Raw genomic sequence first — 56,833 nt, 5'->3', positions numbered from 1 at the left:
CCGATGCCCGAGATGATGCGCGGCGCATCCTCGATGTCGCCGGACAGGCTGGTCAGCACCACGGCGCGGCCCTTGCGGGCATTGCGCGTGTTGGCCGGTCCGGAGCCAATGCCGCCCGACGTGCCTTCCTCGACCAGCGTGTTCCACTCGCCACACGCATCGCATTTGCCGGCCCAGCGCTGATGCACCGAGCCGCAATTCTGGCAGATGAACTGGACGCGGGATTTAGCCATGGGGCGGGGCGGCCTGCAAATAGCCAGAGGTCGGCGATCCTGCGCACCCCCCTCTGTCCTGCCGGACATCTCCCCCGCAAGGGGGGAGATTGGCTGCCATCGATGCTTTCGCCAATCGCCGACGTCGCAAGATGAGCGCCACCCGCAAAGCCGCTGATCTCCCCCCTTGCGGGGGAGATGGCCGGCAGGCCAGAGGGGGGTGTGACGGAGTGTGACGGTAGGCCAAAAAGCTACTCAAACCTCTCCGCAATATGATGCTCTTCAGCAAGGTCGGAAAACCGCGTGAATTCGCCATGGAAGGCGAGGCTGACCGAGCCCGTCGGGCCGTGGCGCTGCTTGGCGACGATGACTTCTGCCTTGCCGCGCATCTCGTTCATCTCGTGTTCCCACTTGATGTATTCGTCGGTTCCGGGCTTGGGCTCGCGGTTCTTCAGATAATATTCCTCGCGATAGACGAAGATCACCACGTCGGCGTCCTGCTCGATCGAGCCGGATTCGCGAAGGTCGGAGAGTTGCGGGCGCTTGTCTTCACGGCTTTCGACCTGACGCGACAGCTGCGACAGCGCGATGATCGGCACGGAGAGTTCCTTGGCCAGCGCTTTGAGGCCGGTGGTGATCTCGGTGATTTCCTGCACGCGGTTCTGCGAGGCCTTGGCGGATGAACCCTGCATCAGCTGGATATAGTCGATGACGATGAGGTCGAGGCCGCGCTGGCGTTTTAGGCGGCGCGCACGAGCGGACAGCTGGGCAATGGAAATACCGCCGGTCTGGTCGATGAACAGCGGGATTTTCTGCATGGTCTGCGAGCAGGCGACCAGTTTCTCGAAATCCATCTCCGAAATCTCGCCGCGGCGGATTTTTGACGACGAAATTTCCGTCTGTTCGGAAATGATACGGGTAGCCAGCTGTTCAGACGACATTTCCAGCGAGAAGAAGCCGACGACGCCGCCATTGGCTGCCTTGAACGAACCATCGGCCTGCTGCGCCGGCACATACATCTCGGCAATGTTGAAGGCGATGTTGGTGGCGAGCGATGTCTTGCCCATGCCCGGACGGCCGGCAATGATGATCAGATCCGACGCCTGCAGGCCACCCATGCGGCGGTCGAGATCGCGCATGCCTGTGGCAAGGCCTGACAGGTGGCCGTCGCGCATATAGGCGGCGTTGGCCATGTCGACGGCGGTCTTGACGGCGTCGGTGAAGCTTTCGAAGCCGCCATCATAACGGCCGGTTTCGGCCAGTTCGAACAGGCGCCGCTCGGCATCCTCGATCTGCTCGGAGGGCGCCATGTCGACCGGCGCGTCATAGGCGATGTTGACCATGTCCTCGCCGACCGTGATCAGCGCGCGGCGCGTGGCCAGATCATAGATGGCGCGGCCATAGTCGGTAGCGTTGACGACGGTGACGGCTTCGACGGCGAGGCGCACGACATATTGCGCCACCGTCATGTCGCCGACCTTCTCGTCGGCCGGCAGGAAGGTTTTCAGCGTGATCGGCGTCGCCACCTTGCCCATGCGGATGAGCTCGGCTGCGACCTCGAAAATCTTTCGGTGCAGCGGCTCATAGAAATGGCCGGCCTTGAGGAAGTCGGAGACCCGGTAGAAGGCATCGTTGTTGACGAGGATGGCGCCGAGCAGCGCCTGCTCGGCCTCTATGTTGTTCGGCGCCTCACGATAAAGCGGTTGCTCCGCCACGCCGAATTTTCGTGCTGCCTCTGCCATGATGTCCCCGATTTCGATCCCGGCTTCTCGATACCAGAACGCGAAAGATCCGGTGCTGACTTATATGCATCAGTTGCATTCAATCGGCGTTGATGCCCGCTGTTCACAGGGACGGCAAACCGTCCACAGGACAGAATTCCGGTGCTCTGATTCCGATTGACTCGCCAAATGCTGATTGTATTGGTTCGACAGGAACGAAGCAAGAACAATCTCGGTCGCTATTCGATTCTTCCATCCAATGTATCGCCCCAGTCGAGCCGCCGCGCTGCCTTGAACAGCTCGCCGTCTCGCTTGGTGAAAAGCGTCTCGCCGGCCCTGCCGTCCGGCAGGCACAGTTTGAGCAGCACCTTGCCGGAGCCCGATTTCGGCGGCGCGATGACGCGCGGCTGATGTGCAGGCGCCGGTTGCCGCGACGCCCCGACGTAGATGAACTTCTCGTCCTCCCACGGCACATCCGCATCCTTGGCCAGCCGGTGCAGGCGCGAGCGTGCGACGCGGCGCGAAAAATGGCACCAGTCGGGCGGCTCAAGCGGGCAGGGCGCCTCGTGCGGGCAAGGCGCCAGCACATGCGCGCCGGCCTCTATCAGTTGCCGACGCACGGCAAGGATGCGCTGCCAGCCGGCCGGCGTGCCCGGTTCGACGATCAGCAGCGTGTCGGCGGTCAACTGCCAGAGCCGTGCGACAAGCTTCGGCAGCGATGCCGGCGCGATCTCGTCCAGCACATAGGCGCAGGTGACCAGATCGGCAGGCTTGAGATCGGCAAGGTCGATGGTGACGTCGCCGGCGCGCCAGTCGGTGCTGGCGGCGATGGTTTTAAGAGCGAGCGACTGGCCGACCTTGCGCACGGCCGCACTGGCTTCAACCAGCACCGCCTGCTGAAGATCAGGCCACTGGTCCGTGGTGGCCCAAAGCACCGTGCCAGGACCGGCGCCGACATCGAGCAAGCTCTTTGGCTGAAAGTCGGGCCGTGCATCGGCGAGCGCATCGAGGCTGGCGCGCACCGCGGCATAGGTCGCCGGCAGCCGCGTCGCCAGATAGGCTTTCACCGCCATCTCCTCGGCCATGTGCAGGCGGCCATCGCGCAGTTCGGCGCGGTAGCGGTCGGACAGCGTCTTGGCCGCCTGGCGCAGTGCCGGCAGCGGTATCGTTTCGAGCAGGCGTTCGACGCCTTGTCTGAGCGGTGCCGGCAGTTCCACGCTCAGGCTCCGCGCGGTGCGAGCAGGATGACGGAGGTGCCGGCAATGCACAGAGCCGCGCCGGCGAGGTCCCAGCGGTCTGGGCGCACGCCTTCCACCAGCCACAGCCAGCCGAGCGAGGCCGCAATGTAGATGCCGCCATAGGCGGCATAGGCACGGCCGGCGACCGACGTGTCGACCAGTGCCAGCAGGAAGCCGAACAGAGCCAGCGAGACAAGGCCGGGCGCCAGCCACAATGGTGACTTTTCAAGCCGCCACCAGGCCCAGAAGGAAAAGCAGCCGGCGATCTCGGCCAATGCGGCGGCGATGTAGAGGAGGTAGGTCATGAAAAAGGTCTCGGCATAGCGAGACCTTTTTCATGTTTGGGCAGGCGATGGCAAGACCGATGGGGCCCTTGGCTACTCCCGATCCGACACCTTGCGGCGGCGTGCCGGTTTGGCGGCCGCGGACCTTGCAGCCACAGACCTCGAAGCAACCGACCTGGCAACAGCAGGCTCGGCGGCTGCCGTTTCCTGTCGATGCCCCATCTCGCGCATTTCCAGCGCCTTTTCACATTTGGCCATGTAGTCGCGCGTCATCGGCAGCGTGTCGTTCCTCTTGGCGATCTGGATCTGGAAAATCACCAGATCCTGCCAGCGGAAGGCGGCTTCCGAGGCGGCGAGATAGAATTCCCACATCCTGCAGAAGCGCTCGTCATAGATGGCCTTGGCCTTGTCGCGGTTGGCGGCAAAGCGCTGGCCCCAATGCTTCAGCGTATCGGCGTAGTGCAGCCGCAGCATCTCGACGTCGGTAACCACCAACCCCGACTTCTCGATCGCCGGCATCACCTCCGACAGCGAAGGGATGTAGCCGCCCGGGAAGATGTATTTGCGGACGAAGGCGCTGGTCGCCCACGGCACGCCGGAGCGGCCGATCGTGTGCAAGAGCATGACGCCGTCCGGCTTCAACAGCGTCGCCGACTTCTCGAAGAAGGTGCGGAAGTGGTTGACGCCGACATGTTCGAACATGCCGACCGAGACGATGCGGTCGAAGCGCTCGTTGAGTTCGCGGTAGTCCTTCAGGTCGAAATGCACGCGGTCCTGCAGGCCTTGCGCATGCGCCCGGTCGGTGGCGACGCCGTGCTGCTCGGTCGACAGCGTCACGCCCTGCACGTCGACGTCGAAAGCCTTGGCGAGGTAGAGGCCAAGCCCACCCCAGCCGGAGCCGATGTCGAGCACGGTCTGGCCGGCCTTCAGCCTGAGCTTGGCGGCGATGTGGCGCTTCTTGGCGACCTGCGCCTCGTCGAGCGTCATGTCCGGCTGTTCGAAATAGGCGCAGGAATACTGCATGTCCTCGTCGAGGAAGAGCCGGTAGAGGTCGCCCGACAGATCGTAGTGGCGCTGCACGTTGCGGCGCGAGCGCGAGGCGGTGTTGATCTGCTGCAGGCGGCGGAAAGCGTGGCGCAGGCCCTCGATCGCTTTCGACCAGGTGGCATCGATGCCGCCGCTGCCCATGTTCTGGAAGGCGATGCGCATCAGGCCGAGAACGCCGCCTTCAAGGATGTCGAGTTCGCCGTCCATGTAGGATTCCGGTACCGCCAGCATCGGATCGAAGGTGATGGCGCGTTCGGCGTGCCTGGTCTTGATGTGCATGTGCACCGGCTCGCCGCTGCCGTCGCCGAAAACCACAGTCAAACCCTTCGGCCCTGTCACCTTGAGATTGCCTGTGCGCACCAGGCGGTCGAGAACGCGCTTCAACAGAATATTCATCACCAAATGTCCCCTCACGGTCAGACTGGCTGTCTAATTCTGCCTCAATATATAGGGGCTCGAAAAGTTCCATTTGGCATAAAAATGCCCGGGCGAGACGCCCGGGCATTGGTCCACAAAGGCTGGATGACGACAATGTGATTGGGAGCGGTGCTCCCTCCCTTGTCGTTAAGCGATCAGGCGTTGTCTTCGCCGCCTTCGAACTCGGTGTTCGGGTCGAAGAAGTTCTCCGGCCGCGCATTGTCGTTGATGTCGTCGCCATAGATGGCTTCGGCGGTGGTCAGCGTCTCGCCCTTGGCCTGACGCTCGGCTTCCTCGGCCGTGCGGGCGATGTTGAGGCTGATGGTGACCTCGACTTCCGGATGCAGCGCGATCGCCACATTGGTGACGCCGATGGTCTTGATCGGCTGGTTGAGCTGGATCTGGTTGCGGTTGACCGAAAAGCCTTCCGCCGTCAGCAGCTCGGCGATGTCGCGGGTCGACACCGAGCCGTAGAGCTGGCCGGTCTCGCCGGCCGAGCGCACGGCGATGAAGCTCTTGCCGTCGAGCTTTTCGGCAACCTGGCTGGCTTCCGACTTGCGCTCGAGGTTGCGGGCTTCGAGCTGGGCGCGCTGTCCTTCGAACTTCTTCTTGTTGGCTTCGTTGGCGCGCAGCGCCTTGCCCTGCGGCAAGAGGAAGTTGCGGGCAAAGCCGTCCTTGACCTTGACGGTATCGCCCATCTGGCCGAGGCGGGAAACGCGTTCGAGAAGAATAACTTGCATGGTCTTGTTCCTTCGTCTGGGCACCGACCGCGGGATCGGCGCCGAATTGAATGGAACAGGTCAGGAAGCTCGGGGCGCGCCTTGGCGCCGGTGTCGCTGTCCTGCCTGTCGCGGCAGTTAGAGGCTTTTTCACCTCAACTCGGGATTTTGATGCTCGAACCGGTCGCGCCCGTCACGGCCGGTGAAAAAGAGCAGGCGGCGAACCGCCCGCTCGAAAGTCTTAGCGAACCACGTAGGGCAGCAGGCCGAGGAAACGGGCGCGCTTGATCGCCTTGGCGAGTTCGCGCTGCTTCTTCTGGCTGACGGCGGTGATGCGCGAAGGCACGATCTTGCCGCGCTCGGAAATGTAGCGCTGCAGCAGACGCACGTCCTTGTAGTCGATCTTGGGCGCGTTGGCACCGGAGAACGGGCAGGTCTTGCGGCGGCGATGAAACGGGCGCCGGGTCGGGATCTGATTGATGTCGACCATTATTCTGCACCCCCTTCAACACCTTCGCGCGGACGGCGCGGACCACGATCGCCACCGGCGTCGCCGAACGAGCGCGGCGGACGGTCGCCACGGTCGCCGCGATCACGGTCGCCGAACGAGCGCGGACCACGATCACCACGGTCGCGGTCGCCGAAGCCGCCGCGTTCCGAGCGCTCTTCGCGCTTCTGCATCATGGCCGACGGGCCTTCCTCATGCGCCTCGACCTTGACGGTCAGGAAACGCAGCACGTCTTCGGACAGACCCATCTGGCGCTCCATCTCGTTGAGCGCTGCCGGCGGGCAGGTGAGGTCCATAAGCGTGTAGTAAGCCTTCCGGTTCTTGTTGACCCGGTAGGTGAGGGACTTCAGTCCCCAGTTCTCGACCCGGCCGACGGACCCGCCATTTGCGGAGATGACGCCCTTGTACTGTTCGACAAGCGCATCGACCTGCTGCTGCGAGAGGTCCTGCCGGGCAAGGAACACATGTTCGTATAGAGCCATAGTGGTTCAGTGCCTTTCTTCGTTTCTCTCCCGGATCCTCGCGGCAAAAGCCTCTGCAACTTCTCTGACCCGCTGGTCCCGAAAGGGGCGGGGAAGAAAGGAGCATTTCGAGACGGTCGAGAGCGGAGACACGGGAGGCGGAAGCGCTTCTGGCTTCACACGAAGGTTTTGGGTAAAGCCTCCGGCCCTCCGTTCAGCCCCCAGCAAGGACCGGCAGATTGCGGGCGTCTATACAGCAATTTGGCTGGAAGGCAAGGGTAGGACATCGGCCGGCGGCCGTTTTGACGCGCGTCACGGCCGCTGGCCGCTCAGCTCACCCGTCTGCTCAACTTGTATGGGCGACGACCTTGTCCACCGTTTCGGGGAAGAAATCGGGCGCGGCCTTACGCTTGCCGAACATCATGTCGTACTGCAGCAGGCGGAAATCGTTGATCGCCGGATCGACGTCCTTCTGCCGCGCCCAATCGGGCGTCGCTTCGCCTGACGGCGTCAGCAGAAGATTGCGGTCGACGACGCGATAGCGTTCGCGCAGCGCGCCGAGGAAGCCGGTGTAGAAGGGGTGCGTGATGCCGGCCGTGGTCAGGATGTGGTAGGGCAGGAAGGCCGGACTGACCGCGCCCATATCCTGCGCCGGACCGGTGCGGTTCGACCAGATGATCAGCGGCGTCTGGTGGTGCTCAAGTGCCGCCTCCGGCGTCGGCTCCTTGCGCGGCGCGACATTGTCTTTCAGGAAGCCGGTCTCGACATAGACGGGACCGAGCGGCGGCAGATGGTCGCCGAAGAAGGCGATGACCGTCGGCCGCTCACGCTTCTTCGCCCAGTCGATCAGCCGTTCGAGGCCTCGGTCGGCATCGGCCGAACCCTCGGCGTAGCTGAGCAGCGATTCCCGCGCCCATGTGCTGATAGGTGCCGCGACCTTGTGGGTCGGATTGTAATAGCGGTACGGCTCGTAGGGGCCGTGGTTCTGCAGGCTGACGGCGAAGAAGAACACCGGATCCTCGCTGGCATCGGCCTCGGCGATGATCTCGTCGGTCATTGCCGCGTCGGAGGCCAGCGGCCCGCGCTTTTCCAACGGCGGCAGCGTCTCTTCCGAGCGGAAATCGTTGAAGCCGAAATCGGCATAGACCGCGCCCCGGTTCCAGAACCAGTTGGTGCCAGGATGGATGGCGCGCGCCCGGTAGCCTTCGCTTTTCAGGAAGGTCGCCAGCGACGGCGTCGGCGTGCGCACATATTGCTGATAGGGGATCGAGCCCGCCGGCAGGAAGGCATTGGAAAAGCCGGTCAGCGCCTCGAATTCGATGTTGGCGGTCATGCCGCCGAATTCCGGCGAGAACATATAGCCCGAGCGCAAAGCCCGCACATTGGGGATCGGGTCCGGCGTGATGGTAACGCCGGGCAGCTTGGTCGGATCCCAGAAGGATTCGCTCATCACCACGATGATGTCGGGTTTCTCGTCCGGCACCGAGGCCGTCACATCAGGCCTGTCGATCGCGTCGATCGCCTTGTCGGAATAGCCGGCCGGCGCAGAAACATGCGCCATCGGCACGTTGAGCGCGAAAGCCAGCGCAAAGCCGTTGGAGGCGTAGTTCTCCTTCTGGTCCCACATGATCGGGATGATCTGCAGCCGGTCGCGGGTCCACGAGAAGGTGGCGTAGTCCATGATCGAGACGAAGAAGGCGAGCAGCGGCACCGCCAGCGTCAGCCGCGCCAGGCGCCCCTTGCGGCTGAGGATCGGCACCTTGCGGCGCCACAGCCGCCAGCCATAGATCAGCAGCGACAGTCCGGCGACGATGCCGACGGCCATGGCCACGGCCGTCCAGGGCCGCTCACGCACCAGGAGCGGCATCAATGCCATGATCTGGCGCGAATAGAGGAAATCGGTCGGGTAGAGCGGATCGCCGAGATAATGCGACTTCTGGTGCCCGACGAAGGCCAGCGCCAGCGTCAGCGGCGCCACGATCATCAGGCTCTGGTGGCTGCGGCCAAGCACGGCGTCCAGTCCGATCAGCACCAGCGCAAAGACGATGATGGTGGTCCAGCCAGGTTTGAAGGGCTGCAGAAAGAAGTCGACCGTGCCGAAGAAGTCGCCGCGCACGATCCATTCGATGGCAAACACCAGGACGGCGGCGGCAAGCAGCGTGACTAGGCCATAGCGGATGACAGGCCATCTGCGCCCCGGCAGATAGCCGGTGGACGGATCGTCTTCCAAGAACTGTGGCGCGGGTACTGCCGCGCCCTTCCTGATCCTTGCCACGTCTTTTCCCCCGGCCCAAGCAACGCGCTTTTCCACACGCGTCACCGTTCTGTCATAGAACTGTCATCCAAAAGCTAGCGCCTGTGGCGAAAATAAGAAGAGCCAGCAAACGATTCGTGAGCGGTTTTCATCAGGAGTGATCGGCAAAAAGCCTTTCGGAACAGGGACTCAAGGCTGGCTTCCACCTCGGACAAGGGCCGAAATGCCGCCAGCGGGCTTGACTTGGCGGTCCGCCTTGCGTCACAGGCAGGAAAAATCAGGCGCTGGAGAGAGCCCAAATGACCGTTGCATTCACCTTTCCGGGACAGGGCAGCCAGGCTGTCGGCATGGGCAAGGACCTTGCCGACGCCTTCCCCGAGGCGCGCAGGGTCTTCGAGGAAGTCGATGACGCGCTGGGTGAAAAGCTGTCGAAATTGATCTGGGAAGGCCCGGAAGAGACGCTGACCCTGACCGCCAATGCCCAGCCGGCGCTGATGGCGGTGTCATTGGCCGCGGTGCGGGCGCTGGAAGCGCGCGGCTTTTCGCTGAAGGGCAAGGTTGCCTATGTCGCAGGCCATTCGCTCGGCGAATATTCAGCCCTTGCCGCCGCCGGTTTCGTTTCGGTCGCCGATGCGGCCCGGTTGTTGCGCATTCGCGGCAATGCCATGCAGGCGGCGGTGCCGGCCGGCGAGGGTGCGATGGCGGCGATCATCGGACTGGAACAGCCCGATGTCGAAGCCGCTTGCACTGAAGCCGCAGCCGGGTCCGGCAAGGTCTGCCAGATCGCCAACGACAATGGCGGCGGCCAGCTGGTGATCTCCGGCGCCAAGGTTGCCGTCGAACTCGCCGCAAAACTGTGCACCGAAAAGGGCGCCAAGCGGGCGCTGATGCTGCAGGTCTCCGCCCCCTTCCATTCGGCGCTGATGGCCCCGGCGGCCAACGTCATGCGCGAGGCGCTGGCGGGTGTGACCAAGAATGCGCCGGTGGTTCCCGTCGTTTCCAACGTCACCGTGACCCCGACCAGCGATCCCGACGAGATCGCACGGCGCCTGGTCGAGCAGATCACTGGCCGCGTGCGCTGGCGCGAAACGGTGGAGTGGTTCGGCGCCAATGGCGTCACAACGCTCTACGAGATCGGCGCCGGCAAGGTGCTGTCCGGCCTGGCACGGCGCATCAACCGCGACATCGCCACATCGGCAGTCGGCACGCCCGCCGATGTCGAGGCGGCGCTGGCCGCCTTGCATAATCCACTGGCGATTTGACCCCTCTCGTGGGAAGGGTGTTCTCTTAAGATCAGGAGACGAAAATGTTCGAACTGACCGGCCGCAAGGCGCTTGTCACCGGCGCATCGGGAGGCATTGGCGAGGGGATTGCCCGCGTGCTGCACGCGCAAGGCGCCATTGTCGGCCTGCACGGCACCCGCATCGAGAAGCTGGAGACCCTGGCTGCCGAACTCGGCGACCGCGTAAAGCTGTTTCCGGCCAATCTGGCCGACCGCGACGAGGTCAAGGCGCTTGGCCAGAAGGCCGAAGCCGAGCTCGAAGGCGTCGACATACTGGTCAACAATGCCGGCATCACCAAGGACGGACTGTTCGTGCGCATGGCGGATGCGGACTGGGATTCGGTGCTGGAAGTGAACCTCACCGCCGTGTTCCGGCTGACCCGTGAACTCACCCATCCGATGATGCGCCGCCGCCATGGCCGCATCATCAACATCACTTCGGTGGTCGGCGTCACCGGCAATCCCGGCCAGACCAATTATTGCGCCTCCAAGGCCGGCATGATCGGCTTTTCCAAGTCGCTGGCGCAGGAGATTGCCACCCGCAACATCACCGTCAACTGCGTCGCCCCGGGCTTCATCGAATCGGCCATGACCGACAAGCTCAACGACAAGCAGAAAGAGGCGATCATGGCGGCGATCCCGACACGCCGCATGGGCACGAGTGTTGAAGTGGCGTCTGCCGTCGCCTATCTCGCCTCCAACGAAGCCGCCTACGTCACCGGCCAGACCATCCACGTCAACGGCGGCATGGCGATGATTTGAGGGGATAGGCCGGCTTGTGAAAAGTGACCATTTCGCCTTTTACCTTAGCCAATTTTCGTGTAATGCGGCCCGCAACCCGGCGGTTCGGGCAAAAACCGGTCCGGCGTCGTTGCGTTTCCGGCAGGACCATCTTTCAGCTTGATTAGCGGCATTCTGCCCGCTAACGAAGACAGACAAACAAAAGACGAGGATGCCCCAAATGAGTGACACCGCAGAGCGCGTCAAGAAGATCGTCATCGAACATCTTGGCGTCGATGCCGACAAGGTGACGGAGCAGGCGAGCTTCATCGATGATCTGGGCGCGGACAGCCTCGACACGGTCGAACTCGTCATGGCGTTCGAAGAAGAGTTCGGCGTCGAGATTCCGGACGATGCGGCCGAGACCATCCTGACGGTCGGCGACGCCGTGAAGTACATCGACAAGGCTTCGGCCTGACGCTATCCGCAGTCATCACCGGGGAGGACCTGCGATGAGGCGTGTCGTCGTCACGGGCCTTGGCCTGGTTTCGCCATTCGGCATGGGCTTCGAGCACAGCTGGAAGGAACTGCTGACCGGCCGCAGCGCCGCCAAGCGCGTCACCGAGTTCGAAGTGGAAGATCTTGCCTGCAAGATTGCCCACGTCATTCCGCGCGGTGACGGCACCAACGGCACGCTCAATCCCGAAGCCGTGCTTGAGCCCAAGGAACTGCGCAAGATCGGCGACTTCATCCTTTACGGGATCGCGGCCGCCGACGAAGCGCTGAAGGATTCCGGCTGGGAGCCGAGCACCGAAGCCGAGCGTTGCGCCACCGGCGTCATGATCGGCTCCGGCATTGGCGGCCTCGAGGGCATCGCCGAGAATGCGCTGATCCTGCACGAGCGCGGACCGCGCCGCATCAGCCCGTTCTTCATTCCCGGTAACATCATCAACCTGGTCTCCGGCCAGGTGTCGATCCGGCACGGGCTGAAAGGCCCCAACCATGCCGTCGTCACCGCCTGCTCGACCGGCGCGCACGCCATTGGCGATGCCGCCCGGCTGATCATCTTCGGCGATGCCGACGTGATGCTGGCCGGCGGTGCAGAATCGCCGGTGACCAGGCTTTCGCTTGCCGGCTTCGCCGCTTGCCGGGCACTGTCCACCGAGCGCAACGACACGCCTGAAAAGGCCTCGCGTCCCTATGACCGTGACCGTGACGGCTTTGTGATGGGCGAGGGCGCCGGCGTCGTCGTGCTGGAAGAGCTCGAACACGCCAAGGCGCGCGGCGCCAGGATTTATGCCGAGGTCACCGGCTACGGCCTGACCGGCGACGCCTATCACATCACCGCACCCGCCGAAGACGGCGACGGCGCCTTCCGCTGCATGACGGCGGCGCTGAACCGGGCCAAGCTGACGCCCGCCGATCTCGACTACATCAATGCGCATGGCACCTCGACCATGGCCGACACGATCGAGCTCGGCGCCGTCGAGCGGCTGGTCGGCAATGCCGCCTCGAAGATCTCGATGTCGTCGACCAAGTCGTCGATCGGCCATCTCCTGGGTGCCGCGGGGGCCGCCGAGGCGATCTTCTCGATCCTCGCCATCCGCGACAACATCGCGCCCGCCACCATCAATCTCGACAACCCGGAACGCGAAACCGCGATCGATCTGGTAGCGAACACGCCACGGCCCCGCCAGATCGACGTGGCATTGTCCAACTCCTTCGGCTTTGGCGGCACCAACGCTTCGCTGGTGTTCCAGCGTTATATCGGCTGATTGCGGTATCGACCGGCGCGCCAGCGGTCTGTCGTCAATTTTGCCATATTCGAGCCTACTCTGCCGCTGGGGATTCGTCGCATCGGCCTGAAATCGAAGGCGCTTTTTTTAGAAGCACGATGCGTAGGCTTGAAATGTTAGGGCACGCTGTGCGTCCAACCGGACGCATGGTCGCTCTAAGAGATCAGATGGTAGGGCGCTTATGAACACCAATCCGGGCGGCAGCGGACAATTCGGACAAAACCAGCAGACCGGCCCGATCGTGCCGAAGACCGCGGCCGAGGCCTTGCGGCCGGAAGCCGGCACACCGCCGCCGAAGCGCTCTCGCGCCTCGCGCAGCCAGGTCGTGGTGTTCATGAACTTCGTCATCTCCGCGGTGATGTTGATGATCCTCGCCGCCGGCGTCTCGCTCTATTTCGGCAAGCAGGCGTTCAACGAACCGGGCCCCTCGGTCGCCGGCGACACCTTCTTGGTCAAGCCGAGCACCGGCGTCCAGGAGATCGCCGACCAGCTTGAACGGCGTGGATTGATCAGCGACGCCCGCATCTTCCGCATTGGCGTTCGCGTCTATGGCAATGATTCAGCGCTGAAGGCCGGCGAATACGAGGTCAAGCCGCGTGCCTCCATGCGCGACATCATGGAGCTTCTGAAGAGCGGCAAGTCGGTGATGTACTCGCTGACCATTCCCGAGGGCCTGACGGTCGAGCAGGCGCTGCAGCGCGTTGCCGAGCAGGATGCGCTGACCGGGGACATGCCGGCGACCAAGCCGGCCGAGGGCAGCCTTGCCACCGATACGTTGCGCTTCACCCGCGGCGCCACGCGCCAGCAGATGGTCGACAAGCTGCTCGCCGACCAGAAGAAGCTGGTCGATGAGGTCTGGCAGCGGCGCGCGCCCGACCTGCCTCTGGCCAATGTCGACGACTTCGTCACCTTGGCCTCGATCGTCGAAAAGGAAACCGGCAGGGGCGACGAGCGCTCGCGCGTTGCCGCCGTCTTCCTCAACCGTCTGGCCAAGGGCATGCGGCTGCAATCGGATCCGACCATCATTTACGGCCTGTTCGGTGGCAAGGGCAAACCCGCCGACCGGCCGATCTATCAGTCGGACATCGAGAAGCAGACGCCTTACAACACCTATCTGATCAATGGCCTGCCGCCGACGCCGATCGCCAATCCCGGCCGCGCCGCGCTCGAGGCCGTCGCCAACCCGTCGAAGACCGACGATCTCTACTTCGTCGCCGACGGCACCGGTGGCCATGTCTTTGCCACCACGCTTGCCGAGCACAATGAGAACGTTGCCCGCTACCGGGCGATGCAGAAAAAGCAGGCTGAAGACGCCGCCAAGGGCGCCAAGACCCCGGGCCAGACCGACGCGCCGGCGGATGGCGACGACAGCGGTGACGCCGGTGGCGATGCCGGCGCCGACAGCGGGGATGCCGGCGCCGATGCGGGTGCCGCCCAGTAGCAGGCCGGCGCTTTTTGACGGATTGACCTTACGCGCTGCGGACATAGACGACGCGTTGCTGCTTTGAACGCGCAACGCGGTTCGAAGCATATTGGGCCTTGCTCTGAGGCCTCTGCAGATTTCGACACTGCGAGCTCAAAACGACACCGGAAATCAACACCTTGCCGGTATTGCGATTCTGACATTCGCGCTGCCCGTGATATCGAACGCGAGCGGGATTTCAGAATCGGAACATCAGGGAGACACGAGCCGCATCATGAATTTGCAGAGCATGACCGGATTTGCACGCGCCGTCGCCGAGCACGACGGCGCCTCGATCGCCTGGGAGGTCAAGTCCGTCAACGGCAAGAGCGTCGAGGTCAGGCTGCGGCTGCCGCAAGGTTTTGAGCGGCTCGAGCCGGCGGTCCGGCAGACGCTGCAGAAGCGGTTTTCGCGAGGCAATTTCCAGGCGACGCTGACCGTCGGCCGCGCTGCCGGCCAGCAGGTGCAGCCGGTGGTCAACGACGTCTTCCTCCGGGATCTGGCCGGCCTGGCCAAGCGGCTGCAGGAGCAGTTCGGTGTTGCCCCGGCAACCGCCGACGGCCTGCTGTCCCTGCGCGGCGTATTGGATATACCTGAAACCAGCGAAACCGAAGAAGTGCGGGCAGCGCTCGACACGACAATCCTGGCAGCGCTGGAGGCGGCGCTTACAGGTCTCGAACAGGCACGCCAGAGCGAGGGTGAAGCGCTGCGCTCGCTGCTTTCCGGCCATATCGATGCCATCGAGGCGCTGACGCTCAAGGCCGAGGCCGACCCGTCGCGCGAACCGGCGGCAATCCGCGAGCGGATCGCCGAACAGGTGCGGCTGCTCATGGACGCGTCGGCCAATCTCGATGCCGGCCGGCTGCACATGGAAGCGGCGTTTCTGGCCACCAAGGCCGATATCCGCGAAGAGATCGACCGGTTGAAGACGCATGTGGCGTCGGGCCGTGCGCTGCTGGCAAATGGCGGCGCCATCGGCCGCAAGCTCGATTTTCTGGCGCAGGAATTCAACCGCGAATCGAATACGCTGTGTTCCAAGTCGAACGCCGCCGCCGTCACCGCCATCGGGCTGGAACTCAAGGCGGTGGTCGACCAGTTTCGCGAACAGGTCCAGAATCTGGAGTAACCCCAAATGGGTGCCAAGGAGCCGATGGTTGCCAGGGATCTGGGGTCCCGCATTCGCCGCCGCGGGCTGATGCTGGTCTTGTCGTCGCCGTCCGGCGCCGGCAAGTCGACGATCGCGCGTAACCTGCTGGAAAGCGATGGCAGCCTGGAACTGTCGGTCTCGGTCACCACCAGGCCACGCCGCGGCTCGGAGATCGAAGGTGTCCACTACCACTTCCGCACCATGCGCGAATTCGAGCGGCTGCGCGATTCCGACGCGCTGCTCGAATGGGCCGAGGTGCACGGCAATTGCTACGCGACGCCACGCGAGCCGGCCGAACTGGCGCTGGCGCAAGGGCGCGACATGCTGTTCGACATCGACTGGCAAGGCGCCCAGCAGCTCAAGGAGAAGATGCGCGCCGACATCGTCTCGATCTTCATCCTGCCGCCGTCCATGAAGGAATTGAAGGCGCGGCTGAAGCGCCGCGCCGAGGATCAGGAGCAGGTCATCGAGACCAGGCTGAAGAACGCCCGCAACGAGATCGAACACTGGAAGGAATACGACTTCGTCATCGTCAACGACGATCTCGACCGCGCCTTCGCCGAAGTGCGCGGCATCGTGACGGCAGAACGGCTTCGGCGCGACCGCCGGCCGGGTTTGTTCGATTTCGTATCGGGGCTGTTGGACGAGAAGACGGAGTGAATCTTCCTTCTCCCCGTTTATGGGGAGAAGGTGGCCGAAGGGCCGGATGAGGGCGGCACCGTGCCTACGAACGTTTGCACTGCCCCTCATCTGTCTGCCGGCATATTCTCCCCGTAAACGGGGAGAAGGAACTACACAGCGTTCGTCAGCCTTACGAACTCCTCGACGCTGAGCGTCTCCGCCCGCCGGGTCGGATCGATGTTGGCTCGCATCAGCAAGGCCTCGCCCCCCAGGCTCTTCACGCTCTGCCGCAGCATCTTCCGGCGCTGGCCGAAGGCGGCCTCGGTGACGCGGCCGAGTTTTTTCACGTCGGTCGCCAGCGGGCTGGCACGCGGCACCAGATGCACCACCGAGGAAGTCACCTTGGGTGGCGGCGTGAATGCTTGCGGCGGCACGTCGAAGGCGATCCTCGCTTCGGTGCGCCAGCCGGCCAGCACGCCGAGCCGGCCATAGGCGTCGCTGCCCGCGCCGGCGACGATGCGCTCGGCCACCTCGCGCTGAAACATCAGCGTCATCGATTGATAGAAGGGCGGCCAGTCGGCAACGGTCAGCCAGCGGATCAGAAGCTCGGTGCCGATATTGTAGGGCAGGTTGGCGGCAATCCTTACCGGGCCGCCGCCTTGCGACGCGGCATTGGCAAGCGTGGCAAAATCCGTCTTCAGCGCGTCGCCGCTGATCACCTCGAGCCGGCCCGGATAGTGGCTGGAGACCTCGGCCAGCGCCGCCAGGCAGCGTTCGTCGCGTTCGATGGCGATGACGCGTCGGGCGCCGGCAAGCAGCAGCGCCCTTGTCAGCCCGCCCGGCCCCGGGCCGACCTCGATCACCGTGCTGTTGGTCAGGTCGCCGGCGACGCGCGCGATCTTGCCGGTCAAATTGAGGTCGAGCAGGAAATTCTGGCCAAGCGCCTTCTTCGCTTGCAGCCCATGACGTTCGATCACCTCGCGCAGCGGCGGTAGTCCATCGATGCTCATGGCTTTGGGCTCATGCGGCTGCAGCCTTTGTGCCGGTATCGGCCAGCCGGCGGGCCAGCTTCAGCGCCGCGATCAGGCTATCGGGACGTGCGATGCCCTTGCCGGCGATGTCGAAGGCTGTGCCGTGATCGGGCGAAGTGCGGATGAACGGCAGGCCAAGCGTGACGTTGACCGCCTCGTCGAAGGCCAGCGCCTTGGCCGGGATCAACGCCTGGTCGTGATACATGCAGATCGCCACGTCATAGCCGGCGCGGGCGCGCGCATGAAACATCGTATCGGCCGGCAGCGGCCCGAAGGCGTCGATGCCTTGCGCGCGCAAGATGTCGACCGCCGGACGGATGATGCGCTCATCCTCCGTCCCCATCGCACCGCTTTCGCCTGCATGCGGATTGAGGCCGGCAAGCGCGAGCCTCGGCCTGGCGATGCCGAAGCGGCTTGCAAGATCGGCGGCGGTGATGCGCGAGATCGCAACGATCAGCTCCGTCGTCAGCGCCTTCGGCACCTCGGCCAGCGCGACGTGGATGGTGACCGGAACGGTGCGCAATTCGGGGCCGGCGAGCAGCATCACCGGCGTCACCGCGCCACCGGAGTGCAGAGAGGCCAGATGCGCCAGATATTCGGTGTGGCCGGGAAAGCCGAAGCCGGCATCGTAGAGCGGCTTCTTGGCGATCGGACAGGTGACGACCGCGGCCGCATGGCCGGCAAGGCAGTCGGCGACGGCGCGGTCGATCGCCTCGATGGTGCCGGCGGCATTGGCCGGATCGGGCCGGCCGGGATCGTCGGTGAAGCGGGCCGCCAGCGGCACCACGGGCAACGCATGCCGAAAGACATCGGTTGCTTGCGCCGGCACCGTCTCGGCAATTGCAACCTCGGTGCCGAGCCGGCGCGCCCGCGCGGCAATCAGCGCCGGATCGGCGAGAAGGTAGAAGGGTGCTGCACCCGAACCGCGGGCGCTCTGCCACGCGGCAATGGCGATTTCCGGCCCGATGCCGGACGGATCGCCGACGCTCAGTGCCAGCGGAAGCTCTATGTCACACACGGCCAGGCCGGTTTCAGCGCGTGACGATCTTGGCTTTCGCCTTCAGCTCCTCGATATATTTGGCCGAGAGCTCGTCGGCGTTCTTGTCGCCGGTGCTTTCGCTCTGGAACACCATCTGGGCAGCCTTGTCGTCGGAGACCTCGCGCGACGAGCAGATACCGATGAATTCGATGCCGCGATCGGTCTCGCGCACGGCCGTGGCGCCGCCCAGCTTGGTGGCCTTGATCTGCTCGGCCCAGTCCGGCGGAAGCTGCGGCGCCAGCACCCGGGGGAGATCGCGAACGGTGACGTCGATGAGGCCCTTGGCGAATTCACGCGTGGTGTTGCAGCCATTGAAACGGGCGCGCATGGCCTCGGCCTCACGCTTGCGTTTGGCGAGTGTGGCGCTGCGCTCGGCTTTCGGCACCACGAAGATCACCTGCTGCAGCATGTACTCGGTGGCGCTCGGCTTGGCGCCGCCTTTTTCGAGCATGTGCTTGACCAGGTCCTGTTCGCTCATCTGCCCGCCGCCGCCGCTATAGCGTGCGCTCAGCGCCTGGTTCCACGCCATTTGCGCGCGGATGAATTCCTTGAAATGCTCCTTGGTCACGCCGGACTGCGTCATGACGCCGTCCAATTGCTTGAGCTGCATCTTGTTGGTCGAGGCAAAGCGCTGATAGGCGGCCTCGACCTGGGCGTCGGTGATGCGGATGCCGAGACGCCTGGCCTCGGCGAGGCGCAGCGTCTGGTCGATCATCTCCTGGCCTGCATCGCCCTTCTTGCGCTGCAGTTTCAGGAAGGCAGCCCGGTGCGCGATGTCGCCGGTGGTGATCGGTAAGCCATTGACGACATACTTGATCTCGACGGCGAAAGCCGGCGGCGCCATCATGGTGACCGAGACCGAGGTCGCCGCTACCAGGAGCGCGAATCCTGCCGAAAACAGGTATTTCCTCATCGAAAGCATCCCAATTCTAGCCCGGTTCTGGATGAGCGAATGCCGTGCCCGCTTTATGCGGCAAAACGATGTCGTCAGCCGGCTCTACTGGATGGTGTCGATCGAGCTTTGTGACGAGCCGAAATCGCCGAGCGTGCGGAACGACAGGTTGAAGCCGACATTCTGCGACACTTCCCTGGTGTTGATGTCGCGCGATTCCGAGAACGTCATCAGGTAGGTGAAGCAGGAATCATTGTAGGCAAAGCCGACGCCGTCCTTGACCAGCACGCTTTGCTGCAGGTCGTAGGTGCCTGTGCCGAACACGCGCCAGTTTTCGGCCAGGTGCGTCGAGGCGCCGAGCGTCACTTCGTGGCGATCGGTGGTGAAACCGTAGAGCGGCTGCGCCTGGATGAAAGCGTATTTGGCGCTTAGCGAAACCGGCAGGCCGGAATAGGCGGCCTTCACCTCGGCGCGGCGAACTTCGAAGCTCTGCTCGTCGAAGCGGCCGCTGAGCGAGCCTGAGAAGCCGCTCGGGCTGCTGAAGCCGACAAGGCCGACATAATCCGAGGTCGAAGTCTCCAGGCCGGAATCGGCACCCGCATTGACCAGATCCGGTGAATCGAACGAATTGCGTCCACCCAGCTGGTAGGATTGGCCAAAGATGGCGTTGGTGCCCCAGCCACTATCATAGGCGCCCGAATAGCGGAACCCGACATTGGCGCGGCTGCCGCCTTCGACACGGTCGTAGCCGGAGAACTTGTCGCGCTCGAACAGCGTCGTGGCGTCGAAGACGAAGCTCTGTGCATCCTCGTTGGGAATGGCCAGGCCGCCGACATATTGCTCGTTCGGGCGCACGAAGACCTGCGCCATGGGCTCGACGATGTGGCTGGAGCCGGTCATCGAAAACAGCACCGGCCAGCGCATTTCAAGTCCGGCGGTCGCCATGTAACGGGCAAAGGAAGACCGCATGTCGGCGGTGGTGTCTATTCGAGGATCGGCGGCCATCGCATTGATGGCAGCGAGCGAACCTGAGGACGCATTGAGATAGTCGACGTCACCCTGCAGAGCCAGGAGAGGCGTCAGTTGCAATCCGCCGTCCGTGGTGAAGGTGCGCTTCCATTCGGTCTCGGCGGTGAGGCGGCCGGATTCGCCCTCGATGCCGCGCACGCGCTGGACGCCTGAGGCCGGCACATAGGGGGTAAAATAGGCCTGGTCGAGTTCGTCGCGGCGGATCACCCGCGCGTTGACGTTGAACGACAGCTGGCCGCCGGCTACCGACATGTCGGGGATATAGGCGTAGTCGAGCGACGGCAGCACCCAGGGCTGCTTGTCGCTGCGCGACGAGATGTTGCTGTCCAGCGCGTTTTCCTGAACCTGGAAGCGCATGGCGCGCACATCGAAATAATTGCGACCGTTGAGGCCGGTCAGGTAGACCGACGATTGATGCACCGCGTCATTGTAGCCGTCGATCGTATAGGTGCGCGAGAAATTCTTGTCGGTCTGCAGCAGGATGTCCCAGCCGAAGTCCCAACGCGGATTGATCGCGAACTGGCCTTTGGTGCCCATCATGCCGCGGAACTTGTTCGGATCGCCGATGTCGCCCGAATTGACGTTATGGCCAGCGCTAGTGGGGAAAGCGGAGGCATCGATGAAGGCGTTGGGGTCTTCCTGCCGGATGCCGGCGATCTTCAGCGTGTACTGGCCATTGTTGAAGCGCTGGCGCCACTCGGCCTCGCCGAGGAAACCCTGCTTGGTATAGCCGCTGCCGGTGACGGTGAGGTCGTAGGTCGGCGACAAGGCGAAATAGTAGGGGACATGGACGCCGACGCCCAGATCCTTGTTGAAGGAGATGCTGGGGATCAGGAAGCCGCTTTTGCGCTTGACCGTCGGGTCGGCGATCTCGAACGCCGGCAGATAGGCCAGCGGGAAGCCGAAGAATTCGAAATTCGCGTTCTCGAAGCGAACCGTCTTCTTTTCGCCGTTCCAGATGATCTTCCTGGCTTTGACCCGCCAGGTCGGCGCCTTGTCCGGCTTGTCCTCGCAAGGCTCGCAGGCCGTATAGACGCCGTTGTGGAACGTCGTCAGCACGCCGCCCATGCGTTCGGCGCTTTCGGCGGCAAAATAGGCCTTTTCGGGGGTTTCGACGCGCAGCGCGTTGACGAAACCGTCGGCGAAATCGTCGGTAATGTCCATATGCTGCGAGTTGATCTTGGTGCCGTCGCTGTTGACGATCTCGACATTGCCGCTGGCAACGAGCCGCTTGGTGTTGCGATCATACACGACGCGCTGGGCGACGAGCTTGTTGCCGCCGTAGTCGATCTGGACGCCGCCGACGGCGGTGACCGTCTGGTTGTCGTTGTTGTAGACGAGCGTGTCGGCCGCCAGCAGCATCTGGGTGCCGGACGGAACCTTGGTTGCCACGTCGGTGACGTCCTGCGCCAGCGCAGGGGCCATCGGCACGCCGCAAGCAAGCAGGCATGCCAAGGCGCTCGCCGAATAAAGGCGCGCCAAACCGGCCTGCCTATGGCTGCGCAAAGCCGCCTCCCTCACTAGCCGTCTTCCTTGTATAGCAGGAATGTCACCCCGAAGAACATAGCCACGACAACCGGAACCCATGCAGCCACGGCTGTGGGCACGAATCCCGCCACGCCGAATGCCTTGACCAATACCGAAACGACATAAAGCAGAAAGCCGGCGAGGACGCCACCCAGAATCATCGTTGCTGACTGCCCCATCCTCGCAAATCGCATTGAAACTGTTGCCGCAATCAGCGTCATGGCCACAAGCAGGAACGGTAACGCCACCAGCGAATCGAACTGCATGGCGAAGGCATTTGCCTTGAGGCCGAAGGAGCGGGCAACCTCAATCTTGCCGGGAAGCTCGTAAAACGGGATGGTTTCGGGGCGCGCCAGCCGTTCCTGCACGAATTCCGGCTTGAGGTTGGTCGGCAACTGGTCGGTCGCTTCCGAGCGGATGTTGCCGTCCTTGAACACTTTGACGTCCTGCAATTCCCAGTAGCCATCGCGCAGGAAAGCCCGGGCCGCGTCCTTGCGCTCGACGATATTGCCTTGCGGATCGAGGACGAAGAACACTGCGTCGGCCATTTCCAGGCCCTGGTTGAGAATGGCGCGGGCGCCGATGATGGTGTCTCCGGAGCTGGTTTTCTGGCGGATCCACGGCGTGGCATCGGCCGCCACCGTGTTCGAATTGCCGGACCGCAGCTGGTTTTCCAACTGCTCCGACCAGGAAAAGCCGTGCGCGGCGATCGGATTGAGCACGCCGACCGACAGCGCGCCGAATAACAGCGCACCGATGCAGCAGGGCAACAGGAACTGCCAGGCCGACACGCCGGCCGAACGAGCAATCACCAGCTCATATTTGCGGTTGAGCGACACCAGCGTCGCCATCGCCGAAAACAGGCCGACAAACGGCACCGTCTGCAGCATGATCATCGGCATCCGCAGCGCCGAGATGGCGACCGCCGTGCCGTAGGTGAAGCCCGGCAGGCCGGTGATGCGGCCGGACAGTTCGGTGAAGTCGATCAGGAACACCAGCGCCAGAAGGCCGATGAAGAACCAGATCGTGATCGACACGTAGCGAAAGAAGAAGTAGCGGCCCAGGGTCCAGCCCATCGTCAGGCTCCCTGGCCGGATGTGTAGCGGCGGGTGAGGCGCAGCTTGAGCGCCGTCCAGCCATCGCTGACACGGCCGGCGAAATTCGTCAGCCAGTCGGCCCAGCTGCCGGGCAGTTCCATGCTTCGCGAGGTGACGATGAACCAGGTGGCGACCGCCGAGGCGACGATCGGCACGCCATAGACCATGTAGGCGTATTGCGGGATCTTGTCGGCCTTACCGGCGGCAAAGAAGCCCAGCCAGCGCACGAACAGCGCAATGGCGATGGCTGTGATCAGCGGATGGATGCGCGCCTCGCGGTGCGAGCGCGCATCGCCTGCCACGGCCAGCGCGATCAGCGCGAACACCAGCGAATATGACCATTCGGAAAAGCGCTGGTCGAGCTCCGCCTTGTAGGCGCCGGGCCTGCGCTGGAAGATCTTGTCGTTGGGGTCTGGGTTGAGCAGGTACTGCGTCGTTCGGTCCTTGGGTAGCAGCAGAATATCGTTCGCCGCCGACATGAAGGCGGACAGATCGAAGGCGTAGGAGGTGAAGCGGATGACCGAAAGGTCGCCGGTCAGCGACTTGCGATGAATGACGCCGTCATTCATCATCAGCACCTTCTCGTCGCCCTTTTCGACGACGCTGCCGCTCTTGGCATAATAGATCAGATTGGCGCCTTCCTCGCGCGAATCGGCGACGAAGATGCCGCCAAGCCGGTTGTCCGGCAGCCGCTCGCCGACCTGCAGGAACAGCCCGTCGTCGATCTTGCGGAACGTGCCCTCCTGGATGATCAGTGACAGAAGATCGGCGCGCGAGGATGCGATCAGCTRGCGGTTCTTCTGCCTGGCATAGGGTTCGATGCCATTGTCGACGGCGAAGGAAAAGACGCTGGCGGCCAGCGCGAGCAAAAGGATTGGTCGCGCGATCGTCCAGCGCGAGGCGCCGGCGGCGTTGATGACAGCCAGTTCCGAATCGGAGTTCATGACGCTGAGCGTCTGGGCAACCGCCACCACCAGGGCGAACGGCACCACGATCGGGATGATCGTGGGGATGATGAGGGCCGCGACCTCGAAGAACGTCAGCGCCGATTGGCCGTTGTCGGTGACGAGGTCGATGCGGGCGAGCACCTGCGTCGTCCAGACAATGGCCAGCGTCCAGATCAGCGCAGCGAGAAACACCGCCAGCGCGCGACGCATGATGTAGCGTTCAACGACCTTCATGTAAGGCTTTTCTCGATTTGCCGAACGGCATCATGCCCGCAGACAAGGTAGTCGTCCGGCTGCGCCTGTACAACTGGGTCTGCAAAGCCTTTCCATCTCAGCGGATCGATCCGATTTCCGTCCCACATCGTCCGCCCCGCGGGCCGGAGTGTCGGCGGCAATGGATAAGAAAGGGAGAACATCGATGGTTAACAACAGGTTGCGGCAGGAGAGCGGGGCCGTGCCGCGACGAATCGTCATCGATTCCACAGCGCATATGGGCCCCGATTCCGGCAAAGTCTTGCCAAATGAAGGAAAACGACCAAATGTCGCGCATCTTCCCTGAGAACGCATCTTCCCTGAAAATCTGAGCCGTTTCCGAAAGCAGGACCTGATGACTTTGAGACCGTTGATTGCCTTCGCCAAATTTGCCGCGCCCAAAAAAGGCAGCGTCTTCGTGCTGGCGGCCGATGATGGCGGTCTTGGCGAGCCGGCAAAGGCCAGCGATCCGGACGGAACGCTGGCGCGGGCGTTTCCGGTGGCGGAGTTTTCCGGAAAATTCGCCAGCGTGGTCGAAGTGCTGGCGCCGCAGGGAACATCGCTCGACCGGCTGGTGGCGGTCGGCACCGGCAAACCCTCCAGCCTCGATGACTTTGCCTGGCTGAAGCTTGGCGGCACCATTGCCGCGTCCCTGCGCAAGGCGACCGAAGTGGCCGTCATTCTCGATGTCCCGGGCGCAAAAATCAGCGGCAAGCAAGCGGCTAATCTGGCTGCCGGCATCATCCTGCGCAGCTACGCCTTCGACAAATACAAGACCAGGAAGGACAAGGACGACACCGAGCCGAAGAAGCCGGTCAAGGTCACTATCCACACTGCCGATCCGGCCGCCGCGAAAAAGGCCTTCGCCGACGAAGTGGCGGTGATCGACGGCGTGCTTCTGGCGCGCGACCTGGTCAACGAGCCGGCCAATGCACTTGGTCCGGTCGAATTCGCCGGTCGCGCCAAGGAACTGGAAGCGCTCGGCGTCGAGGTCGAAATCCTCACCGAGAAGGAAATGAAGAAGCTCGGCATGGGCTCGCTGCTCGGTGTCGCGCAAGGCTCACCGCGCGGCGCCCGGATGGCCGTCATGCAATGGAAGGGCGGCAAGGCCAAGGATGCGCCGGTCGCCTTCGTCGGCAAGGGCGTCACCTTCGACACCGGCGGCAATTCGATGAAGCCGGCTTCCGGCATGGAGGATATGAAGGGCGATATGGGCGGCGCCGCCGCCGTCACCGGGCTGATGCATGCGTTGGCCGCGCGCAAGGCCAAGGCCAATGTCGTCGGCATCATCGGGCTGGTGGAAAATGCCGTCGACGGCCATGCCCAGCGCCCGGGCGACATCGTCACTTCGATGTCGGGCCAGACCATCGAGGTGCTCAACACCGATGCCGAAGGCCGCCTCGTGCTGGCCGATGCGCTGTGGTACTGCAACGACCGTTTCCAGCCGAAATTCATGGTCAATCTGGCGACGCTGACCGGCGCCATCATGGTCGCGCTCGGCCAGCATTATGCCGGCCTGTTCTCCAACAATGACGAACTGTCGGACAGGTTGACAGCGGCCGGCCAGGCGACGCAGGAGCGGCTGTGGCGCATGCCGCTTGGCGCCGAATACGACAAGCTGATCGATTCCAAGAACGCCGACATGAAGAACATTGGCGGCCGCTACGGCGGCGCCATCATCGCCGCGCAGTTCCTGCAGCGCTTCGTCAAGGAAACACCGTGGGCGCATCTCGACATCGCCGGCACCGCGATGGGCTCGCCGCCGAGCGAGATCAACCAGTCCTGGGGCTCGGGTTTCGGCGTCAGGCTGCTCGACCGCCTGGTGCGCGACAATTACGAGGTATAAGGCCTGATATGGCTGACGTCCTGTTCTACCACCTGACCGAATCGACGCTGGAGGATGCGCTGCCGGGCCTGCTTGAGCGCAGCGTCGATCGCGGCTGGCGCGCCGTGGTGCAGACCGGCACCGAGGAGCGGCGCGACGCGCTCGACCAGCACCTGTGGACATTCAGGGACGATTCCTTCCTCGCCCATGCGACCGACCGTGAAGCCTATCCGGCCGAGCAGCCGATCCTGCTGACCACGAGCGAAGCCAATCCCAACCAGGCGCAGATACGCTTCCTCGTCGATGGTGCAGCACCCGCGGATCTCGCCGGCTACGAACGCGCAGTGTTCCTGTTCGATGGCCATGACGCGGCTCAGGTCGAAGGCGCCCGCACGCATTGGAAGACGTTGAAAGAGGCCGGCCACGCCGTGACCTACTGGCAGCAGACACCCGACCGGCGCTGGGAGCGCAAGGCGTAGACTGGCGTGTCCCAGAGCGGGATCCGCAGGAAACAGAATGCCGAACACCGGCGATGCAATTTGTTCTTAACCTGCATAAACAAAGAAAGCCTGACGTTTGCGGGGAACGACGAGGATCATTCCAATCCGGCCATAGGCATAGAAACTGCCCGGACCGGAGATCGCGCCATCTATGGCAGCTCCGATTGGCCCAGAAACCGGAATGCCAAAACCATAGCGGTTTAGATAGTTGGCAAGCCTTGATGGCCCAGGGGTGCCCCATTTTTCATCGGCGAGAATGGGAGTTTCTTGCCATTCGTCGTAACGGCCATGCCAATCATGCCTGCCCTTGGCACAGGACAGCTGACGAAAATACCCGATACCCTGGGCGTCGATCCCCTGCATGGCACGATCCGGAAGGTTGTAGGCGATGACGCCGGTTTCATTGTCGCCTGGCATTCCGATGCCCCACGATTCTTCGGTCACATAGGCAATACTGCTGACTTCCATCCCGCATGGCGCGAAACTCAAATGGTGGTTTCGCTCCAGGACTTTACAGCCCGCATAGGGGGCGACGATTACTACTGCGAGAAGAATTGGCCACCGACGCATCTATTCTAACCATTAGTTTTTTGATCAAGTCAAAATCAAAAAGAAGTTGGTTGAGACTACGGCGTTGAATAGGCGCTAATTTGGCGCGGTCATGATAATTCGTGCATTAGTACGTGCGGAAATAGTGGAGGGAGCGCGGGCGCGTCTTGAAAACGACGCTGTTATCTCCGAACGATCCGATCTAAGGATTGCGAAAAGCGCAACTCATGCGGCGGGCTGAGAATGCGGGTCAAGATCATCGGAACCGGGCGAGCCGTGCCGGCTCAATGCGTGACGTCGCGCTGTCTCGACGCGCGGCTGGGGCTTGGCGATGGCCATCTCGAAGCCGCCACCGGCGTCGTCGAACGCTATGTCTGCGAGGCCGAATCGCAAGTCGATCTTGCTTGCGCGGCAGCGCGCCTGGCGCTCACCGATGCCGGCATTGAGGCCAGCAGCATCGATCTCGTCATCGGCGGCTGCGGCGTGCCTTACCAGCCGCTGCCGGCGACCGCACCGCTGGTCATGCAACGCCTCGGCCTGGCGGACGGATCGGCCGCCGCCTTCGACGTCAACAGCACCTGCCTCGGCTTCCTCACAGCCTTCGAGACCGCATCGCGGCTGCTTGAGGCCGGGCAATGCCGCACCGCGCTGGTGTTTTCCTCCGAAATCGCCTCGCGCGCTCTGCCGTGGCAGGACCAGCCGGAAATCGCGGCACTCTTCGGCGATGGCGCCGCGGCCGCGGTGCTGCAGTTGGCTGCACCCGGCGAGGGCAGGGTGGCGGCCAATCTGATGCGCACCTATCCCTCGGCCTACGAAGCCTGCAGCATCGGCTCCGGCGGCACGCGTTTCGACTTTCACCGCCAGGCCGAGGAATTCGCCCGCCACAGCCTGTTCCACATGGACGGCAAAGAACTGTTCCGTGTTACCTCACGCCATTTCAACGGCTTTGTGGCGGAGTTGCTCGATCGTGCCGGCTGGCGGCGCGACGATGTCGATGTCGTCGTGCCTCACCAGGCAAGCCCTTTCGCGCTCGCCCACATGGCGCGCCAGACTGGCTTTGCCAGGGAAAAGCTCGTCGACATCGCCGCCCGCCACGGCAACCAGATCGCCGCTTCCATTCCGTTTGCGCTCGATGTCGCGCGCCGCGAAGGGCGCGTTGCGCCTCGCACCAAGGTGCTGTTCCTCGGCACCTCGGCCGGCGTGTCGTTCGGCGGCATGGCGCTGGAGGCCTGAGCATGGGACGCGTGCTCGTCACCGGCGCCAGCGGTTTCCTCGGCTCCCATGTCATGGCGCGGCTGGCGGCACTGGGCACGCAGGCGCTTGGTCTTGGCCGGGACGCCCAACGCTGCGCTGCGCTCGAAGCCGCCGGCCATGAGGTCGTTCGCCTCGATCTGTCCAAACCATTCGGCGCTGCGGCCGAACGCGATCTCGGAACCGTCGATGCGATCGTCCATTGTGCCGCTCTTTCGGCGCCCTTCGGCAGGCTTGCGGATTTCGAGACGGCCAATGTGACAGCCACCCGCAACCTCGTCGATCTTGCCCGCCGGCAGGGTGTGCGCCGCTTCGTCCATATCTCCAGCCCAACGGTGTGTTTCGCCTATCGCGACCAACTCGGCGTCCGCGAGGAAGCGGCCCTGCCGCCGCCGGTCAACCACTATGCCCGCACCAAGCGGCAGGGCGAGGAGATCGTGCTGGCGGCGCCTGAAACCCGCCCGGTGGTGCTGCGTCCGCGCGGCCTCTACGGCCCGGGCGACCGCACCTTGCTGCCGCGCTTGCTGCAGGTGGCGCGGAGCCGCCCGCTGCCGCTGTTTCGCGACGGCCGGGCGCGCATCGATCTCACTTACATCGATGACGTCGTCGATGCTGTGCTTGCCGCCCTGTCCGCCGGCGGCTCTGCCGAGGGGCAGATATTCAACGTCTCCAGCGGCGAGGTGGTGCCGGTGCGGCGCATTGCCGAGGCGGCCTGCGCCCGCGCCGGTGTGCAGCCGCGCTGGCGCAAGATGCCGCTTTGGCCCGCCATGCTGGCGGCCGGGGTGGCCGAGACGGTGGCTGAGCTTTTGCCCGGCCGGCCCGAACCGCCGGTGACGCGCTACGGCCTTGGCCTGTTCGCCTACGCCCAGAGCCTCGATATTGCCAAGGCGGCCCGCATCCTCGGTTGGGCGCCGAAAGTGTCGTTGGAGGAAGGGCTTGATCGCACCTTCGGCAAGGCGGCGGAAAATCGGGGGGCGGCGTGACGATCGTCTTCGCCAACAGCGCCTCTGTCAGTGCGGCCGAGCGCCTGATCCTGCGCGGCGGCAGCTGGGCAAAGGTCAGGCTGCGTGTCCGCTACGGTCTGATCCTGCATCCGCAGGCGGGTCCAGTGCTCATCGACACCGGCTATACGCCGCACGTCACTGTGGGCGACGGGCGCAGCACGGCGCTGCGTCTCTACAATGCGATCCTCCGGCCCGAGCTCAACGAGGCCGAGCAGCCGCTGCCGCTGCTGGCACGCTTTGGCCTGTCTTTGCAGGACGTGCGCGCTGTCATTGTCACGCATTTCCATGCCGACCACATGTCGGGCCTGTCGCTGTTTCCCAACGCCCGCTTCATCGCCAATGACGCCGCCTGGGCGCGCGCCAAGGCCAAGACAGCGCGGCAGAATCTGCGCCACGGCGTTTTCAAAGAACTGTTTCCGGCCGATTTCGAGGCACGGCTCGACGGGCTGTCGTCGAAGCGGCAAATCGAGCCGCGTGGCGATGTGCCCGGCGGCGCCGATCTGTTCGGCGACGGCAGCGTTGTCGCCGTCGATTTGCCCGGCCATGCCGATGGCCAGTTTGGCCTGCTGTTTCCCAAGCTGGCGCGGCCGCTGCTCTATGGCGTCGATGCGCAGTGGCTGATCAAAGCGCTGGTCGAAAACCGGACGCCCGGTCTGCCGGCTGCCTTGCTGGCCGAGGATGCCGCCGCGCTCGAACCGACCAGCGCGATGTTGCGCCGGTTTCTGGCAACCGGCGGCGAGGTCATGCTTTGTCATGATCCAGCGACGACGTCCTACGATCTGGCCGGAGAGGGCGCATGAACGGGCCGGCCGAAGCGGTTCGTGCGTTTGCGCTGACGCAATGGCTCTCGCGCAAGAGCCGCGCGGGGTTCGAGCGCTGGCAGGCTCAGGCCTTGCGCCGCTTTCTCGACCGCGACCTGCCGCGTGCCCCGTTCTATGGCAAGGCGCCATTCCATCTCGGTGACCTGCCGGTGACCGACAAGGCGATGCTGATGGGCAAGTTCGAGCGCTTCAACATCTGTGGCGTCTCGGCCGCCGACGCCTGGAAGGCGCAGGCCGGCGATGGCCGCATCGGCGCGCTGACGGTCGGTGCCAGCACCGGCACGTCGGGCAATCGCGGCCTGTTCGTCATTTCGGAAGCGGAAAAATATCGCTGGCTGGGTACGATGTTGGCCAAGGCCGTGCCCGACCTACTCTGGCGCCGACAGCGTGTCGCGGTGGTCCTGCCGCAAAACACCGGGCTTTACGAAAGCGCCCGCAAATCGCGGCGCATCGATCTCGGCTTCTTCGACCTGACGCTCGGGCCGGAGAGCTGGCGTTCCAGCCTTGAGGATTTCGCGCCGACGGTGATCATCGCGCCGCCGAAAATGCTGAGGCACTTCGCGGCCGAGGGTTTTCTGCTCAAGCCACAGCGGGTCTTTAGCGCTGCCGAAACGCTCGACCCGATCGACCGCCCGGTCATCGAAACATTCTTCCGGCTGCCACTCGACCAGATCTACATGGCGACGGAAGGGCTGTTCGCCGTCACCTGCCGAAAGGGCGGGCTGCATCTGGCCGAGGATTCGGTGTTCTTCGAGTTTGAGCCGGCCGGCGATGACCTGGTCATGCCGCTGGTCACCGCCTTTGGCCGCCAGACCCAGATCTTGGCGCGCTACCGGATGAATGATTTGTTGCGGCTCTCCGAAACACCATGCCGCTGCGGTTCGCCGCTGCGCACGGTGGATGAGATCGTCGGCCGCATGGACGATGCCTTCCGGCTCGCCTCGCCGTACGGGCAGATTCTTGTGACGCCCGACATTCTGCGCAATGCTGTGTTGAAGGCCGACCGGCGCGTCGACGATTTCCGCCTGGTCCAGACCGCGCCCGATGCGATCGAACTCAGCCTTGTACCCCGGCTTGCCGACGAAGCCGCTGTCGCCGCGCATACGGCGGTGCGGACACTGCTGGCGGCGCGTCAGGCGAAGGCGACGATAAGCCTGGTGCGCAAGGACCTGCCGCTGGAGACCGGCCGTAAACTGCGCCGCGTCGAATGCCGCTTGGGAGCGTCGCCGTGAACGCGCCTGCTACATTGGAGCAGGCGGGCCAGGTGGAGAACAATCCACGCGATGTCGACGCTTTCGTGCGGCTTTTCAACGAAGTGCCGGTGCGCGACCTCGTGCGCAATTTGACGGTGGCCGTCGAGACCTTCGAGATCGCCGGCCGTTCGTTTCCGCTGACACTAAACGACAGAAGCGAAGCGCCGAACTGCTATATCTGCTGCCCGTCCAGCGCCTATATCGACTATGCCATCGACGAGACCCGCAATTTCGTCTCTTCGCCCTTGTTGCAAAAAGCGATCCGGATGCTGATCGGCATGTGTGCACCGCTGGTCAGGGCCAGCGGCCTCGACCATCAGGTGCAGGTCAACAACTGGCTTTATTCGACCAATCCCGTGCCGCTGCTCGACCGCCAGGCGGTCGCGGCAATGCGCGACGATCTCACGGCGCGCTTTCCCGACCGGGCTGTTCTCATCCGTTCGCTGAACGAGATCGCCGATCCCTCGACTATCGCGGCGCTGAAGGCGGAAGGGTTTCGCCTGCTGGCGGCGCGGCAGATCTACATCTTCACTGAGCGCGGTTCGGCCATGACCGGGGACATGAAGCGCGACCGCAAGCGGCTGCGCACGACGCCTTTCGAGAGGGTCGGCGATGCCGATTTCACCGAGGCCGACTATGCGCGCTGCGAAGCGCTCTACCGGATGCTCTATCTCGACAAATACACGCCGCTCAACCCGCACTACACCGCCCGTTACATCGGCGAGATGCATCGTCGCGGCATTCTGCACATGGCAGGCCTGCGTCGTCCCGGTGGTGAACTGGTCGCAGTCACCGCTTTGTCGAAGAACGGCAGGACATTGACGCAGCCGATCGTCGGTTACGACACCGGCCTGCCGGTGAGCGAGGGTCTTTATCGCATGATGATGGCGCTGGCACAGGACCATGCCACGGCGCACGGCCTGTTCTTCAACATGAGCGCCGGTGCGGCCGCCTTCAAACGCTTGCGCGGCGCCGTGGCGACAGTCGAATACAATGCCGTCTATGCCGGCCACCTGCCGCGCCGCCAACGCGTGGCGGTGCGTGTCATGGAAATCGTGCTCGCGAAGATCGGCATTCCGCTGCTCAGGAGATTTGAATTGTGAGCGAAGCTCGGCAGCAAAAAGACAAGGACCATTGGCAGGCGGTGGTGCTGTCTGCCGATATCAAAGCCAAGCCGAAGCGCATCCTGTTTGACGGTGCGCCGCTGGTGCTGTTTCGCTCGGCGCAGGGCATTGCCGCCCTGTTCGACCGCTGCGCCCACCGGCTGGTCGAACTGTCGACCGGCAAGGTCATCGGCGGCGAGATCGAATGCCCCTATCATGGCTGGCGCTATAATGGCGAAGGACGCTGCACTGCCATTCCAGGCCATGTCGGTGACATGCCGCACTATCGCATCCGCCGCTACGCTGTGATCGAGCGCGACGGCGTTGTCTTTGTCTCGGCAGGTACGCCCGAGGGCGAGCCTTATCTCCATTGCATGCAGGGCAAGGACGTCGTCGTGAAGCGCGTGCGCAGCTCGGCGCAATCGACGGTGCTCGACGCAGCCGAGAATATTCTCGACGCCACCCACACCCACTTCACCCACAAGGGCGTGCTGCGTGGTCTCACGGCAAAGCGCCATCTCGTGCGCGTCGAGGTGACCGGTGGCGAGGGCTGGGTCGAAAGCTGCTACACCGGCGAGGACCGCCAGCAAGGACTGGTCAGCCGGCTCCTGGAAGGCGAGCGCGCCAGGACCATCGGCCGCTACCGCCACCCGGGCATCGTCGAACTGGAGTATTGGGGCAAGGGCGGTCTGGCACTGGCGACGACGTTCCATTTGCGCCAGGCCGACGAATGGACCGTCGAAGGCGTCGGCTGGCTCATCGGCCCACGCCAGGGCCTGTTCGGCGAGCTCAAGGCGCTTGCCTTCCGGCCGCTCTTTGCCTTCGCGCTCCAGCAGGATCGCCGGGTGCTGAAATCGGCGAGCGACAACGCCCGCATCCCGCCACAAGTCCAGCCGGCGATCGGCCCGCTGGACTTCCTGCGCCGCGACATAGCGGCGATCATGGACGGCAAGATGCCGCCGGCGGCGGCGGAACCGAGGGTGTACCAGATCGAGCTGTAAGAAACTGCGAGATCTCTTCTACGTCTGCGCCGGCCCGTTCCACTCGATATCCCGTGTCGAGGCCGCCTGCAGGCTGATGCGCTGGCGCAGTGCGGTGCCGGCGATCTCGGCCAGCGCGCTCGCCATTGCGCTTTTTTGGGCGCGGGGTCGCCAGGCCAGTCGAGCAGCTCATCGGCGTCGCGCATGGTTTGGCGGAAGCGACCAAGACCATCCGATCGCAGCGCCGCCGGCAGCCCGAAGATCCACATCGCCAGTCGCACCGTCTGTGGCCTGGCGACGTCGGCCTTCACTTCCGGGCCATCGTCCAGCATGGCATCCGCGAAGCGCTGCGGATCGCGGAAGAAATGCAGCCCGCTCACGGCACGCGGATTGCACTCCAGCGGCAGCACCTTGCCGTCCTTCTCGCGCATCAGGTCGAAGGAGATCTGGCCGGTCCAGCCGGTGCCGGCGACGAAGGTTTCGACGAAGTGTCGCGCGGCCGCATCCTCGACCGGCTCGAAGCAGATGCCGGCGCCCTTGCCGGCGCGATAGAGGGAACGATAAAACGCCAGCGCCTTGAGCTTGCCGTTCAGCGCCACCGCATAGGCACTGATCTCGTCGCCGGCGACGAAACGCTGCGCCACCCAAGGAGCGGCAGGTGAGGGGCGGACGACGTCGAGTTCGCCCTGCGATGGCAGCAGCAGCACATCACGAGCGAAACGCGACCACACCGGCTTGAACACCAGTTCGTGCGAATGGCCGCGCACGCTCGCAAGATCGGCATCGCTTTGCAGCAGCGTCGTCTCCGGTACGTCGAGGCCGAGGCATTGCGCCAGCCGGATGAAGGCGTGCTTGTCGTGGACGCGGGAAAGCATCGCCATGTCGGGTGCGAGCAGGCGGGCCGGCATGGCGCGGTCGCGCCAGAGGCGGCCGAGATAAAACACTTCCTCGCAAGTCGGGATGACGAGTTCGATGCCTTCCGCTCGAACAAGCGCTTCCACGGATTGTGCATACGCTTCGCCAGCAAAGCGCGGCGGCGGCAGGCGATGGTAGGCGGCGCATGCCGTGCTCGCGGCGGCGATCGGCCGGGCCGGACTATCGGCCAGAATCACCCGCCGCCCGGCGCTGTGCAACAGTCGGGCCAGATGCAGCGCCACCGGCGCGCGGGCGCCGGTGACCAGCACGGTGCTGTCTGCCCCCGCCACCCTTGTCAGCCGCCCTTGTCTTGACGGAGTATTTCGCGATTGGCGCGCAGGAGTTCGAGATAGCGCGCCTTCGCTTCTGGCTCGGCGAAGCAGTAGAAACGAAACAACTCGTTGCCGGCACCCTCAAAGCCATGAAAAGCCGGCGCTTCCTTCGTTGCCTCGCTTGAGGCGCGATCGAGCGAAAACAAATCCTTGAAAACGGTCCCGTCTTCCGAATGCGCAATCGTGATTTTTTCCAGCCGCCCGTCCTTGTAAACGAATGTGGCGCGCGACTGGTTGCCTTCGGGGTTTTCGCTGATCTTCTCCAGGACGCCGTTGCCTGCCTGGCTTGGGCATATGACGGAAACATTGAGAAAGTCGCCACTGGCAAAGGCATCTGCGCTGCCGCACATCGCCAACAGGAGTGCAGTCAGGCTCTGTACGAGACGGGACATGTTCGGCACTGCGAATGATCTCTGCTTCTGCCGCGAACATGTGGCTGCTGTCTCGTGAAGTCAAACCTTGCGCTGCCGCTGGCCTGAGGGCCCGCTGCTTACGGGCGCTAGCGATGGTCCGCTCATGCGAACCATCGCCAGGTCAAAATCACTCCCCGCCCATTTCTTTCTTGAACGTGTCGAAGTCGACCTGCATGCCGTTGAAGATGGTGCTCCAGTGCCGCGTCAGTGCGGCCATCGCCACCGCTTCCTGGATCTCCTCGTCGGTCGCGCCGGCGCGCTTGGCGTCCCGGGTATCCGACCAGACGCAGTAAGTGCACGGAATCTGGGCTGCCACCGCCAGCGAGATCAGCGACTTGACCTTCGGCGGCAGCGCCGTCTTGTCGCTGAGCTCGATAGCCTTGACCTCGGCCCAGGCGCCGGGCAGACCAGCTTTCGGGAATTGCTTCACGAAGCTCGGCACGCCGCCCATGGTCGACTGGATGTCCTTGATGGTCGCGTCATAGTCATCGGCACGAGCGGGTGCGGCGGCGAGCGTCAAGGTCAGCGCGCAAGCGGCCGCCGCGAGCAGCGGGCGAACGAGGGAATGGGTCGATGAAAGCGTGCGATAAGCAGACATGGTTTTCTCCTCTGGTGTTTGTTAGCCTTACGGTGTAAGGTGATGTGGAAATTGAACCTTACAGTGTAAGTTGTCAAGCGACGCCCATGGACGCATCGATCAAAAAAAAGCGAGCACGCGGCCGGCTGTCCCGTGAAATGATCGAGGACGCCGCCTTCGAAGTGATCGAACGGGAAGGGCTTGCCGGCTTTTCGATGCGCAAGCTCGCCGCCGCGCTCGGCTGCGAGGCGATGAGCATCTATCATCACTTCCCCTCGGTGGCGCATCTGCACGAAGCCCTGGTCGACCGGCTGATCGGCGCGCTCGAAATGCCCGACGCCGGCCTGCCGTGGCGGCAGAGGATGCGCATGGCCATGCAGGATTTCCGCCGCCTCGGCCGCGAGCATCCGGCCTTCGCGCCGTTCCTCGTTACCTACCGGATGAATTCGCCAACCTGCCTTGCCTGGCTAAACAGCGTTATCGGTCTGTTCGAAGCCGGCGGCTTCGGCACTGAGCTCGGGGCACGTTTGTTCCGCACGGCCGGATACTACCTTATGGGCGCCATCCTCGATGAGACATCAGGCTATGCCCGGGGTCCGTCGGCGGTCAGCACGGTCAGCGACGAGCAACTGGCCAGCGATTTTCCCAATGTCATGGCCGCTGGCCGCTATTTCGGCACCGCCGAATTCGACGCGACGTTCGAGCTTGGTCTCGACATGCTGCTGGATGAGATGGAACGGCTGCGCGACAGCGCCAACACTAGGTAGTGTCAGGCAGGCGCCGGCCAATCCGGATCTCGCGAGCTGTTACATCAGGGACGCGGTTGCCAGACGACTGCGAGCGTCGTTCGGCTTCTGGTCGCCAACGTACTCGACTTTCGTGTCCACCAGACGGTCGCTGTCGATCCCGGCCGCGATCAAGATATCCTCGATCGCCTTCGCGCGCTGCTTGGCCAGTTCCTTGTTCGTCTTTGCAGCGTCGGCGCCGGTGAATTCCGTGCCCGCGAGAGCCGTCAGTTCGACATTGCAGCGTGAGTCCCGGATGCTGGCGGCGAACGTCTCGAGGTCGGCCTTGACCCGCGGTGAGATCACATATGACTGGCTATAGAAAAACAGGTCGACCTGCACAGGGCTGCGCTTCTCATATTGCCGGCACGATATTCCTTGCTTTGGCAGCGTGTACAGTATCGCGCTCCGCGCAGTATTGGTGTCGGCGGCGCTGTCATCAACCCAATGCGAAAGCGCCAGCACCATTTCGGGCTTGACGCCTTGCGCCTTGAGAAAATCGCCGGTTGCATCGAGCCTGCGACCAGCGATGTCGTAGGCTTTGTTGTAGTTGCCTTCCTTGCTTGCCGTTGCGTAGAGCCGGTAGCCGCAATCGTGCCCAGCATCCTTGACGAAAGTCGCCAGCGCCTTCGCGGATTCCCCGGATATCTTGCCGTCGCCCTTCTCGAACAAGACCCGGTACGAGTTCCACTGGACGCATTTCGGGCCCACGTCGCGTTCTTGGGCGGCCGCGGTGAAAGATGCTGCGCTGCAGACAAAGACAATAAGGGCCAGAACAAGACTGAATGACTTCTTCATCTTCTGGCACCTCCTGAACGCGCTCAGTTTTGTACCGCACTCGGTGCTTCGACAAGGTAACGTTCTCGCGATAACGACACGTGCCTGTCAGTCCCACACCAGCAAGAGCTTGCGCCAGAAAGCATTGGACGGCATCGGCTTCGAGCCGCGTGGCAGCCGGATTGCCAGATAGATCGTCAGCCACTTGCGATCGACCTCGCGGATCGAAACTTTCAGGTCATGCAGCTCGAAAGGTCTCGAGACGCGCGTCCATCCCGAGAATGACAAGGCGCCGACCGGAGCATCGTGTTTCCACACGAGTTTTTCTTCCTGCCTGCCCAGCGCCATGGCGAACTCGAATGGAGATGCGTCATCGTGGGCGATCTCCACCGTCGCGATGACACTTCTGGCAAAGGCCGGGAAGGCCGAATTGAGGGCGGCAACAACCGGACCATGCGTGTTCGGCCGCAGGAATATGCCGCCATTGTCGCCGGCGATGAGCAGCGTCGGCAACTCGGAGGGATAATCCGTCACAAGCGTTGCACGCTTCAGTTCATCATTGGTCATTCGACGCGTGCGTTGGCGCTGTTGCGGCGCGTTGAGGCGCGGGCGCCTCGCACCGTTCGAAACGACATGGCGGATATGGACGCTTGAAAAGCCGCCGAGGACGCGCGCGTCCGGGCGGCTGCCGCCGCATTTGACTGCCAACAACAAATCGCGTCTGCCGGTTGCCGGCGAACTGACCATCGCCCCTATCTCACGCGCCTCGTGCCGTCGGCTGACATCAGCCCAGCCGCTGCCGCTGCCATCCTCAAGCAGCCGGGCGAGATTGCTGAAGGTCTGGTTTTCTGCGTCCACGATCGCAAGCTGAAACTGCGCAGAGCCCGTCAGCTCTTCGTCGAGGTAAACCCAACACGTCGCGCCTATGGCGCCTGGCGGGCAGACGCCTTTCAGCAAAGCCATTGTGACATTGCTGCCCTTGGCTTCGAGGAACAACTGGTCCGGAGATTGTTCGACATAGCTCAGCAGGTCCGGATCGGCATCCGGATACGAACTGACATGAGCCAGGCGCATGGGCTCGGCGGAAAGATACTGCTCGCGGTACAGCGAGGAATGCAGCTCCGGCACCGTCTCTTCGGTCGCCGCGTTGAGTATTTCAACCATACCCAGGGCGAAGTCGCTTCGCCCTGCGCGGGCGAGAAGTGAAATCGCGGTGTCCGCCCTGCCTTCGCGTGCCGCGATCTCGGCCAGCAACTGCATTGCGTCTGCGGTATTGGCGGGACCCGTACTCAACCTGAGATACCGCTCGTCGTTGACCCGCAGCTCCAGATTCCAGAGGTTGAGCTCCTTCTCATGATTGTCGGTGTTCGAGCTGATGGCGAGTTGCACGAACATGTCCGTTTTCGCGAATCGATGCTTTCGAAAGACCGCGATGATCGGCTTGCGATTCCTCAACCACTCGGCATTTCGATTCATGCCGGTCGGCGCCGACCGGTACCAATAGAGCGGCTCCGGGACGGGGACGATCTCCAGACCTGCCAGGTCCGCGCGAAGGAAAAACTCCCAATCGCTTGCGGAAAATCCCCGCTCTTCGTTCAGGTAACCTATCTTGTCGAACACCTCACGCCGGAACATCGCATTGGCATCGCCATACGGATTGTTGAGCATGGCGATGTCCGTGGGACCACCGACCGGGAAGTAAAGCACATAGCCGCTCTTGGTGTCCGGCGGCACGAAGGGCTCGTTGAGCCACTTGGCGAAGGTCGTGCAGATATCGGCGCCGGACTTTTGCATGCCGGCGACGAACGTACTGACGGCGTTTGGGAACAGCACGTTGTCGTCGTCCAGGAACAGGATCAGCGAACCCCTGGCGGCACGGATACCGGTGTTGCGCGCCTTGCCGAGAAAGCCGTTCTTCTGCCGGATGATCCGCCAGCCTCGCTGCTCGAACTCCGGTTCGAGCTCCGCCAACAGGTTGATTGCATCGGGATCGGCGCTGCCGTCATCGACGACGATCAATTCGATGTTGGCATAGTCCTGGCGCCGAACCGAGGCAATCGCCTGCGGCAACAGGCGCGCCCGGTTGTAGTGCGCAGTGATGATCGAAACGAGCGGCCGTTGGCTCCGGCTGCGACTGGAGACCTTGCCGGGGCCGCGGGAGAATTTTGCGTGCAGCCTGCTCCAGGCTTTCTCGAGCGCTTCCCGTTTTTGCACGGGCTTTGCCGGACCAAAAGATCGGCTTTCCAGCACAGACGCAATCTTGGCCGCAATGGCGGAAGCCGACGCCGCCATCATGACGGCGTCAGCCGACTTCGGATGGAGCACGTCGCGAATGCTGCCGACATCTGTCGCAATGAACGGAATCTCTTCGTTGAGGCACGTCATCACTTCCAGCGGCAGCTGAGCCGCTGAGTGCGTCATCGCCACCAGAGCATGACTCTGCCGCAGGTATCTGTAGATATCAGGCTCATCTCGAATGGGCAGGAGCTTCAATTTGAATGGCCATTGCCGCGCACGCCGAACGATCATGCCGCCCGAATGCTCGCCCAGGACATGACCAAACGCGCCGACAACCGTCACGGTCAGATCGGTGACGCCGCTGTCGGCCAGACGATCGAGCGCATCGCAGAACAGCGTCAGTCCATCACGCGCCTCTGTGCCTGAGAAATGAACCACTTCGGCGGCGAGCCGCTCTCGCGGCCTGTAGTGATCGACAGCGAAGTTCGAACGCCACTCCTCCGGCTCGAGTGGCGCAGCAATGTGACTGCTGGTGGGCAGCTTCCATCCCGCCTTGGCCATCCAGTCGAGCAGCGACTGGCCAGCGATGACAAGATGGTCGCACGTCTCGGCCGACGTCTTTTCCATGTGCGCGACGGTCATCTGCTCCTTGCGTTCGACCGCCCGGGAATTGGCTTCCAGCTTCCACGCAAGCGGCTCATGCGCGAGCACGACGATCGCAGGAGGGTCGGGAAAGACGCCTGTGCGCTTCGCAAGCGTAGAAAAATGCGCCAGCCCGCCTTCAAGCGCAAAATAGACGACGTCGAATGCATTCTGCTTGAGGTAGTGGTAGACGGCCAATGAGTTCTTGTCGCTGGACTCCGTGCCGCGCAGCAACTCGGGCGAGGGCGGCACCAATTCGAGCCGCACCAGGAAATTGTCGAAGCACCATTTGCCCAGCCTGGCGATTTCCTGATCATCGGGCTGGCTGCCGAGCGGGCTCGGCGCCCAAAGCAGCGTCACGGTGTCGCCGGTTCCCGCCAGATGCTGCGCCAGCGCGTAGGTCACCGACCCGTGATCGCCAGTCGCCGTCGAGCCGAACTCAACCTCCGAAACGACACACACATTGCGAGGCTTCTGGCTTGCCTGTCGCTTGGCCTTGGGCATAGCGCCTGCCTTGGAACCAACGCTCAATGAGTCCCCCTTGTCAGCCCGCTTCGTTCGAAACAGTCTTGCCAACAGTTGGATAACACTTTGATAATCGTTTCGCGGGACTCTCCATACCGTACCTGCCTTTCGCGTAAACTGGTTGATGACGTTCGATGGTTGAACTTCGATCCCCAAAGCATCTCGCGCGACTGGACGACCGGCCGATTGACGTGACCGATGGCGAGATCTTGTGCTTTGTCGGACTGCGCAACGAAGCGACGCTGTTACCGCACCTTCTCGACCATTACCGCGGCCTCGGCGTCGATCGGTTTTTCTTCCTGGACAATGGTTCCACGGACGGGACGCGTGAGCTGATCCTGGAGCAGCCGGACAGCCACTGCTTCCACACGCAAGGATCGCATTTCGCTGAAAACATCGATCCGCCGCGATGGATCAACACGCTGATGAATGTGTTCGGCACCGGCCATTGGTGCCTTTCGATCGACGCTGACGAGCTTCTCGTCTATCCCGATTTCGAGCGAGCGAACCTGCGGCAGCTTTGCAGCTATCTCGATTCGACCGGCGCCGACGCCGTCATAGGCTCCATGATCGACATGTACGCCGACGGCCCATTGGCCGAATACAGCTATGATGGCAAGATCCCGCTTGTTGAAGCCTCACCCTACTTCGACCCGGAGCCGGGGTGGCTGCGCGCCCGCGACGGTATGTATCCACCCGAGCAGATGTTCGGTGGCGTGAGGGAACGGGTTTTCTGGCACGGCCGGTTCAAGCAAACCTTTCCCCCGTGCCTGACAAAGGTGCCGATCGTAAAATGGGGGCGGGGCACGCATTATCACGTCGCACAGCATACGATCAGCAAGGTCAGATTCAGCGAACTGCGCGTCGCATTGCTGCATTTCAAATTCGTCTGGGGATTTCGTCAGAAATCAGCGTCGTCTCTGAGTGAAAATGCGCAGCTCAAGGAAAAGACGCTCGAGGAACGCGCGGCCTACATGGAAGCCCTGGAGCGCAATCCGAAACTCGCGCTCCGAGACCAAAGGTCTGTCCGCTATCGGGGTGACGCCGCCCAGCTCGTCGAACTCGGCTGGATGAAGACCTCGGAGCGCTACGCCGGATTCGTATCAACCCTGGCCACACAACATGGGCGCAGCGACTACGCCACCTGATGTGCTCGAACTACTGAAGGGAAAAATCCGGCTGATGCTTACCCGCCGTAGCGGCCGCCGCCTTCACCATGCTCGCCGCTGCCATCACCGCCCGCAAACTGGCCCAAACTGTTGAGAGCAAGCGCCTTGCAGGCCGTCGGAGCATTCGGGTAACGGTGCAGATAATCCTCAAGCGCCTCGATGGTGCCGATTTTAAGAGCCTGCTCGCAGGCAAGCTCGGCTTCCTGGACACCAACATCGGTCTTCGCCTGCGCCGCGCCAGAAAGAGCGACGCTCAACCCCAGCAGACTAAGTCCGCCCAACAGCAGCGAATGAATTCTACGCATAACACACCCCACCTACTTCAACCCACTGAAATATTAGCATCTGTTAACGTTTTGTCAACCATTCTGGGAAGGTTCCACCAACGTGGTTAACGCGCACTATTGATGAACGGCCTCGCTTGCGCTCGGATCTCCCTTGCTGGTTGGATCGACGTTTAGTCGCTGAACAGTGTCAGCTTGCGGAAGAACGCATTGGTCGGAAAACCATTGGACGTTGCGGTGAAACGAACGGCCAGAACGATTGAAAGCGGCATCTTCCGTCGGGTGCGAAGCACTGCCACCAAGGGATGACGCACAAATCTGTCTTCGATGCTCACCCAGCCTGAGAAGGCGATCGCTTGCGCGCCGATGTCCTGTTGCCAATCTATGGTTTGGTCGGGGCGAGCAAGGGCGAGACCGAAATCCATCGCCGGCGCATCGGCATGAGCGATTTCAACGATTGCTTCCACCTTCCGGAAGAAGGCTGGAAATTGGTGGTCAAGCGATGCGGCAACTGCGCCGTCCGCATGCGGACGCAAGAACACCCCGCCGTCATCCGGTGCGACAAGCAGCAGCGGGAAGGCCGAGACGCGCGGTGTAAGCAACCGCGCACGCCTCAGTATGTCGTAGTCGAGGATGATCGAACTGCCGCCGACATCAGGACGGTCCGGGGCATTGTGGTATGTGGCGGGGCGTCCAAGCAAGGTGGCAGCCGTATCGGGGCGGCCGATCGACCCAGCAATGCTCGCAAGCTTCTCTATGGCAGCATCGCTGTTCGGTTCGATGTCGCACAGCTCCAGATATTTTCGATTGCCGGGGACGTATTTCAGGTTTTCGCGGGCACTTTCAATTTCGGACCGGTGCGTGTTCTGGGCGATGGCCAAATGATGCAGCAGGCGGACGTCATCGGGTTGGCTCGACCTGAACGCCTCCAGGACGGGAAGCCGGTTGTCGTACCAGTTCGACGTCCGAAACATTCCATCCGGTTTCGAGCGATACCAGTATAGCGGCTTTGGAATTGTCCTGATCTTGAGTCCGGCGAGGGAGGCTCGCGCAAAGAACTCCCAGTCGTGCATGGCGTAGCCGGGTTTTTCGATCAGGAAACCGATCCGCGAGAACACAGACCGGCGCATCATCGCATTCGCGTCACCGTAGACGTTATGGATCAGGCCAAGCGCGTCGGGACCACCTAGGGGCAGGTACTGGATCAGCCCGTCGGCGCGATCTTCGGGCACAAAATCCTCGTAGAAGATCAGTTGGAACGCAGTGCAGATATCGGCATCCGATGTAGCCATCGCACGCACGAAATGATCGACGGCCTCCGCAAACAGCGCGTTGTCATCGTCGACGAACAGGATCAGCTCGCCATGCGAAGCGCGGATGCCGGCATTTCGCGCCGCGCCGAGATGCTTGTGCGGTCGGCGCAGGATCTTCCATCCGCGCTGACGGAACGTCGGTTCCAGCGTATCCAGCAATCGCCTGGCGTCGTCCATGTCGCTTCCGTCGTCGACCAGAACCAGTTCCAGGCGATCGTAGGTTTGCGCTTCGATCGCCGCGATTGCCTGTTTCAGATAGAGCGGCCGGTTGCGATGGGCCATGACAATGGAGACCAGAGGTGAGGGCCCGGCACTTTTGTCGACTCGCCTGCGCCTGGCCGACGTCGGCAAATCGCGCGTATCCAGCCAGGACTGCCAGCATTGGCTGAGGCTGTCGACAGGCAGTGGGCGAGGCGGGTCATCGAGCGCCGCCGAAATCGCCTGCGCCAACGCGGCAGCGTCAGGATCGGTAAGCCGCGGCTGCCTCGCCTGCGCATTCCAGCGCTCGACGTTCGCGTCGACATTGGTCGCAACGAAAGGCAATCCCGCCTCGATACATGCGGCAACAGTGCCGCCCGTCGATGCGGCGCGGGCGGGGATGACGGCAAGCGCGCCGGTCCTCGCGACGTAGTCGAGCTTTGCGGCGGGGCTTGCGTGCGCCAACAGGTTGAGCTTGAACGGCCACCGCTCGGCGCGTCTCAGAAGCAGTCCACCGCTGTGCTCGCCCATGATCTTTCCGAATGGGCCGAATGCGGTGACCGTCAGCTCTTTTGGCGCAGTTGGCGCGATGATGTCGAGCGCGTCGCAAAGCAGCGTCAGGCCATCGCGGAAGCGCCACCCGGCCAAGACGGCAAGTTCTCTTGCGCTTCCCGTCACAATCGACGGCCGCGCGCCGGCTGGACCGAGACGATCCTGCAACGGCAACATCGGCGTCACGATCGCCTTCTTCACCTTCCAGCCGTTCGACAACATCCACTGTCGCAAGGCGGCCGACGCACAGATCGTCCTGTTCGCCATCTCGGCGCAGTATTTCTCCATGTAGGCGACGGCAATCGCCTCGGTGCTGTCCATGAACGCCTTGTCGGCTTCATGTTCCCATTCTTCCGGTGCGTGGGCGACGACCACGATCGGCGGCGCGGCAAAGGCCGCAGTCTCGACCGCCAGCAGCGTGTAGTAAGGCAACCCGCCCTCGAGCGGCGCATAGACCAAATCGTGGCCGGACCGTTCGAGATAATGCAGCACAGCGGCGGCCCGGCTCTCGGGCGTCGTCAGCGAAGGAAGCAATTGATCGGACTTGTCGAGAATTTCCAGTCGCACCGAGGCCGCCTCCAGGTCGCGGTGGCGCGCTGCCTCCGCCGCTGGAGCATTCCTGCCTGGAACCCATAGCAGGGTGACGTCGTCGCCATCTTCGGCGAAAAGCCTGGCAAGCTCGACCATGGCGCCGTCTTCGCCACCATGATCGATTGTATTTGTCACGACGCAGACGCGGCGAGGCTTGCCTTCCCTTGACGGCCTCCGCTCCTTGCCACCAACGGCCATCCGACTTCCTCTGATCCAAATCCGCCGAGTGCGCTCCGCAGCACAGTCGATCTGCAATGATGCCCGCGACGGGTTTACTTTTCAGTGATCATCCTTCTGCGTCATTGGTAAACCAAATCGTCAATCAGGTCCTAAAACGGCTGCACAATCAATCGACTGATACAACTTTAGCGACGCGGAATATTCAATCTTTACGCCTCCCAGCTAGTCATTGACGGCATAGCAGGAGGCGCAAATGAAAACGATAATGAAGTTTCTCGGTGCGCTCGGTTTGATGGGCGCACTGGTGTCGGCAAGCTCCGCGGGAGAATTGCTGCGACCGCGCATCAGCCTTGGCACGGCCAACGTCAAGACCATCAGTGGCGATCGCGGCGGCTATGTGATCGACTATGCCATCCGTGCGCTGAAAATGCGCCGCAGCGGCACCTTTGTGCGGTTCAACGGTTCGTGCGACTCGGCCTGCACGCTTTATCTGTCGATGCCCAGGAGCAAGGTGTGCATTACGCAGAGCGCGTCGTTCGGCTTTCACCTGCCATATGGCGTTTCTGCGCGGGGCAATCAGGTGGCCGCGAATTTCATGATGAAAAACTACCCTGGCTGGGTTCGCGGCTGGATCGCCAAGCGTGGCGGGCTGAAGAGCTCCATCGCGACCATGACATACGCGGATGCGAGCCGCTTTCTGCCGACGTGTCCTTCCCAACAGCGGGGCATGACCGTCGCGAGCCTGAGCCCGACGCGTCTGCGTGGCGGCTGATTGCTGACGCAGTACTGAAACATCACGACGGCGGGTGCTCGACAGCGCCCGCCGTCGCCGATTCATGCGGCGGGTGCACAGTTGATTGAACGGCTCACTTGGCCAAAACGCATCGCCGATGAATGCCTTCGGTTAACCAGTTCTCAAGAGACTTGGTTAACGCAAACTTGATTTTGTTGACTCTTTTTTAGCGCAAGCCGATTCTGCGGGTGGGGGTTTGAACGCTATCGGCCGTGGTTTGGGCCGAAACGCAAACTGGCGGCGGGTAGTTGTATGAGCATCGGCGGCGGTACGGGGTCGGCGAGCCGACCTGGGAGCGGCGTTACGCCATCGAAGGCGGGGACGGCTCCGTCGAAGGACTTGCGCTTCCGGCGCAGGAGCCTGCGGATCATTTGCACGGGCCTGTTGTCCTGGCTGCTTTTGGGTGTCTACCGCGGCGCAATCGTTGATCCGCAAACGACTTTTCCAGGTCTTTTGGGGGCCATCCCCCAGGGATTGGCATCGAGCTACTACGACCTGATTGTCGTTACGTCCCTGACCGTGGTGACCTTGATCCTGCTGTTCCTGGCAAAGGCCAGCCGTCTCGGCTCAGCAATCATCGTCTTCCTCTTCTATGTTGCTGTCGTGGTCTCTCTGGGCTGGGGATTTGCCAACATCAATCTCGTCAAGATGTTGGGCGAACCGTTCACGTTCCAGTGGCTGGTCTATGGCGACTTCCTGCAGAATGCTGATGCCAGGAACGCGATGGGCGACGCGCTCAACATCAAGGACTTCGCGACCCTTTCCGGGTCCGTCATTCTGGTGCTCATCCTTGGCTATGCCGCGGCCAGTCTGTGCCGGCGGCTGAGCGCCGCTGGTTACGGGGCCTTTCTGGGCGTGCTCGTTGTGTGTGTCGGCGCGGCCATCGCCGGTACCGGATACCACGTGCGGGCGGAAGCGCTGCCGGCGGCCAAGATCGACAATCCGATCCTGTATTTTGTTGAATCGGCCCTGCTCAATCCAACGCCGGTTGTGCTGACGATGAATGCCAGCACCAATGACCCGGATGTCGCCAGCGTCGGCGAGCGTCCGCCGGAAACGTCGACATTCAAGGCGCCGACGCCAAATCCGATCAAGAACGTGCTGATTTTCATGATGGAGTCGGTGCCATCCAAATACATCGAGACGTTTGGCGGCAAGTATCCGGTCACACCGAATATCAAGAGTTATGCAAAGGACTCGATACGGTTCGACAACATATATGCGCACGCACCGTCCACGCATTACTCGATATTTTCTCTGCTCACCTCGATGTACAACGACATTTCATACTATGGCATGACCACCAGGTATCCATATCTGCCGCTGGACACGATCTCCAACACCCTGTCCAAGAACAATTTCCGCACGGGGTTTTTCTGGAGCGCGGATTCCCGATTCCAACGGGTCGACGAGTTTTTCCTCAACAAGGGACTGGATGTGATCCAGGACTACCGGGGGCAGAAGTGCGGCACCCCGACCTTCAAGCTCAGCTCCGAGCAGTGGAAGAACATGGACTACAACAGCGATCTTTGCACGGCGCAGTCGATCATCGACTGGATGAACAAGGACGAGGGAAAACCCTTCTTCGGCATAATGTTCACGGCGATGACCCATTATCCCTACATCACCGACAGCCCGATGTTTTCGAAGATGGCGCCTTCCTCCGACGGCAACACGCTGGTCCACTACTCGGACGACCAGAAATTCAATGCCTATCTCAACGCCCTGAAGGTCGGCGATGCGGCGCTTGGCGAGATCCTTGAATCGCTCAAGCAGTCCGGCAAGCTCGATTCGACGCTCGTGGTCATATTGGGCGATCATGGCGAGGCGTTCGGGGAGCATGGTGACTACATTCATGCCAGCGCGATCTACGAGGAAAACATCCACATCCCGCTGATCATGATCAACAAGTACCTCTTTCATGATGACGTTGCGCATCCGGTCGGCGGCATCGTCGATATCGCCCCGACGATCTTCGACATACTGGGACTTCCGCTGCCGAAGCAGTGGCAGGGGCGCAGCCTGTTCAGCGAGCAACGGCCAAACAAGACCTTCTTCTTCAACCCCTGGGCCGGTTTCCTGTTCGGCTATCGCGAGAACGATCGAAAGGTCATCTTCAACGCGACCACCGGCAAGGTCGAGGAATACGACCTCAAGGCCGATGCCGGTGAACGAACCAACCTCTTCACGGTCGATGCCGGCGACCGAAACGCGCTGCTGCAGCCCATCGCCGGATGGGTGCAATCGCAGAGGCAGCGCGTAGCCGACCTGGTGGCCGCCGCTGCGAAAGACGCGGGACGATGCTCCATAACCAGTCTCGAGGTCGACGCTGCCGGCATCAATCTCCAGGGCGCGCCTCGGTTCGACGTCGTGGTCGACGGAAAGACCGTCGCCGAGATCGACGTCCCGGGCAAGGAAAGCACTGCATCGACGCCCGAAGCCGCCGTGGCGGAGTTGATGCAGGCGTCAACCGAGGCCAAGCCGTTCCACATCGATCTCAGCAGCGTACCGAACCCGAAGACGATCGAACTTCGCTATGTCAACGACCTGTGGGGCGGAGACGGCAAGCCAGGTGATCGCAACCTGTTCATCAAGAGCGTCAAGGTGAACGGTCAGCTGGTGCCAAACACCAGGCTGCATGTCGACGAGCAGTCTCATGGCTACACCGACGACAACGGAACCGCCATGTACAGCAACGGCTCGCTATGGGTTAGCGGCCCCTTCGTCGAGGGATGTGTATAGCGTGTCGCGTGCCTGACCGTCGTCCTCGATTTGCAGCCCGTGCGCGCCGCGACAGATACTGTTGGCCCTCCCGGTTGACATCTTCGCGCGGCAGTCAATAGCATGCGAAATACTGATGATTGTGGCGCGGAGCCACTTGTCGGCGCAGGACGGACCGGGCCCGTTCTTGCGGTATGCTCGGCTGGTCGACGCCCGCTTGGGAAGCGAACATTGAATGCGACCGTTCAACATGACGACCCGGACCGGATTGCCATCTGAAACAGCGAGCGGGGTGAGGCGCCATCGACTTGCCAGGTCTGTCTCGCTTGCCGCCCTCCTGGCCATTTGGTGCCAGGTGGCGCTGTGCGAAGCCGCGCACGCAGTTGGTGCCAAAGACAGCGCACCTGTAAATGCCGTTACCGTCCCGACGGCTTTCGAACTGCAGCTTGTTTATGCCGACCGCACCTGGATATGGGATAACGGAGCCGCCTATTTCGGACAGAAGGGCAGACCGGTCCGGGCCTGGACTTCCGAGCAGGACGCGACTTCTGTCGCTGAGGGGACATGGCATCTAAGCAACGATGGCAAGATGTGCATGGATCTCGTCTGGCGGTCCAAGACCTACGCCGCAGCGCCGATCCGCACGTGTTTCAGCCACCGCTTCCGGGGTGGGACCCTCGAGCAGCGCAGGGATCCAGACGGTGTCTGGTACAGTTTCCGGCACTCTTCGGAAAACCTTTCCGACGAGCAGCGGAAATTCGAGGAAGGCGATACAAAGGGCGCGCAGTTCGACGAGATTCGTAGCGTGATCGATTCCAAAAGTTGAGGCTCGCTGAGAAGCTCTCACCTCAGCGAGCCCACGTCCCCGACACACGACAAACAGGGACGACTACCAGCTTTGCGAGCTGGTATTGCTCTCCGATGCATTTGGCGTGCCTGGCGCAGTTGACCGGCGGTGCTTCGCCGTCGGCATCGGAATTGTGGACGCGGCCGCCTCCAGTCCGAAGAATGGGGCGGCTGTCCTGACGATCGTATCGATGTCGGAAAGTTCCGGCACGAAACCCAGATGTTCGCGCGCTTTGACAGGGTCGGCGTAGAGCTCCGCCGGGTCTCCCGGGCGCCGGGGCTTGAAGACCGCAGGAACCGATTTTGTCGTCACCCGACTGACGGCTTGCAGGATCTCCTTGATCGACACCCCGCGTCCGGTGCCGAGATTGACCGACAGGCTTTCGCCACCCGCCTCCAGATGCATGAGAGCCTTCAGATGCGCGCGGGCCAGATCGCTGACATGGATGTAGTCGCGCACGCAGGTGCCATCCGAGGTGTCGTAGTCCGTGCCGAAAACCTCGATCTCGTCGATCGTGCCGGATGCGGCCATGAGCACGCGCGGGATCAGGTGCGTCTCAGGCGAGTGCCACTCACCGAGCTCACCGTCGGGATCGGCGCCGCAGGCATTGAAATAACGCAGGATCGCATATTTCATTCCGTAGGCGCAGGCATAGTCCCTGATGATCTGCTCGCCCATCAGCTTGGTCCGCCCATAGGGGCTGATCGGATTTTGCGCCGAGGACTCTCGAATGGGCAGTGTTTCTGGCACACCGTATGTCGCGCAGCTGCTTGAGAAGATGATGTTTTCGATCGAGCTTGCGCGTGCCGCGTCCAGCACCGCGATGGTACCCGACACATTGGTCGAATAATATTCCGCGGGCTCATGAACAGACTCGCCCACATAAGCCAGCGCTGCAAAGTGGATGATCGCCTTCGGCTGATAGGTCCTGATCGCCTGCTGCAGCACTGTCCGGTCCCGGATATTGCCGACGACAAGCGGCCCCCAGGCAACCGATCTCTCGTTGCCGCGGCTCAGATTGTCGAAAACGACGGGCAGGTAGCCGGCAGCTGACAACAGCTTGCAGGTGTGGCTGCCGATGTAACCGGCCCCGCCTGTCACCAGGATTGCCGGGCGGCTCATTTACATCGCAGCTTCTTTGACGGGCCGGCTCGGGTAGAGCAGGGCGTCAAAATAGGCCGCAGTATGCGCGAGCCCCTGGCTCAGGCTGATCTTTGGCTCCCAGCCAAGATTTTGCCGGGCAAAGGAGATATCGGGCTTGCGTTGTTTGGGATCGTCGACGGGCAGTGGCCGATGCACGATCTTCGACCGCGAATTGGTGTATTCGATCACCTGTGTCGCCAGCTCCAGAATGGTGAATTCGGCAGGGTTGCCGAGATTGACCGGGTGCTTCGGTGCACTCGGTGCGTTCATCAGCCGGATGAAGCCTTCAATCAGGTCGTCCGCGTAGCAGAATGAACGGGTCTGTTGGCCGCTGCCGTAGACGGTCAGGTCGTCACCGTGCAAAGCCTGGACGATGAAGTTCGACACGACGCGGCCATCGTCTGGCTGCATGCGGCGGCCATAGGTGTTGAAAATCCGGGCTACGCGGACATCGAGGCCATACGTTCTCGAATAGTCGAAGAACAGCGTCTCGGCCGAACGCTTGCCCTCGTCATAGCAGGATCGCGGACCGTGCGGGTTGACGTTGCCGAAGTAGCCTTCCGGCTGCGGATGCACCAGGGGGTCGCCATAGACCTCGGACGTCGAAGCCTGAAATATCTTGGCATTGTTCCGCCGCGCGAGCTCAAGCAGGTTCAGCGAACCAAGCACGCTTGTCTTGAACGTATGGATCGGATCTGCCTGGTAATGCGGCGGGGAGGCCGGGCAGGCGAGATTGTAGATTTCATCGACCTGGAGATCCAACGGCAGTGGGTCGACGATGTCGTGCTCGATGCACGTAAATCGCGGATCGCGCAGGAGGGCATTGAGATTGTATCTTTTGCCGGTGTGGAAATTGTCCAGCGCGACAACGTCGTACCCGTCCAGCAAAAGACGCTCACACAGATGCGAACCCAGAAATCCTGCCCCACCGGCAACCAGGGCGCGGCCCCGATTGGAGTTGGCGCCCCTTCGGCTTTTCCCGGACTCGAGTTTCAGAACATTGACAGTTCTACCCATACTCTACCCCTTTGCCCTTACGCACTGCGCACCCTACCGCCGGCCATAGCGTTGCCCGGCGACGTTCCTGAGAACGTCACAAACCTTCCGCGTCGGCGGAATCGTCCACTCCTGATGTTTGTCGATTGCTTTCTGAGTTCGCTGGGCGACGCTACGCGGCTATTAGCTGCCGTTCAGCATTCGATACGCCCCGAATCGCGGTCACGCGTCTGGTGCCACCATCGCCCATTGCTCGCCCAAATTGCACATCCCAACGTACTGAAAATATACCTGTGGAAATCATAGTCAACTAAATTAGCGATTCGTTAACCGTGTTCGTCCGGGAGTGGTTAATCGTAGGGTCGGCAGCGCAGGCGCAACAATCCGAGAATTGACGCCGAAATTCGAAATATACCAACAAAAAACAAGAATATTTATGCGATTTTTCGATAGCTGAATGCGGCTATTCGGCAGGATAAGTTTATTTCTGGAGCACAATTAGTCATATTAAAGCCGGTAATAGTACTATAAGTGTCGACTTGCCCTCGCGAAAGTTGACATTTGGAAATATCGAAAATATTGCTGCATCGCACTTTGTCCATAAATTCTTACGAGGCAATGCGATTGGCGCCCGAGGCGACTAGGGCTAAAAATGTTGGCGGCATTCCCAATGTATGAGGTTATGTTCGGCTCATCCGTTGGAGTGGGCGCATTCATGCTCTTTATTTCCTGGGTCGATATTCAGCTTATCCGGGAAAGGCTCTATAATACCATGAGAATTTAGCAGTATTGACCAAGCGGTTAAAGAAGATTGATTGATGGTTACAGTTACGATGAAGCGCATGGCTGCGTTACTATGCATGAAAACTTGCATCGAAGGCATTTCGGATTGAAATATGTGCCGTCGTGCCACTTGTAGGCCTCGGGAGCGAAATTCCCCTGGGCACAATATGCGCCTCAATAATCAAATCGTGGAACGGTCCTGGCGCCCATCCATTTATGTAGACTTTTTTTATTTTAGCAGTTGCTCATGAGCGTATAGGTAGAAATCCGTCAGTGCTGCCACACAGATATGACGCCGTTGCAGTTGGGCGGCGGGCGGCTCGCTTGGCCAAATCCGCACAAACATTCATTTGGCTATTATCTTTGTCTTGGACAGACGAGGCTCGCTGCGCAAGCCATCGCCTTTTGATCCCTAGGGCGCTATTGGCAAGCTGGTCGAACACTCGGGTTATTCTCAATGCGCTTTCTTTTCTTCCTGATCCTGCTGGCCGGTATCGCCGTCGGCGTCGTCTATCCCTGGGCGATGACGAACTTCTCGGGTCATGAGATCGGCAGCTACAGGGTCTTTGAACAAGGCCGCTTCAAGCCGGTGACGGTGGCGCTCTCGGCAGGCGATGCACCGGTCAGGGTGCTGGTCGACTTGACGGCGCGGGCCGAGCGCATTGTCTCGCAGCAGCGCACTGTGCTGACACTGACCGCTGCCGCCGGTAGCCGCACGGTGCTGGCCTCGACGCTGCAGTTCAATCATGCCGACAATCCGCGCCAGGTCAGCCCGCAACTGCCCGACAAGATCTTTCGCGACGAAGCGGGCGTGATCACGACCGTCAGCCCCGGCGCCTATCTTTTCACCGTCGGTCCGGGCGATGCCGATGATATTCCGATGCGGGCAGTGGATCTGGTGCTGCGCTCCGGTGCCGGCGAGATCGACAGTCGCGCCCGGCCGGTCGGCTATGGGCTGATGGCCGTCGGTCTGATCGGCTTCCTGCTGTCCTTGCGTTTCGGTGGCGGCCGGCCGGAGAACCCGAACTCCAAGCCGCCACCGCCGCGCTGGGGCAGGGGCTCCTCGACATGAGCGCGGCATGAACTACCGTCACGCCTATCACGCCGGAAATTTCGCCGATGTCGTCAAGCATGTCGTGCTCAGCCTTCTGCTCGACTATCTGAAGCAGAAGGACAAGGCGTTCCGTGTCATCGACACGCATGCCGGCATTGGCCGCTATGATCTGTCGTCGACGGAAGCGCAAAAGACCGGCGAATGGCAGGGCGGCATCGGCCGCCTGATCGACGCCCCGTTGGACAAATCGGTTGCTGCGCTCCTTGCCCTCTATCTCGAAGCGGTGCGTTCGCTCAATCCCGATGGTGGGGTGAAGAAATATCCAGGCTCGCCACTTATCGCCCGCCATCTCATGCGCAAGCAGGACCGGCTATCGGCGGTCGAACTGCATCACGATGATGCCGCCAGGCTGAAGACGTTGTTCGCCGGCGATTTCCAGACCAGGGTGATCGAGCTCGACGGCTGGCTGGCGCTCGGCGCGCATTTGCCGCCGAAGGAAAAGCGTGGGCTGGTTCTTATCGATCCACCGTTCGAGGAAGCCGGCGAATTCGACCGCCTCGTCGACGGGATGCAAAGAGCGCACAAGCGTTGGCCGGGCGGCATCTATGCGCTGTGGTATCCGATCAAGGATCGCAAGGCGATCATCGCCTTCAGGAAGGCGCTCAAGCAATCCGGCGTCCCGAAGCTGCTCGACATCGAGTTTGAGATCCGGCCTGCGTCGCGGGAGCCGAGCCTCGACGGCAGTGGCATGGTGGTGGTCAACCCGCCCTTCACGCTGGAGCGTGACCTGCGCATCGTGCTGCCGGCTTTGCACAAATTGCTGATGCTGGAAAAGCCGGCGCACTGGTCGCTGGAATGGCTGGCCGGGGAATAGCAACGCTTCGCTGCGGGCGCCGCATGCGCCCGCAACCTCGAGCGAAGTCATGCTTGCGGTGTCCTGCGACAGCCGTGCGGCGGTCGATGCGATGAACGAGGCGGCGGCGAAACATGGCGGCACTGCCGACATCAACGCCCAGCAGGATTATGGCTTCATGTACAATCGCAGCCTGGCCGATCCTGACGGCCACATCTCCGCCATACCGCAAGGCGACGCCAAGCAGGGCTGAAGCGGGATAGAGCGCCGGCCATCGCAGTCCCGCTTTCCCAGACATAGGGAAGGCGGGTACTTCAAAGGTCAGGACGGGTGGTTTCACGGCTGCGCACCGGCAAAACCGCTTGCGAACCGGGAAACCATCGTCCGCGCGACCGCTTGACCGCGCGCCGCCGAATCCGCACAGTGCACGCAGTCGACGTTTGAGAGGCTGCCATGACTCGCTTTGCCAAATCCGCTCTTGCTGCCCTGATTTCGCTTTGCACGCCGCTGGCCGCACCTCTTGGCCAGCCGGCGCAGGCCGCCGATCTTTCCGTCTATTCCGACGAGGACAGCGGTGTCTGCGGGCAGGCCTGGGTGCTGAACAAGATCTCCAGCCGCTTTTCCTATCAGGTGCATCACGTGCCGCATCTGCCCGATGTTTCGATCACCGATTTCCAGCGCATTCACCAGCATCGCTACCTGCCGGCCAGCGAAGAATGGCCGATCGGCCGCCGCTATTGCGGCGCTACCGTCAGCCTGTCTGATGGCCGTGCCCGCACCATCTGGTACCTGATCGAGGAAGGCCAGGGTTTTGCCTCGATCGGCGACAATGTCGAATTCTGCGTTTCGGGCTTCGACCGCTGGATGGTCTACAACGGCCGCTGCCGCGTCCTGCGCTGAGAGAGTACCTTTCTCCACCTTTAACGCCTGCGGCAAGATCGGCCGCAGGCGTTTTCATGTGGCGTGTTGACAGGGACGGTGATTGGTCGCATTGATAGACAGACCTGTCTCATCACCGGTAAAGGATCATGTCTCCATCGCCTGCGATCGACAAACGCCAGCATGTCGTCGAAACCGCCTACGCCCTGTTCAAGCGCGCCGGCTTCCATGCCACCGGCATCGACCGCATCATTGCCGAGGCCGATGTGGCCAAGATGACGATGTATCGCCACTTTCCCAGCAAGGACGAACTGATCGTCGAGGTGCTCGACTATCGCGCCAAGCGCTTCGAGCGCCAGCTCGACCAGCTTGCGCAAGAGGTCGCCACGCCGGAGCGGAAGATCGCAAATATCTTCGACTGGTACGACCGCTGGTTCGGCAGTCCTGATTTCCACGGCTGCCTGTTCGCGCATGCACTGGCCGAATTCGGCGATCCCGGCCATCCGGTATTCCAGGCCGTCGCCAGGCAGAAGAACGGCCTCAAGCGGCGCATGCGGGCGATCCTTGAGGACATGATGCCGTCGAAGCAGGCTGAGGACGCCGCGGCGGCACTACTGATGCTGATCGAGGGCGCGACGCTGATGGCGCAGATGGGGCAGCCCGCCATCGACAGCGCCCGCAAGGCGGCTGATGCCGTCATCGCCGGCGCGCGTGCAGCGCAATGAGTGCGACGGTCATTGCGCTCGCGCTGTTCGCGGCAGTCCTGCATGCCGGCTGGAACGCCTTCCTGCGGACGGGTGCCGACAGGTTGTGGACGGTCACCGTCATGAGTTTTTCGAGCACACTCATCGCCATTCCAATGGCGCTTTTCCATTCGCTTCCCGCAACCGGTGCCTGGCCCTATGTCGCGCTCTCGGCCGGCCTCCAGGTCGGCTACAGCGTGTTCCTGGTCGCCGCCTACCGCTATGGCGAGTTGGGGCAGGTCTATCCGATCGTGCGCGGCAGCGTACCGCTGCTGGTCACACTCGGCGGCTTCGCGCTGGCCGGCCAGCAGCTCACAATGTCCGAGATCGTCGGCGTCACGCTGGTCGCCTGCGGCATCATGGGCCTGTCGCTGGGCAGGGGCAGGGCATCGACGACCTCGATCCTCTACGCGCTGGCGACCGGCGCGATCATAGCCGCCTACGCGACTGTCGACGCCATCGGCGTGCGGGCGGCGGGCGACAGCGGCGCCTACACCGCCTGGGTGCTGCTGATCTACGGCGCCTTGCTTCCGGCGACCTTCATCGTCCTGCGCGGCAGGCTCGTCGTCAACTTCAGCGCGCCGGAAACCCGTAGGGCACTCGCCGGTGGCTTGTTCGCGCTGCTTGCCTATGCCGTCGTGGTCGCCGCCTTCGCGCTCGGCCCGGCCGGTCCGATCACCGCCATCCGCGAAACCAGCGTTGTCTTTGCCGCCTTCATCGGTCGGTTCTTCCTTGGCGAGCAACTGACGCCGAGGCGCATCAGTGCCTGCGCCGTCGTCGCGCTTGGCGCCATCTGCCTCGGCTATCAGCCGTGAGCGGCAAGCGATCTCGATCGCGCTATTCTGGTCATGCGCTGCGGCCGGAACCCGACACGTAAGCGCAGATCAGCTCGACGAGTTGCTTCTGCAACTCCGGCGCATCGAGCATGTCTCGCCGTGCGGCATTATGGATGACGCCTTCGACCGCCGAAGACAGCACGCGGGCAACGACCTCATTGTCCTTCCTGCGCTTGCGATATTGTGTCACCGCCGCCGTGTAGTGGTCGAGGTAGCGCGACTGGAACGAGGCATGGGCGGCGCGCGAGCCGCGATCGCCTGGCACCTCGTCGAGCAGCACCTGATGCAGCGTCGGATGGATGCTGTGCGCCTCGATCATGCCGCGCACCAGCTCCTGTGCGAATCGCTTGAGCGGCTTGCCGTCTTCTGCTGATTCGGCGATCACCGACAGCACCTGATCGAAATGTCGCCGGCGAATTGCCTCGACCAGCGACAGCTTGTCGGGAAAATACTGATAGAGCGAGCCGATGCTGACACCGGCGGCCCCGGCCACTTTGTTGGTCGTAAAGCCGGCCCAGCCGAGCGCGCTCAGAACGTGAGCACCAGCTTCGATGATCGCTTCCACGGTTGCGCGCGAACGCGCCTGGCGCGGCTGCTTGCGCATGCGCGAGCGCGGCTTTGCAATGCGAGTAGACATGTCCGCTCCATCAGCCAAGAATATGGACAACATACTCACATTTTTTGGAAAGGATACGGGCCATGAGC

The 56,833-nt window shown here is 62.5% G+C and carries 54 protein-coding genes (2 of these 54 running past the window's edge); 29 read left to right on the top strand and 25 right to left on the bottom strand.

All coding sequences use genetic code 11. The annotated features are described in order from the left end of the window. The 9 genes from radA to AC1DZ8_RS27005 all read right to left on the bottom strand — a co-directional run. Window positions 1-233 carry the 5' end (the start) of a DNA repair protein RadA gene (gene radA, locus AC1DZ8_RS27045; protein ID WP_477288147.1) on the bottom strand. It extends 1,171 nt beyond the left edge of the window, so 233 of the gene's 1,404 nt are visible here — the first part of the coding sequence; the start codon lies at window positions 231-233; its stop codon lies off the left edge, out of view. A 230-nt stretch (window positions 234-463) separates the two neighbouring features. Then, window positions 464-1,954, bottom strand: coding sequence for a replicative DNA helicase (locus AC1DZ8_RS27040; protein ID WP_477288145.1), 1,491 nt, complete (start codon window positions 1,952-1,954; stop codon window positions 464-466). 218 nt (window positions 1,955-2,172) lie between these two features. Then, window positions 2,173-3,150 (bottom strand): small ribosomal subunit Rsm22 family protein, encoded by a 978-nt coding sequence (locus AC1DZ8_RS27035; RefSeq protein WP_477301944.1) that lies wholly within the window; start codon window positions 3,148-3,150, stop codon window positions 2,173-2,175. Window positions 3,151-3,152: 2 nt separating this feature from the next. Beyond that, window positions 3,153-3,476: a YnfA family protein gene (locus tag AC1DZ8_RS27030; RefSeq protein ID WP_477301942.1), complete on the bottom strand. Its 324-nt coding sequence runs from the start codon at window positions 3,474-3,476 to the stop codon at window positions 3,153-3,155. Between the two features lie 72 nt (window positions 3,477-3,548). Beyond that, entirely contained in the window at window positions 3,549-4,898 is a 1,350-nt protein-coding gene (locus AC1DZ8_RS27025) for a class I SAM-dependent methyltransferase (protein WP_477301940.1), read from the bottom strand. A gap of 176 nt (window positions 4,899-5,074) precedes the next feature. Beyond that, entirely contained in the window at window positions 5,075-5,659 is a 585-nt protein-coding gene (rplI, locus tag AC1DZ8_RS27020; RefSeq protein WP_477288139.1) for a 50S ribosomal protein L9, read from the bottom strand. Window positions 5,660-5,879: 220 nt separating this feature from the next. Then, window positions 5,880-6,128 carry a 30S ribosomal protein S18 gene (rpsR, locus tag AC1DZ8_RS27015; RefSeq protein WP_006203718.1) on the bottom strand — a complete coding sequence of 83 codons (249 nt, stop codon included), beginning with the start codon at window positions 6,126-6,128 and terminating at the stop codon, window positions 5,880-5,882. Then, window positions 6,128-6,628 carry a 30S ribosomal protein S6 gene (rpsF, locus tag AC1DZ8_RS27010; protein ID WP_112560792.1) on the bottom strand — a complete coding sequence of 167 codons (501 nt, stop codon included), beginning with the start codon at window positions 6,626-6,628 and terminating at the stop codon, window positions 6,128-6,130. The genes rpsR and rpsF overlap by 1 nt, the downstream gene beginning before the upstream one ends. Before the next feature lie 325 nt (window positions 6,629-6,953). Then, complete coding sequence (locus AC1DZ8_RS27005) at window positions 6,954-8,882, bottom strand: LTA synthase family protein (RefSeq protein ID WP_477301937.1); 1,929 nt, start codon at window positions 8,880-8,882, stop codon at window positions 6,954-6,956. Window positions 8,883-9,160: 278 nt separating this feature from the next. Between AC1DZ8_RS27005 and fabD the strand changes: the two genes are divergently transcribed. From fabD to gmk, 7 genes are all read left to right on the top strand, one after another. Further along, complete coding sequence (gene fabD, locus AC1DZ8_RS27000; protein ID WP_477301935.1) at window positions 9,161-10,123, top strand: ACP S-malonyltransferase; 963 nt, start codon at window positions 9,161-9,163, stop codon at window positions 10,121-10,123. A 44-nt stretch (window positions 10,124-10,167) separates the two neighbouring features. After that, window positions 10,168-10,905 (top strand): 3-oxoacyl-[acyl-carrier-protein] reductase, encoded by a 738-nt coding sequence (gene fabG / locus AC1DZ8_RS26995; protein ID WP_477301933.1) that lies wholly within the window; start codon window positions 10,168-10,170, stop codon window positions 10,903-10,905. 199 nt (window positions 10,906-11,104) lie between these two features. Beyond that, entirely contained in the window at window positions 11,105-11,341 is a 237-nt protein-coding gene (locus AC1DZ8_RS26990) for an acyl carrier protein (protein WP_006203723.1), read from the top strand. Window positions 11,342-11,375: 34 nt separating this feature from the next. Continuing rightward, window positions 11,376-12,638 carry a beta-ketoacyl-ACP synthase II gene (fabF, locus tag AC1DZ8_RS26985; RefSeq protein ID WP_477301931.1) on the top strand — a complete coding sequence of 421 codons (1,263 nt, stop codon included), beginning with the start codon at window positions 11,376-11,378 and terminating at the stop codon, window positions 12,636-12,638. Between the two features lie 202 nt (window positions 12,639-12,840). Further along, entirely contained in the window at window positions 12,841-14,100 is a 1,260-nt protein-coding gene (mltG, locus tag AC1DZ8_RS26980; protein ID WP_477301929.1) for an endolytic transglycosylase MltG, read from the top strand. A 256-nt stretch (window positions 14,101-14,356) separates the two neighbouring features. Further along, window positions 14,357-15,247, top strand: a complete 891-nt coding sequence (locus tag AC1DZ8_RS26975; protein ID WP_477301927.1) for a YicC/YloC family endoribonuclease — start codon at window positions 14,357-14,359, stop codon at window positions 15,245-15,247. A gap of 6 nt (window positions 15,248-15,253) precedes the next feature. Further along, window positions 15,254-15,928: a guanylate kinase gene (gmk, locus tag AC1DZ8_RS26970; protein WP_162712060.1), complete on the top strand. Its 675-nt coding sequence runs from the start codon at window positions 15,254-15,256 to the stop codon at window positions 15,926-15,928. Between the two features lie 131 nt (window positions 15,929-16,059). Here the strand turns inward: gmk and rsmA are convergent, their stop codons facing one another. The 6 genes from rsmA to lptF all read right to left on the bottom strand — a co-directional run bounded on the left by rsmA (window position 16,060) and on the right by lptF (window position 23,685). Further along, window positions 16,060-16,899 carry a 16S rRNA (adenine(1518)-N(6)/adenine(1519)-N(6))-dimethyltransferase RsmA gene (rsmA, locus tag AC1DZ8_RS26965; RefSeq protein ID WP_477301924.1) on the bottom strand — a complete coding sequence of 280 codons (840 nt, stop codon included), beginning with the start codon at window positions 16,897-16,899 and terminating at the stop codon, window positions 16,060-16,062. 10 nt (window positions 16,900-16,909) lie between these two features. Next, the gene (gene pdxA, locus AC1DZ8_RS26960) at window positions 16,910-17,938 is read right to left on the bottom strand and encodes a 4-hydroxythreonine-4-phosphate dehydrogenase PdxA (RefSeq protein ID WP_477301922.1); all 1,029 of its coding nucleotides are present in this window, start codon (window positions 17,936-17,938) and stop codon (window positions 16,910-16,912) included. 13 nt (window positions 17,939-17,951) lie between these two features. Continuing rightward, the gene (locus AC1DZ8_RS26955; protein ID WP_477301920.1) at window positions 17,952-18,881 is read right to left on the bottom strand and encodes a SurA N-terminal domain-containing protein; all 930 of its coding nucleotides are present in this window, start codon (window positions 18,879-18,881) and stop codon (window positions 17,952-17,954) included. A 75-nt stretch (window positions 18,882-18,956) separates the two neighbouring features. After that, a complete protein-coding gene (locus tag AC1DZ8_RS26950) occupies window positions 18,957-21,401 on the bottom strand; it encodes an LPS-assembly protein LptD (RefSeq protein WP_477301918.1) in 2,445 nt (814 codons plus the stop codon). Next, window positions 21,401-22,483 carry an LPS export ABC transporter permease LptG gene (gene lptG / locus AC1DZ8_RS26945; RefSeq protein ID WP_477288112.1) on the bottom strand — a complete coding sequence of 361 codons (1,083 nt, stop codon included), beginning with the start codon at window positions 22,481-22,483 and terminating at the stop codon, window positions 21,401-21,403. The genes AC1DZ8_RS26950 and lptG overlap by 1 nt, the downstream gene beginning before the upstream one ends. A gap of 2 nt (window positions 22,484-22,485) precedes the next feature. Beyond that, window positions 22,486-23,685, bottom strand: a complete 1,200-nt coding sequence (lptF, locus tag AC1DZ8_RS26940) for an LPS export ABC transporter permease LptF (RefSeq protein WP_477401891.1) — start codon at window positions 23,683-23,685, stop codon at window positions 22,486-22,488. A gap of 373 nt (window positions 23,686-24,058) precedes the next feature. Here lptF and AC1DZ8_RS26935 point away from each other — a divergent pair, with 373 nt between their 5' ends. Both AC1DZ8_RS26935 and AC1DZ8_RS26930 read left to right on the top strand, forming a co-directional pair. Continuing rightward, a complete protein-coding gene (locus AC1DZ8_RS26935) occupies window positions 24,059-25,549 on the top strand; it encodes a leucyl aminopeptidase (protein WP_477301915.1) in 1,491 nt (496 codons plus the stop codon). A gap of 8 nt (window positions 25,550-25,557) precedes the next feature. Further along, window positions 25,558-26,007, top strand: coding sequence for a DNA polymerase III subunit chi (locus tag AC1DZ8_RS26930; RefSeq protein ID WP_112397329.1), 450 nt, complete (start codon window positions 25,558-25,560; stop codon window positions 26,005-26,007). Between the two features lie 66 nt (window positions 26,008-26,073). On the opposite strand, the gene AC1DZ8_RS26925 is transcribed toward AC1DZ8_RS26930, so the two are convergent. After that, window positions 26,074-26,517, bottom strand: coding sequence for a hypothetical protein (locus AC1DZ8_RS26925; RefSeq protein ID WP_477301913.1), 444 nt, complete (start codon window positions 26,515-26,517; stop codon window positions 26,074-26,076). Window positions 26,518-26,820: 303 nt separating this feature from the next. On the opposite strand from AC1DZ8_RS26925, the gene AC1DZ8_RS26920 reads away from it, so the two are divergent. From AC1DZ8_RS26920 to AC1DZ8_RS26885, 8 genes are all read left to right on the top strand, one after another. After that, entirely contained in the window at window positions 26,821-27,810 is a 990-nt protein-coding gene (locus tag AC1DZ8_RS26920; protein ID WP_477301911.1) for a 3-oxoacyl-[acyl-carrier-protein] synthase III C-terminal domain-containing protein, read from the top strand. 2 nt (window positions 27,811-27,812) lie between these two features. Beyond that, window positions 27,813-28,811, top strand: coding sequence for an NAD-dependent epimerase/dehydratase family protein (locus AC1DZ8_RS26915; protein WP_477301909.1), 999 nt, complete (start codon window positions 27,813-27,815; stop codon window positions 28,809-28,811). Beyond that, a complete protein-coding gene (locus tag AC1DZ8_RS26910) occupies window positions 28,808-29,632 on the top strand; it encodes an MBL fold metallo-hydrolase (RefSeq protein ID WP_477301907.1) in 825 nt (274 codons plus the stop codon). Before AC1DZ8_RS26915 ends, AC1DZ8_RS26910 begins: the two co-directional genes overlap by 4 nt. Beyond that, on the top strand, window positions 29,629-30,885 hold the full coding sequence (locus AC1DZ8_RS26905) for a F390 synthetase-related protein (RefSeq protein ID WP_477301905.1): 1,257 nt from the start codon (window positions 29,629-29,631) through the stop codon (window positions 30,883-30,885). Before AC1DZ8_RS26910 ends, AC1DZ8_RS26905 begins: the two co-directional genes overlap by 4 nt. Continuing rightward, complete coding sequence (locus AC1DZ8_RS26900; protein WP_477301903.1) at window positions 30,882-32,009, top strand: GNAT family N-acetyltransferase; 1,128 nt, start codon at window positions 30,882-30,884, stop codon at window positions 32,007-32,009. Before AC1DZ8_RS26905 ends, AC1DZ8_RS26900 begins: the two co-directional genes overlap by 4 nt. Further along, entirely contained in the window at window positions 32,006-33,010 is a 1,005-nt protein-coding gene (locus tag AC1DZ8_RS26895) for a Rieske 2Fe-2S domain-containing protein (protein ID WP_477301901.1), read from the top strand. The genes AC1DZ8_RS26900 and AC1DZ8_RS26895 overlap by 4 nt, the downstream gene beginning before the upstream one ends. 125 nt (window positions 33,011-33,135) lie before the next feature. Then, on the top strand, window positions 33,136-33,651 hold the full coding sequence (locus AC1DZ8_RS26890; RefSeq protein ID WP_477301899.1) for a hypothetical protein: 516 nt from the start codon (window positions 33,136-33,138) through the stop codon (window positions 33,649-33,651). 93 nt (window positions 33,652-33,744) lie between these two features. After that, window positions 33,745-34,218, top strand: coding sequence for a hypothetical protein (locus AC1DZ8_RS26885; RefSeq protein ID WP_477301897.1), 474 nt, complete (start codon window positions 33,745-33,747; stop codon window positions 34,216-34,218). On the opposite strand, the gene AC1DZ8_RS26880 is transcribed toward AC1DZ8_RS26885, so the two are convergent. After that, entirely contained in the window at window positions 34,200-34,637 is a 438-nt protein-coding gene (locus AC1DZ8_RS26880) for a hypothetical protein (protein ID WP_477301895.1), read from the bottom strand. The genes AC1DZ8_RS26885 and AC1DZ8_RS26880 overlap by 19 nt on opposite strands. Before the next feature lie 139 nt (window positions 34,638-34,776). Further along, the gene (locus tag AC1DZ8_RS26875) at window positions 34,777-35,247 is read right to left on the bottom strand and encodes a carboxymuconolactone decarboxylase family protein (protein ID WP_477301893.1); all 471 of its coding nucleotides are present in this window, start codon (window positions 35,245-35,247) and stop codon (window positions 34,777-34,779) included. Between the two features lie 86 nt (window positions 35,248-35,333). On the opposite strand from AC1DZ8_RS26875, the gene AC1DZ8_RS26870 reads away from it, so the two are divergent. Then, window positions 35,334-35,993, top strand: a complete 660-nt coding sequence (locus AC1DZ8_RS26870; RefSeq protein ID WP_477301891.1) for a TetR/AcrR family transcriptional regulator — start codon at window positions 35,334-35,336, stop codon at window positions 35,991-35,993. Window positions 35,994-36,032: 39 nt separating this feature from the next. Here AC1DZ8_RS26870 and AC1DZ8_RS26865 read toward each other — a convergent pair whose 3' ends face one another. Both AC1DZ8_RS26865 and AC1DZ8_RS26860 read right to left on the bottom strand, forming a co-directional pair. Further along, complete coding sequence (locus tag AC1DZ8_RS26865; RefSeq protein WP_477301889.1) at window positions 36,033-36,809, bottom strand: OmpA family protein; 777 nt, start codon at window positions 36,807-36,809, stop codon at window positions 36,033-36,035. Between the two features lie 87 nt (window positions 36,810-36,896). Further along, the gene (locus AC1DZ8_RS26860) at window positions 36,897-40,172 is read right to left on the bottom strand and encodes a DUF6212 domain-containing protein (RefSeq protein ID WP_477401886.1); all 3,276 of its coding nucleotides are present in this window, start codon (window positions 40,170-40,172) and stop codon (window positions 36,897-36,899) included. A gap of 155 nt (window positions 40,173-40,327) precedes the next feature. Between AC1DZ8_RS26860 and AC1DZ8_RS26855 the strand changes: the two genes are divergently transcribed. Further along, window positions 40,328-41,341: a glycosyltransferase family 2 protein gene (locus AC1DZ8_RS26855; protein ID WP_477301885.1), complete on the top strand. Its 1,014-nt coding sequence runs from the start codon at window positions 40,328-40,330 to the stop codon at window positions 41,339-41,341. 38 nt (window positions 41,342-41,379) lie between these two features. Here the strand turns inward: AC1DZ8_RS26855 and AC1DZ8_RS26850 are convergent, their stop codons facing one another. Continuing rightward, window positions 41,380-41,667, bottom strand: a complete 288-nt coding sequence (locus AC1DZ8_RS26850) for a hypothetical protein (protein ID WP_477301883.1) — start codon at window positions 41,665-41,667, stop codon at window positions 41,380-41,382. Between the two features lie 152 nt (window positions 41,668-41,819). Then, entirely contained in the window at window positions 41,820-43,910 is a 2,091-nt protein-coding gene (locus AC1DZ8_RS26845) for a glycosyltransferase family 2 protein (protein ID WP_477401884.1), read from the bottom strand. 823 nt (window positions 43,911-44,733) lie between these two features. On the opposite strand from AC1DZ8_RS26845, the gene AC1DZ8_RS26840 reads away from it, so the two are divergent. The 3 genes from AC1DZ8_RS26840 (at window position 44,734) to AC1DZ8_RS26830 (ending at window position 48,820) form a co-directional block, all read left to right on the top strand. Then, the gene (locus AC1DZ8_RS26840) at window positions 44,734-45,252 is read left to right on the top strand and encodes a hypothetical protein (RefSeq protein WP_477301879.1); all 519 of its coding nucleotides are present in this window, start codon (window positions 44,734-44,736) and stop codon (window positions 45,250-45,252) included. Window positions 45,253-45,525: 273 nt separating this feature from the next. Continuing rightward, window positions 45,526-48,015 (top strand): sulfatase-like hydrolase/transferase, encoded by a 2,490-nt coding sequence (locus AC1DZ8_RS26835; RefSeq protein ID WP_477301877.1) that lies wholly within the window; start codon window positions 45,526-45,528, stop codon window positions 48,013-48,015. 214 nt (window positions 48,016-48,229) lie between these two features. After that, window positions 48,230-48,820 carry a DUF995 domain-containing protein gene (locus tag AC1DZ8_RS26830; protein WP_477301875.1) on the top strand — a complete coding sequence of 197 codons (591 nt, stop codon included), beginning with the start codon at window positions 48,230-48,232 and terminating at the stop codon, window positions 48,818-48,820. A gap of 63 nt (window positions 48,821-48,883) precedes the next feature. Here the strand turns inward: AC1DZ8_RS26830 and galE are convergent, their stop codons facing one another. Then, the gene (galE, locus tag AC1DZ8_RS26825; protein ID WP_477301873.1) at window positions 48,884-49,963 is read right to left on the bottom strand and encodes a UDP-glucose 4-epimerase GalE; all 1,080 of its coding nucleotides are present in this window, start codon (window positions 49,961-49,963) and stop codon (window positions 48,884-48,886) included. Beyond that, entirely contained in the window at window positions 49,964-51,001 is a 1,038-nt protein-coding gene (locus AC1DZ8_RS26820) for a UDP-glucuronic acid decarboxylase family protein (RefSeq protein ID WP_477301871.1), read from the bottom strand. 1,219 nt (window positions 51,002-52,220) lie between these two features. On the opposite strand from AC1DZ8_RS26820, the gene AC1DZ8_RS26815 reads away from it, so the two are divergent. The 6 genes from AC1DZ8_RS26815 to AC1DZ8_RS26790 all read left to right on the top strand — a co-directional run bounded on the left by AC1DZ8_RS26815 (window position 52,221) and on the right by AC1DZ8_RS26790 (window position 56,107). Next, a complete protein-coding gene (locus AC1DZ8_RS26815; RefSeq protein ID WP_477301869.1) occupies window positions 52,221-52,835 on the top strand; it encodes a hypothetical protein in 615 nt (204 codons plus the stop codon). A gap of 7 nt (window positions 52,836-52,842) precedes the next feature. Further along, the gene (locus AC1DZ8_RS26810; RefSeq protein WP_477301867.1) at window positions 52,843-53,691 is read left to right on the top strand and encodes a 23S rRNA (adenine(2030)-N(6))-methyltransferase RlmJ; all 849 of its coding nucleotides are present in this window, start codon (window positions 52,843-52,845) and stop codon (window positions 53,689-53,691) included. A 49-nt stretch (window positions 53,692-53,740) separates the two neighbouring features. After that, window positions 53,741-53,923, top strand: a complete 183-nt coding sequence (locus tag AC1DZ8_RS26805; RefSeq protein ID WP_477301865.1) for a VOC family protein — start codon at window positions 53,741-53,743, stop codon at window positions 53,921-53,923. Between the two features lie 200 nt (window positions 53,924-54,123). After that, a complete protein-coding gene (locus AC1DZ8_RS26800; protein ID WP_477301863.1) occupies window positions 54,124-54,570 on the top strand; it encodes a hypothetical protein in 447 nt (148 codons plus the stop codon). Between the two features lie 128 nt (window positions 54,571-54,698). Beyond that, complete coding sequence (locus tag AC1DZ8_RS26795) at window positions 54,699-55,274, top strand: TetR/AcrR family transcriptional regulator (protein ID WP_477301861.1); 576 nt, start codon at window positions 54,699-54,701, stop codon at window positions 55,272-55,274. Continuing rightward, a complete protein-coding gene (locus AC1DZ8_RS26790) occupies window positions 55,271-56,107 on the top strand; it encodes an EamA family transporter (RefSeq protein WP_477301859.1) in 837 nt (278 codons plus the stop codon). Before AC1DZ8_RS26795 ends, AC1DZ8_RS26790 begins: the two co-directional genes overlap by 4 nt. 31 nt (window positions 56,108-56,138) lie before the next feature. Here the strand turns inward: AC1DZ8_RS26790 and AC1DZ8_RS26785 are convergent, their stop codons facing one another. After that, on the bottom strand, window positions 56,139-56,765 hold the full coding sequence (locus AC1DZ8_RS26785) for a TetR/AcrR family transcriptional regulator (RefSeq protein ID WP_477301857.1): 627 nt from the start codon (window positions 56,763-56,765) through the stop codon (window positions 56,139-56,141). Window positions 56,766-56,827: 62 nt separating this feature from the next. Between AC1DZ8_RS26785 and AC1DZ8_RS26780 the strand changes: the two genes are divergently transcribed. Then, window positions 56,828-56,833: the 5' end (the start) of a DinB family protein gene (locus tag AC1DZ8_RS26780; RefSeq protein ID WP_477301855.1), read on the top strand. 522 nt of this gene lie beyond the right edge of the window; 6 of the gene's 528 nt are visible here — the first part of the coding sequence; its start codon is at window positions 56,828-56,830; the stop codon falls past the right edge of the window.

It is taken from the genome of Mesorhizobium sp. P2_F7 (assembly GCF_056403695.1).
This window is presented reverse-complemented; position numbering and strand designations above follow the sequence as displayed.

Excerpts from the sequence above, each read along its gene's own strand:
- AC1DZ8_RS26785 (WP_477301857.1), bottom strand. The coding sequence starts at position 56,765 with ATGTCTACTCGCATTGCAAAGCCGCGCTCGCGCATGCGCAAGCAGCCG.
- AC1DZ8_RS26795 (WP_477301861.1), top strand. The coding sequence starts at position 54,699 with ATGTCTCCATCGCCTGCGATCGACAAACGCCAGCATGTCGTCGAAACC.
- AC1DZ8_RS26805 (WP_477301865.1), top strand. The coding sequence starts at position 53,741 with ATGCTTGCGGTGTCCTGCGACAGCCGTGCGGCGGTCGATGCGATGAAC.
- AC1DZ8_RS26800 (WP_477301863.1), top strand. The coding sequence starts at position 54,124 with ATGACTCGCTTTGCCAAATCCGCTCTTGCTGCCCTGATTTCGCTTTGC.
- AC1DZ8_RS26810 (WP_477301867.1), top strand. The coding sequence starts at position 52,843 with ATGAACTACCGTCACGCCTATCACGCCGGAAATTTCGCCGATGTCGTC.
- rsmA (WP_477301924.1), bottom strand. The coding sequence starts at position 16,899 with ATGAGCATCGATGGACTACCGCCGCTGCGCGAGGTGATCGAACGTCAT.
- fabF (WP_477301931.1), top strand. The coding sequence starts at position 11,376 with ATGAGGCGTGTCGTCGTCACGGGCCTTGGCCTGGTTTCGCCATTCGGC.
- AC1DZ8_RS26875 (WP_477301893.1), bottom strand. The coding sequence starts at position 35,247 with ATGTCTGCTTATCGCACGCTTTCATCGACCCATTCCCTCGTTCGCCCG.
- fabG (WP_477301933.1), top strand. The coding sequence starts at position 10,168 with ATGTTCGAACTGACCGGCCGCAAGGCGCTTGTCACCGGCGCATCGGGA.
- AC1DZ8_RS26955 (WP_477301920.1), bottom strand. The coding sequence starts at position 18,881 with ATGCTTTCGATGAGGAAATACCTGTTTTCGGCAGGATTCGCGCTCCTG.
- AC1DZ8_RS26815 (WP_477301869.1), top strand. The coding sequence starts at position 52,221 with ATGCGCTTTCTTTTCTTCCTGATCCTGCTGGCCGGTATCGCCGTCGGC.
- AC1DZ8_RS26935 (WP_477301915.1), top strand. The coding sequence starts at position 24,059 with ATGACTTTGAGACCGTTGATTGCCTTCGCCAAATTTGCCGCGCCCAAA.
- AC1DZ8_RS26840 (WP_477301879.1), top strand. The coding sequence starts at position 44,734 with ATGAAAACGATAATGAAGTTTCTCGGTGCGCTCGGTTTGATGGGCGCA.
- AC1DZ8_RS27030 (WP_477301942.1), bottom strand. The coding sequence starts at position 3,476 with ATGACCTACCTCCTCTACATCGCCGCCGCATTGGCCGAGATCGCCGGC.
- AC1DZ8_RS26855 (WP_477301885.1), top strand. The coding sequence starts at position 40,328 with ATGGTTGAACTTCGATCCCCAAAGCATCTCGCGCGACTGGACGACCGG.
- AC1DZ8_RS26905 (WP_477301905.1), top strand. The coding sequence starts at position 29,629 with ATGAACGGGCCGGCCGAAGCGGTTCGTGCGTTTGCGCTGACGCAATGG.
- lptG (WP_477288112.1), bottom strand. The coding sequence starts at position 22,483 with ATGGGCTGGACCCTGGGCCGCTACTTCTTCTTTCGCTACGTGTCGATC.
- AC1DZ8_RS27025 (WP_477301940.1), bottom strand. The coding sequence starts at position 4,898 with ATGAATATTCTGTTGAAGCGCGTTCTCGACCGCCTGGTGCGCACAGGC.
- gmk (WP_162712060.1), top strand. The coding sequence starts at position 15,254 with ATGGGTGCCAAGGAGCCGATGGTTGCCAGGGATCTGGGGTCCCGCATT.
- AC1DZ8_RS26835 (WP_477301877.1), top strand. The coding sequence starts at position 45,526 with ATGAGCATCGGCGGCGGTACGGGGTCGGCGAGCCGACCTGGGAGCGGC.
- AC1DZ8_RS26915 (WP_477301909.1), top strand. The coding sequence starts at position 27,813 with ATGGGACGCGTGCTCGTCACCGGCGCCAGCGGTTTCCTCGGCTCCCAT.
- AC1DZ8_RS26830 (WP_477301875.1), top strand. The coding sequence starts at position 48,230 with ATGCGACCGTTCAACATGACGACCCGGACCGGATTGCCATCTGAAACA.
- AC1DZ8_RS26885 (WP_477301897.1), top strand. The coding sequence starts at position 33,745 with ATGGCCGCGCACGCTCGCAAGATCGGCATCGCTTTGCAGCAGCGTCGT.
- mltG (WP_477301929.1), top strand. The coding sequence starts at position 12,841 with ATGAACACCAATCCGGGCGGCAGCGGACAATTCGGACAAAACCAGCAG.
- AC1DZ8_RS26870 (WP_477301891.1), top strand. The coding sequence starts at position 35,334 with ATGGACGCATCGATCAAAAAAAAGCGAGCACGCGGCCGGCTGTCCCGT.
- galE (WP_477301873.1), bottom strand. The coding sequence starts at position 49,963 with ATGAGCCGCCCGGCAATCCTGGTGACAGGCGGGGCCGGTTACATCGGC.
- AC1DZ8_RS26990 (WP_006203723.1), top strand. The coding sequence starts at position 11,105 with ATGAGTGACACCGCAGAGCGCGTCAAGAAGATCGTCATCGAACATCTT.
- AC1DZ8_RS26820 (WP_477301871.1), bottom strand. The coding sequence starts at position 51,001 with ATGGGTAGAACTGTCAATGTTCTGAAACTCGAGTCCGGGAAAAGCCGA.
- AC1DZ8_RS26860 (WP_477401886.1), bottom strand. The coding sequence starts at position 40,172 with ATGCCCAAGGCCAAGCGACAGGCAAGCCAGAAGCCTCGCAATGTGTGT.
- rpsR (WP_006203718.1), bottom strand. The coding sequence starts at position 6,128 with ATGGTCGACATCAATCAGATCCCGACCCGGCGCCCGTTTCATCGCCGC.
- AC1DZ8_RS26790 (WP_477301859.1), top strand. The coding sequence starts at position 55,271 with ATGAGTGCGACGGTCATTGCGCTCGCGCTGTTCGCGGCAGTCCTGCAT.
- rplI (WP_477288139.1), bottom strand. The coding sequence starts at position 5,659 with ATGCAAGTTATTCTTCTCGAACGCGTTTCCCGCCTCGGCCAGATGGGC.
- rpsF (WP_112560792.1), bottom strand. The coding sequence starts at position 6,628 with ATGGCTCTATACGAACATGTGTTCCTTGCCCGGCAGGACCTCTCGCAG.
- AC1DZ8_RS26850 (WP_477301883.1), bottom strand. The coding sequence starts at position 41,667 with ATGCGTAGAATTCATTCGCTGCTGTTGGGCGGACTTAGTCTGCTGGGG.
- AC1DZ8_RS26930 (WP_112397329.1), top strand. The coding sequence starts at position 25,558 with ATGGCTGACGTCCTGTTCTACCACCTGACCGAATCGACGCTGGAGGAT.
- AC1DZ8_RS26920 (WP_477301911.1), top strand. The coding sequence starts at position 26,821 with ATGCGGGTCAAGATCATCGGAACCGGGCGAGCCGTGCCGGCTCAATGC.
- AC1DZ8_RS27040 (WP_477288145.1), bottom strand. The coding sequence starts at position 1,954 with ATGGCAGAGGCAGCACGAAAATTCGGCGTGGCGGAGCAACCGCTTTAT.
- fabD (WP_477301935.1), top strand. The coding sequence starts at position 9,161 with ATGACCGTTGCATTCACCTTTCCGGGACAGGGCAGCCAGGCTGTCGGC.
- AC1DZ8_RS26975 (WP_477301927.1), top strand. The coding sequence starts at position 14,357 with ATGAATTTGCAGAGCATGACCGGATTTGCACGCGCCGTCGCCGAGCAC.
- AC1DZ8_RS26865 (WP_477301889.1), bottom strand. The coding sequence starts at position 36,809 with ATGAAGAAGTCATTCAGTCTTGTTCTGGCCCTTATTGTCTTTGTCTGC.